The organism is Trinickia sp., from assembly GCF_051961175.1.
GTDB lineage: Bacteria > Pseudomonadota > Gammaproteobacteria > Burkholderiales > Burkholderiaceae > Trinickia.
Genome location: NZ_JBQCDN010000288.1, coordinates 1 through 41371 on the forward strand (window position 1 = coordinate 1; position 41371 = coordinate 41371).

Genomic DNA, 41371 nt, shown 5'->3' on the forward strand with positions numbered 1-41371 from the left:
GGACTTCGCGTTCGTCGGATGTCACGAGGCGGGTAAGCCTAAGGACGGACAGGTAGTCGAGTGTCGGATGCCGGAAGTCTGCGTGCGCGAGGCCGCAAACCGTATGCACGGGCACGCGCATTCCGCCGACACGGTCGAAGCGCTCGATGCCGAAGGCCGTTAGACCGTGGGCGAGCGCAAAGAAGTGCGTCGCGGGCATGGTGATGCCTGCGCTACGGGCCATCTCTGCATAGACGTATTCGATTGCGCAGACATCCGGCGCCTCGTGTTGTCCGGGAAATTTGACAAGCCAAGGCGAGCCGGGGCCATCTTCAGTCATCGACGCGACGCCCGTCGTCCAGTCCAGGTTTACGCGGACCTTCGGGCGCGCGCCATGTGGGGATCCGCCCATTAGCGCGAGGTCACGCAGCATGTCCTCGCTGTTTCCGGAGAGGACGCTGCGTACGCTTTGTGCAATCCTAAGCAAATCGACGTCATGCTTCTCCAGATGAGAGGTGGACGGCGGCTCGAACGCGAGCGCGCCCATCGCGTCTTCGCCAATGAAGGCCAGCCGGTCGAGCGGCGAGACCGTCGCACTATCGATACCGTTTTTGCGGAAGAGCCGGTCCATCACCAGCATGCCCCAACCATCTGGTAGCGCGTCGCTAACCAGCCCCGGCAGGCGGTGTTGATGCTGCGGAAAATCGCGGTAAGCCTCGCGCGACAGTCGCAGGTGATAGGGCGAGAGTTCGATCCCGCGGGCTAGCGCCTCCGGTGTGTATTGGAACAATAGCTCGCGGCCATCATCCGCCAACCGTGCTAGCGGAAACCGTTCACCCCAGCCGGCGTATATGACGGTAAGCGTCTTCATGATCCTTCCTTCCGGCGGCCGGCGCGGCGGCGCGAGCGGTTGGCGGCTTCCATCTGTTCTATGCTCATCGGCCGGATGACGAATACCGGCTCGAGTTGCTGGAGCAGCCCGAGCGAACCGGCCACGCGCAACAGCACTTCCACGGTAACAAGGCCCGTTCGCTCCAGCTTGCGCAGGGCCCCGAGCGATACGCCTGCACGCGCGGCTGTCTCCGCCTGCGACTGATTCAGGGCCAGGCGCCGCGTCCGCAGACGCTGCCCGAGTTCACTCGCGACTTCTTGTGCGGTGGCTAGGTTAAAGAGCATCAAAATGGCGATTAACGCGGAAATCGGCGGATAACTGCCATTATAATGGCAGTTATGAAAACTTCAACACGCCTCCGCGCCAGGCAGAGAGGCGCTTGCGCTTGAGACGGTGTTCCTCCGGCCCATCTCCTCACAAACGCGTCGCCACAACAAAAAACCGCGGAAACGGAAACAAGACAGTGCCGTCGTCGAACGCCGGGTAAGCCGCTGCCAGGGCGTCGCGATAGCGCGCAACGAACGCTGTGCGCTCGTCATCGCTCAGCGGCGCCAGAAACGGCCGCAAGGCGGTGCCCTTCGTCCACTCCACAATGCCGTCCGCGCCGTCGCGCAGCGGATGATAGTAGGTCGTACGCCACACATCGACGCGCGAGCACAGCGGCGCGAGCAACGCATAGTAATGGCTCGCGTCGAATCGCTGCGTTCGGCCTACCCCTTTCAGTTTCCCGGCCCAGGGCCCCGCTGCCGCGACCTCACGCAGCAGCCGGTGCGACGGTTCGTCGAGATTGTCCGGCATCTGGATCGCGAGGTGGCCACCTTGTGCGAGCTTGCTCACGATCTTCACAAGCAACGGCTCGTGCGCAGGGATCCATTGGAACACCGCATTGGACAAGATCAAATCATAGGGGCCCGGCTCGTCCCAAGCCGTCACGTCCGCCACGTCGAAGCGAATATCGGGCAGACGTTTGCGCGCTGTCTCGATCATGTCCGCCGATACATCCAGCCCGTGAATCGCCGCCGAAGGGGCGCGCGCGGCCAGGACCTCGGTCGAGTTACCGGGGCCGCAGCCGAGATCGACGGCTGTGCGGATCGGCGTCGGTGGAACGGCGGCCAGCAGGTCCCGGACCGGCCGAGTGCGTTCGTCCTCGAACTTCACATATTGCCCGGCTTCGAAGCCTCCGTATTGCTTCGAAAGTTCATCGAGCGGTTCTGTCACGATGTGCCTCCTGGTCCATGTCGATGGTGTGGATGGACCGAATTCTGCAGCCTGTTCGGATGTCAGTAAAACGAATTCGATGTCGTGGTTGATTCGTTTTGCTCATTTATCCATGAAGATCGATACTCTGGGCGTCCAGCGGCGCATTTGCTGGCGGGCGTTGGATTCATACCCGCTGGTCTTTGCAGGAGAAATGAAAGGCAATCGCGGCTTGCTCGATGGGGCGCTCAATATGAGCGGCGTGGCAACCGCAGCACGGGCGCTCTACGACATGCTATGGGAACCGGCGCCGCCGGCGCGGTAACGGGCGCGCGCCGGCCGCACCGCTCGTCAAAAGCGGTCCGAAACGGCGCGAAACGTGCTGATCGGATCCGCGGTGAGTTTTGCTTTGCTGAAGGCAACCAAGGTGCCCTCCGCTGCTTTGATGTCGGTTTCCGCATAGGTTTTTAGTGGCATGTAGGAAACCGAAGCATTGACCTGCCAGTGCTGGGTGAGTGCATAACTGGCCCCGATATTGAAGATTGGGGTCCACGACGAAGACGACTTCGCCGAGATGCTGGTGGGGCCGGGCTTGCCCGCCCCGGCGGCGAGGACGCTTCCCAGATTCTCGTTGAGCGATTGCGAAAAGTAAGGGTTGAGCCGGAACGAATTGAACCAGGTGTACGTCATGCCCACGCCAAGGAATGGCCGAAATTTCGCCTCGGCATTGCCGAAGAAGTACTGCAGCATCGCGCCGGCGGTCCATTGCCTCACTTTGCCCACGAGCGGATTGTTCGACGGCGCACTGAGGTTTTCTTGCCCGAGTGCGCCCGCGGGCCCCGGCGGCTGGATCACGCCAAAGCCGCCGATACGAAACTCGGGTGGCACGCCGCCCATTGTGGTTAACGCGATGTGATCCGTAAAGAAGTGGCTGAACGTGAGCCCGAGCGTGTTCGCGTTGTTGACCGTGAGCCCCGTTCCTGCCGACGTGAACGTCGACGGGAGGCCGAGCGGCTCATTGATCGGCATCGGCGCGACGTGAGTCGTCAGCGGATCGCTCGAGTATTGTGGCGCGATGTGAAACCACCCCAGCGAGACGACGTTGTCGCCGGCATGTTGCGCGTAGGCGCCCGTCGACACGCAAGCCGCCACGAGCGGTGCGAATAGCTTCCTTGTCCCCATATCTTCGTTTCCTGGCTCTTGTTCGTTATCGGATCACTGCACGAAAGCGCTGACGGCGAAATACGGCGCACTGGGATCCGACGTATCGAGATAGCCGATCGTGCCGCCCGTAAAAATCATCTTTCCCGTGGGCGTTGTTCCGGCCGCGCCTTTAGTCGTCTTCACGAGGCCCGGAAGCACTTGCGTGTAATCCAGATTGAGCGCGGTCGCGAGCGAAGCTTGCGAGGCGTTGAACGGATCGAGCATCGTTGCTTGCGCGTTCGAGAGCGCCGTTGTGCGATAGGCGAAATTGCTATCGACGCCGATGTATTCGCCGTTTTGCGAACCGTTCGTGACGGACGCTTGCGGCGCGAGCATCGCGATCCCCGATTCGTCATCAGCCAGCGGCGTTGCCGGAGGCGAGCCCGGCGGCGAAACGATCGATGGATTGGCTGCACCGACGCGAATCAGAATCGGCACGAGCTCGCCGCGAAGCTTGCCGACGATCAGAATGCCCTGCGCCTGCGGGCCGTTCACGGCTTGCGTGGGTGTGACTTGCCCCGTGAAGTGGTCGGTCTCGAACGTCGGCGAATCGGTGCGTGCGATGAAGTGGGTGCCCGACTGCCGGCATTGGCCTGCGTAGATCCCGCTGTTGTCGCATTCCGAGAAGCTGCCGTCGGCGTTGATCGTTATCGCCGAATCGACCGCGACGGGTGCGAAGTTCTGCGACGGCACCTTGTGATAGCCGAGCATCGAATACTTGCCGGCGATCTCGGCAAGGCTTGTCGACGTTTGCGCGAATGCGATGAACGGATAGTACGGGAACGTCGTATCCGGTACGACGCCGACGCCGGCCACACCCACGAACTGTATTTCAGCCCCCGGAATCGTGCCGCCGAGCACGCCTTCGCCAAGGAACACGCGCGCGGGGCTCGACGGATTCAGGCTGGCGTTGTTCAAGCGGAATGCGCATTCGTTGAGTTTGGTCGTCGGTAGTAACGTTTCTTGCGTCAGCGTACCGGATACGACGTTGTTCGGTGCCGTCGCCCGGGTGGGCAACACGGTGCCTTTCATCACCGGCACGGGCGACGCCAGATACGTGATCTTGTACGTCATCGCCGTGGTGTCGAGTTGCACTTGCACGAGTTCGCCCGAGCCTGCACCGCCGGTGAAGACGGTGTTGTAGTCGACCGTTTGCGGGCATAGCCGCGTCACGACCGGGGGAGGCGGATCGCCGCCACCGCTGCCGCCGCAGGCGGAGAGAACAAAAGCGGCCAGCGCTATCGAGAGCAAACTACGCCAAATCATGAGGAGTCCAGAATATAGGGTTCTTAAAGGAAACCGGCGCACGCCAAGCGGCGCCGGCATTGACGCTGTGAGCGCTTTCCCTCGCGCCCGGTTACGGTTCGCGCGCCCGCTCCTCGTGAGGCGAGCGCGCCCAAAGCCGAAGCCCGTCAGCCGGGCGGGTCGATCAGTTGATCGTCAGGAACGGCGTCGTCGTGAGCGTGCCGGATACCGTGCAGCCACCCGAAAGGGCTTGGCTCGTCAGGCCGATCGTCGTTTCCCTGAGGGTCGCGTTCTGCGTGATGCTGGCCTTGACGGTGCTCGGGCCGCAGGCGCCCAAGAGCGTGTTGACTGCGACGCCGTTCAACGAAAGACCGGTCGACGATGTCACCGCGCCCGTCCATGGCAACTGGGCAGCTGTGACACCCGTACACAGGGAGCCGCCGGAGAACTTGGCCGACGTAATGGAGATCGCACCGCTACTGGTGACGCTACCGACGAAATTGGCCGTACAGCTCACGGAGACAATGCCCTTCGTCAGCGTGGTGGCGCCTGTCAGACTGATCGCTCCGGCAGGAGAGACAGACACGGCGTATGCCGATGCGGAAGCCGCCAGGAACAACGCCATTGCCGCACCTACGGGGATGAGCTTGAAACGCTTCATGTTGAGAACCTCGCATCAGGTTAAAGGCAGGATGTAATGGCGGCCGGTTGGCGCTGCCGGCCGCCGCGTGAAGCGGTACCACCCCTACTGAACGAACGCGCCAATCGTGAAAAACGGATTCGGCAGGCCCGTGCCGTTCATCAGCACGGCGAATACCGGGCCAACCTTGATCAGGTAGCCGGTATCGCCGCTTTTGAAGACCGTGGCGGCTCCCGAGGTGAATTTGTTTTGCGCTGTGACGTTGACGAGCCCCGGCTGGCTCTGCGTGAAGTCGAGCGAGAAGTTCGTCGCTGCCGTGGACGTGAACGGATTCAAGAATGCGGCGCTCGTCCCTTGAAACAGCGTCGATGTGTAGTTGACGCCGGGGTTCGTCGTTGTCGTATCGTCGAGGCAAGCGCCTTCGAACACGGGCGGCGAGGTGGAGGTCGGAGCGTAGGCGCTCACGATGCCGCAGGCGGTGACGCTGTTCGCGCCGATGTACGCGCCGGTCATCGTCGACAGATCGACATGCTGTACAGGGGCGAGCAGCGAGATACCGAGTTGATCGTCGACCGACGAATCGGTTAGCGTCGTGCCCGAGTGCGCATAGCCGACGCGGATGACGACGGGAATGATTTGCCCGTTCAGCTTGCCGGCAATCATGATGCCGTGCGCTTGGTCGCCTGCGAGCGGGACCTGCAGCAATCCCGCGCCGACGGCCGGGTAAACGTCGGCCCCAAACCCTGAGTTGATGTTCGCCGCACTGGTGAAGACGTTGTCTTGCGATCCGTCCGTATTCGTTCGCAGCGTCCAATTGCCGCCGCTCGTCGGGCAAGACGTGTACGACTGGCCGCTATCGGGGGTACACGAGCCGTCGGCATGCATCGTCTCGGTCACCTGAATCCCGTCCGCCTGCCATCCGAGCAACGTGCCGGTCGGGATCGCGGGTGTCGTTTGGAGATCGCCGCCCGACGGGGTGAAGTGGATGCCCAGTTCGTTGTAGTGGCCCGCCACTTTCGAAAAATCGGTCACCGTTTGACTGAATGCGATGAACGGGTAGTAGTCGAACGTCTTGCTCGGCACGGTCGCCACGTACGTCCCGGGTGCGATCTGCACCCCATCGAACTGCACCGTCGACCCAGGAATGCCGCCGCCGACAATGCCATTGCCGACGAACAACATCGGCGGATCGTTCGGATCGATCGCGACATGGTAGCTGCCATCGGCCGTCTGTCCGTTTTCGAGCACGAACGCGCAGCGGTTCTGCTCGGCGGTGGGCAGCTTGAGCGGTGTGGCCGCCACGCCCTGAGCGTTTTGGATTTGATAAAGATCGGCGTTCTGGTAGTCGCCTGTAATCGTCAGCCCGGCGCGCGTGGTATTGACCTGTCCCGCGGAAGTCGGCACTTCCGATTCGATGAACGTCATCTGATACTGCTTTTTTGACGTGTCGAACTTGACCTTGATGTATTCGCCGCTGCCCGAGCCACCCGTAAAAGTCGTGCTGTAGTCGAGCGAAGCGGGGCATAGCGTTGCCGGATCGGAAGGTTGCGTGGTGGCGCCCGAGCCCGAGCAAACGTTGCCCGAACAGGGCGCAGTGGCGATCGGCGCGGGGTTGTCGGACCCACCGCCTCCGCAGCCGCCCGCGAGCAGCGCGATGGCCAAGGCCGCGGCCGTCGCAGGAAAAATGGATTGAATGCGCGCGGTAGGCGCCATGGTTTGTCTCCTGTGGTCCGATGCTTCGGTCCCGGGCTCGTGCTTCGCAGTTGGCCAAGGTCAGCGCTTCGACGCTCGATCGGAATCGATACTGAACCGTCTCTCCCGTTTCGCAAAAGAAGCACTGGCTCCGATCCCTGCGGAGTTCGCAATATGAATGGGTGAATAATTGCCATCAATTGGCATATCGAGGGCAGCGGCGCTACCTTACGGGTGTCTCGCGATTGGTGTAAATAGAGACGAGGATCCAAACGAATTTTTATAAATTCTTCAATATCTGCGCGGGTTTGAGCGATCGTTTAAAACGGCCGATGTTGTGAGATTTACCGGGTCTGTCATGCCGTTTGAGTGAATCTTTTCGAGATACGCTTGAGATGTGCCCTCTGCGTGCTCCGGAGGGAGGCGGGGTCGACGCGCATAGCGACCGTGAGTGAGTTGGCGGAAAAATCATCGGAACGGGCCCATAAACACGCGGTGGCTCGGCTTATGTGAAAGCGCGGCATTGTGTGGGGCCGGCATGAATGCTTTGCATGTGCATTTGCCGCAATTCGCGGTTGCGCCGATTAAAAATAGAAAAGACGCATCAGGCCAAGTTGATCATTAATATATTCAGCGGAAGTTTTGCTGAGTATGGCGGGCGGCGACTGCCACTGAGGAAAATTGCAGCTGAAATCGTTTTACTTTGCGCCGCAATAAATGGCGATAGGTAGCATGCGGCCATACGATCCGAGATGGTCGTGGAATGTCGGGTGCACGGGGCGGCGGTCCGGCCGCGATCGCCACGGCGGCCAGCCTACGTAGCCGGCAGGGAAACGCGCAACGTGTGTTTCGAGGCCGGCTGTGGGACTGCGACATGGCTGGCGATCTTACCGGCGACGATATCGGTATCGATGGCGCCCGGGCGGCCCACGTAGCCTGCTTTGATGATGGCGCACATCGCCACGAGCAACGCGAGCGCGATGGTCCAAAGTGCACAGTAGCCGACGATTTTCATTGAGCGATCACTCCAGCTGACGAGCCGCGTTCGCGTACGCAAACGATTGCGGTGGCCCGTTTATAGCATGGATCTGTGACAGTTCGTCTACGCCAATGTTTAGGTGTCCGATCTATTGGGAACGGGCAGTGGCAGGCACCGCCAGCTGGAAGGTCAACGCCACGATCCTTGCCCGGCGGACTGTGCCGGGCAAGGATCGGGCATCGCTTCACGGCATCACGCGATCACGACTTGAACAAGCTGATCGACGACAGCGCGTTGCCGTGGAAGTCGAACAGCGTGCAGTTGTCCCACTGGTCGCCAGCGCCGGCCTTCCAGCCCGCGCCCGCAACCGGAATCCATTCCGGCTCCCACCAGAACACGCCCTTGCCGCGTCCGCCCGGAATGTTGGCGATGATGTTTTTGACCGCTTGCCAGAACTGCACCTGCCCGGCCGGCGTCATCGGGAAGTTGGTCGTGCCGGCGGTCGTCATGGTGTCCGGCTCCGAGTCGGCGTCGCTCGACGTCCACGCGAACGCGGTTTCGACCACCATCAGCGCCTTGTCGTAGCGCACCGCGATGTCGTTCACGTTATTGGTCAGGTCGGTGAGCGAGCCTTGCCACGCCGGGTAGTAGGACAGGCCGATGACGTCGAACTGCACGCCGCGCGACGTCATTGCGTCGAACCACCAGCGGCTGGTCGCGTTGTTGCCGCCGCTGTCGAGATGCAGCACCACCTTGGTCGCGGAATTGACCGATTTCACCGCGTTGTAGCCGGTCTTCAGCAGTGTCGCGAGGTTGTCCAACTGATCGTATTTGCCGAGTGGCCACAGCATTCCGCTCGTGATCTCGTTGCCCACCTGTACCCATTCCGGCGTGACGCCGGCCGCTTTGAGCTGATTCAGCGCGTTGGTTGTGAATGCGTACAACTGCGTACAGGTGTCCGTCAGATTCAGGCCCGCCCATGCGTGCGGCGGATATTGCTTGCTGGGGTCGACCCACCAGTCGCTGTAGTGGAAGTCGATCAGAATGCGCATCCCGAGGGCGGCCGCGCGTTTCGCGAGCGCGACGGCCTGCGCGACGGTGTTGTAGCCGGCCACCGCCTGATTGGACGGGTAGTAGCTCGCGTTGCCCGGGTCGTTCCAGATCTTGATGCGGCACGAGTCGGCGCCGTTATAGCGCAGCAAAGCGAGTGCATCGTGCCGCACGCCGTCTGCATAAAATTTTCCACCGAACGCTTCGATCTGGGGGAGCGTCGACACGTCGACACCCTTCGCGAATGCGCTCGTGTCCGAGAACGCGAGTGCCTTCTGCGTACCAGTGAGCTCGAGACATGCCGCCGCCGCAGTTGAAAGCCCAAGGCGCAGCATCGTTCTTCTATCCATTGTCATCCTCCAGTCAGTCATTCCGCGCGGGTCGGCGGTTTGCCGAACAGAATTTAAGCGCTTAAATTTTGCATCGCATTATTCGTGTCGCTATCGATGCCGCGATGAGCGTAGCAAAAGTGCGGCAGCGTGCGCAAAGGATGCGCACGCTGCCCAATATTTGGAAAGGTGGGACTTCGGAAGGGGCTCTTAGCGCAGTTTGGAAAGGTGGGACTTCGGAAGGGTCTCTTAGCGCAGTTGCGCGGCCGCGACGAACAGCACCATGCTGCCGATCGCGCCGTCGAGCACGCGCCATGCAAGCGCCTTGCGGAACAGCGGGGCCAGCAGCCTGGCACCGTAGCCGAGCGACACGAACCAGAGCGTGCTGATTGTCATGGCGCCGAGGGCGAACGCCACCCGCGCGCCATCCGGCTCTCGGGCCCCGGCGGTGCCGATGAGCAACAGGACATCGACATAAACATGGGGATTGAGCCACGTAAACGCCAATGTCATTAGGACTACTGACCATCCTGTTTGTCCGGTCGTCGCAGGAATCGCCGCCCGCTCACCGCCCACTTCCATGACGGCATGGCCGGGACGCCACGCGCGCCTGAGCGTCGATAGCCCGAACCAGGCGAGATAGGCGAGCCCCCCGTACAAGATCACTTCGACAAGACGCGGGTAGCGCGTTGCGAGCGCGGCGGCGCCGCCCACGCCGGCTGCGATCAGCAAGTAATCCGAAAGCGTGCAAAGCATCACGATCTTGCCGACGTGCGAGCGCATGATTCCCTGGCGGAGCACGAAGGCATTTTGTGCGCCGATGGTGACGATGAGCGAGGCGCACAGCGCCGCGCCGTGCGAATAGGCGGTCCAGTTCATGATAAAGCGGGTAGACGATTGGGGGTGGATGGCGTTAGTCTGCATGCCGGATGCATCTAAGAACAGCTAATTCGGCTAAAGCCGATTAAGGAGCGCTAATGATCGACTATGCGTTGCTGGATGCGCTCGCGGCGGTCGTGCGCCATGGCTCGTTCGATCGCGCCGCCAGCGAACTGAACGTCACGGCATCGGCCGTCTCGCAGCGCGTGAAGCTGCTCGAGGAGCGGGTGGGCAGCGTGCTCGTGAAGCGAGGGCAGCCGTGCGTGGCCACGGCATCGGGGGCGTTGCTGTGTCGCCATACCGAGCGCGTGCGGTTGCTCGAGGCCCAGCTCGCGGACGATATGCCCTCGATGGCGGGCAGCTTGCTGGGGCAGTCGTGGCCGACGCTGCGCGTGGCCGTCAATGACGATAGCGTCGGTACCTGGTTCGTCGATGCCGTGGCGCAATTTTGCGCGCAGCGGCGCATGCTGTTGGACCTCGTCATCGACGATCAGGACCACACCGCTCAACGGATTCGCGACGGCAGCGTGCAAGGCGCGGTCACGACGCAGGCCGAGCCCGTGCAAGGGTGCCGCTCGGTGAGGCTCGGGCGAATGCGCTATCTGGCCGTCTGCTCGCCGTCATTTTTCGCCCGTTATTTCGCGGACGGAGTCAATCGCGAGGCGCTGCGGCGTGCGCCTTGTGTGGTCTTCAACCCCAAGGATGCATTGCAAGCGCGGTTCATGCGCCGCCTGACGCGTGCGGACATCGACCCGCCGCAGCATTGGCTGCCGCATGTCGGCGGCTACTTGCGCGCGTGCGTCACGGGGCTTGGCTGGGGCATGTGCCCGACGCAGATGATCGGCACTTTGGTGGAGCGGGGCGAACTGGTGGAACTGTCCCCGGGGCGCCATCTCGACGTCGATCTGTATTGGCAAAGCTGGCGGCTCTCGATCGGCTGGTTGGACGAATTCAGCGCCGTCTTGAAGCAGCGCGCCGGGGAATTTCTCGATTAGTGCCCTGTCCGCCGGAAGTCGCGGTAAACCCTCGGCGGTCGATCCCTTTTGCTCAGCGCATTTGTGTTCTGGCAACATAGCGTGTTTTGTCTCTCCGGAGAACGTTGCGCAAAGACGCAACCGGCGCGCGAGCGCCGATAACGATCGGTTCTCCGTGCTTGTCCCCAACCACTGCGAGTAGCGCATTTCCTATGGTTTTGAACGTCGAAAGTGCCCGCCAAGCTGCGGATTTAGGCAGCAAGATCCGAGCGCTGAGGCACCGGCTGCATAAAACGCTCGATGAAACGGCAACGGCCGCCGGTATCTCCAAGCCGTTTTTGTCCCAAGTCGAACGCGGCCTCGCCACTCCGTCGTTGACGTCCCTGGCGGGTATCGCGACAGCGCTCGGCGTCACGCTCCAATACTTCGTCGATACCCCAAGCGAAGAACGTTCGGTTCGCCGTTCGAGCCAGCTGCGATTTTTCAGCTTCGCCGATTCGACGGATCTGTTCGCTCGCCTGACAAATTCGTCAGTTGGCAGTCAACTCGAGAGCATCTTGGTCCGGCTGCCCGCGGGTCAGCCTTCGACGGCGGAGGTGACCACCCACGCGGGCGAGGAGTTCGTCTATGTCATTTCGGGGGAAATGTCGTTGACGCTCGAAGGCAAGACATTCGTGCTCTACGCGGGCGATAGCGCGCATTACGAATCGACGGTGCCGCATAGCTGGGCGAATACAGGTGACATCGAAACCACGCTCGTTTGGGTCGGCACGCCGCGGCTCTTCTAACGAAGACCGAACGAATGAGGAGATACGTCCGCGATGTCCGCGATCGGCGGATAGTGGCTAACGACGGCGATGACGGCACACGGCGGCAGCGCCGATGCCCCGGTTTCGCGGCTTATGGCGCTGTGGGTTCGCGATAGCCGATTTTCTCGGAGATTGCCCTCCCGGCCTCTTTCAAGAGCGCGACGTAATGCGCCTTCGTATCGGCGCCGCAGCGCATCGTCGGAAACGAGATCGACAGCCCCGCGAGAACCTGGCCGAACCGATCGAACACCGGTACCGCGATACAGAGCAAGCCATCCTCTTGTTCCTCGTTGTCTTCTGCATAGCCCCGCTCGCGCACGCTGGGCAGGATGGCGAGCACGGCCTGTGCCGATGCGAGGGTTTTCGGCGTCGACTTCTTGAACTCGAGACGCGATAGCACGTGCGCCGCCTCTTGCGGTGGCATCCAGGCGAGCAGCACCTTCCCGATCGCCGTGCTGTAGAGCGGATTGCGCCTGCCGATGCGCGACTGCATGCGCAAACCGTAATCGGCGTCGATCTTGTGGATGTAGATGATGTGATCTTCGTCGAAGGCGCCCAGGTGGACGGCTTCGCGCGTCAGCTGCCCGATGCGCCGCATTTCGGTATCGGCCTCGCGGACGAGGTCGACACTCTCCAGCGCCTTCGCGCCGAGTTCGAACAGCCGGATCGTGAGCCGATAGCGGTCCGTTTCGCCTTCCTGTGCGACATAGCCGAGTGTCCTCAGCGTCTGCAGGAAACGGTGAACCGTCGTCTTGGACATGCCGAGATGCTGCGACAACTCGCTGATCCCGATCGGGCCGCGATCGCCCAACGCGGCGAGAATGACGAACACCTTACCGACGGCCGATACCGATTCGCTTTTGTCTCCGCTCGAACGGGGTTCGTCATCGTGCGAAGCGATCGCGGCGTCGCGATCCTGCTGCCGGGGCCTTGCTCTCATCGTCCTTCTGTCCGTCGATAGGGAATCTGACGAGAGCATAACGCGTCCCGATACCGTCATTCGATTTTTAACGGGCGAGCCAGCCGCCGTCGACCGCAAGCGTGTGGCCGTGGACATAGTCCGAAGCCGGCGAGGCCAGGAACACGACCGGGCCTGCGAGATCGTCCGGCGCGCCCCATCGGCCGGCCGGAATGCGCGCGAGGATTTCGTCGTTGCGTTCGCGATCGTCGCGCAACGCAGCCGTGTTGTTCGTGGCCATGTAGCCCGGTGCGATGGCGTTGACGTTGATGCCTTTGGCGGCCCATTCATTGGCGAGCAGCCGCGTGAGGCCGAGGACGCCGCTTTTCGAGGCGGTGTAAGAGGCCACGCGAATACCGCCTTGGAACGAAAGCATGGAAGCGACGTTGATGATCTTGCCGCCTGCCCCTTGCCGAACGAACTGCCGTGCGACGGCCTGCGAGAGGAAGAACACGCTCTTCAGGTTGACATCGATCACGGCGTCCCAATCGGCCTCGCTGAATGTCAGTGCATCGTTGCGGCGGATGATGCCGGCGTTGTTGACGAGCACGTCGATGCGGCCGAATGCTTCGACGGACGCGGCCACGATCGAATCGACGGCATCGAGGGCGGCGAGATCGGCGCGAACATCGACAAAACGCTGGCCGGCGCCTTCGACGCGCGCGCGGGTATCGGCCGGGTCGCTTCGATTGACGCCGACAATCCCGCAGCCAGCTTCGGCGAGCGCAATGGCCATCGCCGCGCCCAGGCCCGTGTTGCAGCCCGTGACAATGGCGCTCTTGCCGGTCAGATCGAACAGTCGTGCTGGCATGGAGTGTCCGCGTCGGTCTTTCGAAGGGGGAGGGACAACAACGGTGCGCTCATCGCAGATCGCGCACGGCGACGTGGTCCATGTCATGGAACACCTGGTTTTCGCCGACCATGCCCCAGACGAAGCTGTACGCGCGCGTGCCGACACCTGAGTGAATGGACCAACTGGGGCAGATGACGGCCTGCTCGTTGTGCACGACCACGTGCCGTGTTTCCTTCGGCTCGCCGATCATGTGGAAGACGGCAGCGTCGTCGGGCAAGCCGAAGTAGAAATAGACTTCCATGCGCCGCTCGTGCGTGTGGCAGGGCATCGTATTCCAGAGATTGCCCGGCTCGAGCTTGGTCATGCCCATCGAAAGCTGGCACGTGGGCAAGACCTCGGGGACGATGAACTTGTAGATCGTGCGGCGGTTGCTCGTGGACGGATCGCCCAGCGTTTCTGGCGATGCTTGCGCGAGCGTGATCGTGCGCGTGGGATAGCGGGTGTGGGCTGGTGCGCAGTTCAGGTAGAACTTCGCCGGATGCCTGGAATCTTCACTGCCGAACGTGAGCGCTTGCGCACCCTGGCCGACATAGATCGCTTCTTCCCTGCGCACTGTATGGCGCATACCGTCCACTTCCACCCAGCCGTCGCCGCCGACGTTGATCGCGCCCAGTTCGCGTCGCTCGAGCAGGTGACTCACTCCCATCGCCTTGCCGAGCGAGGCCGGCACTTCAACGGGCCGCGAGGCGGGCCACGCGCCGCCGACGATGATGCGGTCGATATGACTGTAAGTCAGCGAAAGCGCGTCTGGCTCGAAGACGCTTTCCACGAGGAATTGGCTGCGTAGCCCGGCTGTATCGAGCGTTTTCGCATGTTCGCTGTGAATGGCTTGCTTGACTTGCATGGGGCTCTCCGGAGTCCTGAGACGGCGCTGGAACGCATTGAAACACAGTTTTTCTGTTTTCGGAACGCAGATCCGAAAATGAAAAATGTGCCGACCGAGAGGTCGCGTAACGGGCTGACATCAGGTAAAAATCGGCGAGGGTATACGACGAAGTGCGTCTCGCGTGAAATCGGAATATCGTTCCGAACTAACAAAAAAGACGCATCCGACAACCGGACGAACTCGTCCACGGAGGAGACGTGAACATCAAACAGGCGATAGACCGTATCCCCGGCGGGCTGATGCTCGTCCCGATGCTGCTCGGCGCGTGCGTGCATACGTTCGCCCCGGGTGCCGGCAAGTACTTCGGTTCGTTTACGAACGGGCTCATCAGCGGCACGGTACCGATTCTTTCCGTCTGGTTCTTCTGCATGGGCGCGACGATCGACTTTCGCGCGACGGGCGTGGTGCTCCGCAAGTCGGGCACGCTCGTGCTGACGAAGATTGCCGTTGCATGGCTCGCGACGCTGTGCGCCGCGCAGTTCATTCCGGACGACGGGATCAAGAGCGGCGTGCTCGCCGGGCTCTCGCTGCTCGCAATCACGGCGTCGATGGACATGACCAACGGCGGGTTGTATGCGGCGGTCATGCAGCAATACGGCACAAAAGAGGAAGCGGGTGCGTTCGTCTTGATGTCGATCGAATCGGGCCCGCTCATGAGCATGTTGATCCTCGGCGCCACCGGGGTGGCCGTATTCGAGGCGCGACTTTTTGCGGGCGCTGTGCTGCCCTTCGTGATCGGTTTTGCGCTCGGCAACCTGGATAGCCAATTGCGCGAGCTATTCGGGCGCTGCGTTCATCCGCTGATTCCCTTTTTCGGTTTCGCACTCGGCAACGGGATCGATTTGAACGTCATTGCCAAGAGCGGCTTGCCAGGACTTTTGCTCGGGCTGATCGTGATCGTCATCACCGGCATTCCGCTAATGCTGTCGGACAAGCTCATTGGCGGCGGTAACGGGGCGGCCGGGCTTGCGGCGTCTTCGACGGCCGGTGCCGCGGTGGCGAACCCGGCGATCATCGGCGAAATGGTACCGAAGCTCAAGCCGCTTGTGCCGGCTGCGACGGCCATGGTGGCCACGGCTTGTCTCGTCACGGCCATCCTCGTGCCGATTCTGACGGCCATGTGGGTGCGCCGGGCTCGTCGCGTTGGCGGCTTGCCGGAGTTTGCGAGCCCGGTGGCGGGCGAGGCGACGCACGGGACGGTGATCGAACAGGAAGGGCCGATCTGAAAGTGAAACGGCGTGCCGTCCTGGGCAGTCGAGCGATGAATGTCGCGAAAGCCCTGCGCGTGCGAATTCAGCCATTCGCCCCATAGCGATCTCGCGGATCCCACTTATTTCAGCGCCGAATCGGCCGCTGCCTAAAAATCGCTTGATTTGGAAGCGATTACTTTCTAATATGCGCGACATGAACCCTACCATCGACGGCGGAGCCGAATCGCGCGGACCAGGTCGACCTCGAGAATTCGCGGTCGACGACGTACTGGACAAGGCGATCATTGTTTTCAGCGAGTATGGTTTTCACGCGACGTCGATGGCCAGGCTAACGGCTGCACTGGGCATCGCCGAGGGCAGCATCTACAAGGCATTCAAGGACAAGCGGGCCATTTTTCTGGCCGCTTTCGAACGTTATGTCAGCCAGCGCAACGCGCGAATCGCGCAGGAGCTGGCGAGTGCGCAGACAGGAAGAGCGTGCGTCGAGGCGATCCTTAGACTGTATGCCGAATACTGCCATGGTGCGGTTGGCAGACGCGGCTGTCTCGTGGTCGGCAGCGCCGTCGATCTGGCAAGTTCAGACGCGGATATGGCCAAGCGCGTGGCCAGCGTGCTCAAAATCCATGAAAAGCGTCTTGTGGCAGCAGTCCGGCAAGGACAGGGCGACGGCTCGATCTCCTCCCGTTTGGACGCGGAATCCACCGGGCGGTTGCTCCTTTGTGTGGTTCAGGGCATGCGCGTACTGGGCAAGACGGGCCGGTCGCATGGCGAGATGATGAGCATCGTCGAAAACGCGCTCGAATTGCTCAACTGATTTTTTTGCCAAATTTGGAAGTGATCGCTTCCAAATATATCGCCTCGGTGATTGGCTCGCTCTCGCGGCGGCGGCCGCGATCGCTTTTGCGAGGGCGTTCGGTGACGGTCGCCGGCGCCGATCGCACCAATGAGTCATCTTGCTTCGCACCGCCGATCGGCGACGCGTTGGCGCAACTTTCAAAGAGGAGAAAATCGTCATGGAGCACAGCGTGATTTGCACATCGGCGGCTGATACATGCCCGCCGTTCGATTCCACTGAATTCTGGCGTGTGTTTCATCAAGACACCGTCACGGTGAACGGCGTGCGGCTGCATTTCGTCGAGGGCGGCCGCGGCGCGCCGGTGCTGCTGCTGCCCGGATGGCCGCAAAGCTGGTATGCATGGCGGTACGTCATGCCATTGCTTGTCGAGGCGGGCAGACGCGTGATCGCCGTCGATCCCAGGGGAATGGGCGATTCGGATCGTCCTGACGCAGGGTACGACTTGCGAACCGTGGCTGCTGACATCCACGGCTTCGTTGAGGCGCTGGGGCTGATGTCGGAGGGTCCGATCGACGTCGTGGGGCACGATGTCGGCGCCTGGATCGGCTATGCCTATGCTGCGGATTGGCCGCAAGACGTGCGTCGTCTCGCAGTCTTCGACTCGGCGCTGCCCGGCATCACGCCGTTTTCGGCAGCGGGTATTCCGACCGAAGAAGCTAACGTCAAGACGTGGCATTTCGGGTTCAATCGGTTAAGCGATTTGCCGGAAATCCTGTTGCAGGGACGTGAGCGGGAATTCCTGGCTTGGCTGTTTCGAGCCAAGGCGCTTCGTGGGTGGACCATTACACCGACGGACCTCGAAGAGTATGTGAGAGTGAATACGCTACCGGGCGCGACGCGCTCCGCGCTTTCTTACTACCGGCACATATTCGGTGCCGAAGGGCTGGAACACAACCGCCAGCGCGCCGAGACCCGGCTCGACATCCGGGTGCTCGCATTTGGCGCGCAGATGGGCGTCGGTTCGATGCTGCTCGACACGATGCGCATCGTTGCTCACGATGTTCGCGGTGGCGTGTTCAACGATTGTGGGCACTATATGCCCGAGGAGGCGCCGCGCGTCGTCGCGAGTCTGATTCTCGAGTTCGTCGCGGCAGCGTGACGGTGGCGGTTAGGCACGGCGTAGCCGTGCCCGTAGGAACTTGACGAGACCGCGCAATTTATTTTGCTATCCACTGGGCGGGCGCTGGGCGATGACTGCCGAAATCGGTTGTTTGCCGGCCGCCAACACTCTTTTAAAGACCGCCCCGCCCCGGCCCGGCCTGGACAAATTCGGTTCGGATCATGTCTGCGAGCCGAGATGCACCGGCGGCTTTCCGATGGTATGGTCCTGCCACATACATGAAGCAGATTGATTAATTGTGACAGATAACCTCCTGCGTCACGCTTTGGGCGGCCTAACTGCTTTCTTCGCTGTGGCTCGCGAGCGAAGCTTTACCCGGGCTGCCGCTCGGCTGGGTTTATCGCAAACAGCGGTAAGTCACTCCGTCCGCTCCCTCGAGAAGACCTTGGGCGTCCGGCTGTTGGCGCGTCACTCGCGTGCCGTTGTCCCTACCGAAGAGGGCGAGCGTTTGCTGCGCACTGTTGCTCCCCGGCTCGCGGAAATCGACGCTGGGCTGCTCGAGGTATCAGAACTGGCCAACAAGCCTGCGGGCTCGATCCGGATCACCGCTCCCGAGGATGCAATCCGCCTTCTTCTCACGCCCAAGCTGAAGAATTTTTTGAAGACCTACCCGGATATCAAGGTCGAGCTCTTTCTCGATAACGGGTATGTGGATTTGGCGGCTGAGCAGTTCGACGCCGGTGTTCGCCTCGGCGAACTCGTGGCGCAAGACATGATTGCGGTGCGCATCGGCCCACCGGTTCAGTTTTCGGTCGTAGCGACCAAGCGTTATTTTTCCAAGCGTGAGCGCCCTCAAAAACCGGCGGATCTGATGCGCCACAATTGCATCAATGTGAGAACGATGACGAATGGGAGCCTATGGGCGTGGGAATTCAAAAAGGGCGGACAACAGGTCAACGTCCATGTCGACGGTCAGCTCACCTATAACAGCCTCTTCGATTGCCTTGCCGGCGCCGTAGCAGGGCTGGGCGTCGCCTATGTGCCGAGTGAACTCGCCGAGCCCTATGTGCGTGCCGGGCATCTCGTGCAGGTACTTGAGGAGTGGTGCCCCTTCTGGTCGGGATTTCATCTGTACTACCCCAGCCGCCGTCAGCCCTCCGGAGCGATGGCCATGCTTATAGCCGCGTTGCGCTACGACTCTTGACGCCGCGGAGCGCAACCCGAGCCGAGCCCGATTATTCAATCTGGCTCATCCTTGCATGCGGACACATGTGTTTATCCTCAGTCCGATTGCGATTACATTAGCTTTCATGGTGAAGATCGAGGGGAACCTATTCCTTCCCGAGGACTTCGTCCACAAGACCCAACATACGGCGGTTACTGTGGGCAACCCAATGGACGAGGGCGCGATGGAGCGCGCCGTCCTCTTACCGGAACGCGAAGTCTTCCGTTCCGCGGCGGGACGATCTCCTTGATATAGCGAGCGGGAATGGCCCGAGACTGAATCGGCGTGAGCGATATCGCCGGGACTTCACAACATAGGTTGGCATTGTGAAAACGAAACTTTGTCGGCGAATCGCATTCGCCGCGGCTGTGGCCACAGCGCTCTCTTTCGTGAGCTTCGGCGCGTCGGCACAGCAACGTCAACATGACGCACGCGCCGTTCAAGCCGCTCCCGAAAAAGAGGGTATAGCCATGTCGAGGAACTCAAACGAAGCGACCCGTATCAAGCTGAGTTTTGACGGAGGTGAGGCCGTGGTCGAGCTCAACGACAACGCTACGAGCCGGGATCTCGTCTCCATGCTGCCGCTCACATTGAAATTTAGCGACTACAACAATGTAGAGAAGGTGGCCTATCCGCCTCGTAAGCTTTCGACGGCCAATGCCCCCTTCGGGTTGACGCCCTCGGTGGGCGATTTCGCCTTGTATGTCCCGTGGGGAGACTTGGTGGCTTACTACCGCGGTTTTCGGCACTCCGACGACCTGGTCCATCTCGGCCGGTTCATCTCGGGTATCGAGCAGTTGTCGAGGAAGGACGGCGAGTTCACAGTCCGGATCGAAGCGGTGAAATAGTGCCCGGTTTTGTTGCTATTGCCGCCCCGATGGCGGGTGCGGCGTTTTCATCAGTATTCGGAAGTAGCGGAAGTTTTTCATGGCAGACCAGATAGGCGCGGCCCCCGCGGAGGTCGTCAATCCTCAACACGAGGCAAGACCGAAACCTGCTCATTGGAGCGGCGTCTTTGCGATGTCGCTGTGCGTGTTCGCGTTGATCGCCTCCGAGTTCATGCCGGTGAGCGTACTCACGCCGATGGCGGTCGACCTGCATGTCACTCAAGGGATGGCCGGACAAGGCATTGCGATCTCTGGTGCGTTTGCAGTGCTGACCAGCCTGTCGATCGCATGGCTGACCCGAGGCGTGAACCGCAAGACGCGGCTGCTGGCATTGACCGCATTGATGGCGCTTTCCGGCGCCGTGGTCGCGCTGGCACCCAGCTATGCGATCTATATGGTTGGCCGCGCCCTCATCGGCGTGGTGGTCGGTGGTTTTTGGTCGATGTCAGCCGCGACTGCCATGCTGCTGGTACCTCCCGCCCAGCTACCGCGTGCTCTGGCAATCTTCAATGGCGGCAATGCGTTGGCCACGGTGGTTGCCGCGCCACTTGGAAGCTATCTCGGATCGGTCATGGGTTGGCGCGGCGCCTTCTTCTGTCTGGTGCCCCTGGCTGCGATCGCCCTGATCTGGCAGTGGATCAGCCTGCCCTCCATGAAGAGCCAGGACGGCTCGCGGGGCTCGGGTAACGTCTTCAGGATGCTCAGGAGTCGTTCTGTGGCCTTGGGAATGGCTGCATCCGGCGCGTTCTTCATGGGGCAGTTCGCCCTGTTTACCTACGTGCGGCCTTTCCTCGAGACGGTCACGCGCGTTCAAGTCTCCGCGCTATCGCTCATTCTGCTCGTGATCGGCGTTGCCGGCTTTATCGGCACGGTGCTGATCGGCTCCGTGCTCAAGCGCAGCCTATATGGGACGCTGATTGCAATTCCAGTGCTGATGGCGGCGATTGCGTTGACGCTGATCCCCCTCGGCGCCTCGCGCGCCGCCGTGGTAGTCCTTCTGACGCTGTGGGGGCTGGTTGCGACGTCGGCCCCCGTGGGCTGGTGGACCTGGATCGCTCAAACCACACCAAAGAGGGCCGAGGCCAGCGGCGGCCTCATGGTGGCGATAATCCAGTTGTCCATCGCACTGGGCTCGACCGTAGGCGGCTTGCTGTTCGATTCGATCGGCTATCGGAGTACGTTCATGGCGAGCTCGGCCGTGTTGCTGCTCGCGGCCTTCCTCGCGTTCCTGACCTCCCTTTCTCGAGTACCCCAACGTGCTTGAGCGGTCCCGCTCGCCAACGTTGTTGTGCGCTACCTTTACTGCATTGATGCGGCGCCTCGAGCCCACGGGCGGCACTCCCTAAGCTAAGTCGCGCTAGCGTTGTGCTGATAAGATCGAACCGCGCCCATGCGCAGGATAAGTAAATGCCCCGACAACATTACAGCGATCTGATCGCGTTGGCCATGGTGGCACGCGAACGCAGCTTCACGCGCGCAGCAGTGGAATTGGGCATGTCGCAGTCGATGCTCAGCCACACGATCAGGCAACTGGAAGAGCGCTTGGGCGTGCGCCTTTTGACGCGCACCACGCGCAGTGTGTCGGTGACCGAGGCAGGCGAACGGCTGCTGGCCATTGCCGCACCGCGACTGAAGGAAATCGAAACCGAGCTCCGCTACCTCACGGAGTTGCGGGATGTTCCTGTGGGCACCGTTCGGATCACCGCCCCCGACCACGCTATCGACACTGTCGTGTGGCCGAAGCTCGCCAGGATTCTGCCGGCCTATCCGCAAATCAATGTGGAACTTGATGTCGACTACGCCTCGAACGACATCGTGCAAGGCAGATATGACTTTGGTGTGCGGCGGGGTAACGCAGTGGTCACGGGCATCTCGGCCGTGCGAATCAGCCCCGACCAGCGGTTTGCGATCGTCGCCACCCCTAGCTACCTCGCCGCGCATGCTGCGCCGACCCGGCCGGAGGATCTTTTGCGCCATGAGTGTATCTCGCTCCGGCTTCCATCTCGAGGGAGCGTGCAAGCCTGGGAACTCAACCGGGGCCAACGGACGATGCTGGCGCGGGTGAATGGCAGGTTGGTGTTCAATGGCATCTATCAGGTGCTCAATGCCGCGCTCTCCGGCCAAGGTCTGGCCTATGTGCCCGAAGATCTCGCGGCTGCGCATCTTAAGTCGGGGAAGCTGTTGCCGGTGATGAGACCGTGGTGGGGCAAGTTTCCCGGGTACTACCTCCTCTACGCGAATCAGTCGGAGCCTTCGCGCGCGATGCGTGTAGTCATCGACGGCCTACGGCACAAGGACTAGTTTGCGTCGCGGCGTTGTTCGCCGCGCATAGAATGACCTTGCAACACCGGTACCTGGTGCCGAACCGCCGTCAGTTCGGCCATGATGGAGACACCGATCTCCACAGGCGTTTTCGCGCCGATGTTCATTCACTTCTACATCGACACCATCCATAAATCGTTTGTTAATCCTTCCTCATCGACAGTAACGATTCCGTGTGGCAACGCAAGAAGGCGCCGCACGATGCAGTGCGGCGCCGAGCGTGTTGCTCATGCTGCGCGGAGCGAATGCGCCGCTTGCACTTACGGCCCGGTCAGGGCCTTAGCAGGACCTTGATCGCACGCCGTTCATCCATGGCACGGTAACCCTCCGCAACGTCGGCGAGCGGCAATTCCAAGTCGAACACCTTGCCCGGATTGATTTTGCGTTGAAGCACTCGATCAATGAGGTCCGGCAAGAAGCGCCGTACCGGTGCCGGCCCACCGAGAAGGCGCCGCTGGCCGAAGAACAGCCGCTCTCCCTCGAGCGAAACGCCGTGGGGCACGCCGACATAGCCGACAGAGCCTCCCGGACGTGCGCTGTTGATGGCCTGCAGTATTGATTCTTGCGTACCGACGCACTCGAGTACCGAATCCGCGCCCACGCCTTGCGTCAACTCCATGATGCGTGCGACGCCTTCGTCGCCGCGTTCGGTGATGATGTCGGTCGCGCCGTACTCGAGCGCGAGCGCCTGACGGGTCTTGTGCCGGCTCATCGCAAAGATGCGAGCCGCACCCAACTGTTTGGCCGCGAGCACGCCCATCAGTCCGACGGCACCGTCACCCACCACGGCAACAGTCGAGCCGGGCTTCACGTTTGCGGCATCCGCCGCGTACCAGCCCGTGCCCAGCACATCGGATACGGCGAGCAGGCTCGGGATGAGATCGGCAGGCGGCGGTTCGGCCGTCGCGATCAGCGTCCCATCCGCAAGCGGTACGCGCGCCCGCGGCGCCTGCGCGCCGCTCATGAACTCGCGCTGCTGGCACGACGATTGAAAGCCAATCCGGCAGTGCGGGCAGCTATTGTCCGAGAGGCAAAAGGAGCCCACGACGAACTGGCCCGGCCGGACAGACGTGACCGCGTTGCCGATCTCTTCGACGATACCGCAGTATTCGTGTCCCATCGCCATGGGTTCGGCGACGTCTTGAAGCCCGCGATAAGGCCAAAGATCGGAGCCGCAGATGCAACTGGCCGAGAGGCGGATAATCGCATCCGTCGGCTTGAGAATGGCTGGTTCCGGCCGCTCTTCGAAGCGAACGTCCCTCGGCCCATATAAAACGGTTCCCAGCATTTGCGCATTCTCCGGTCAGGTCGAGTCCTTCATTCTAGGCGCCGCACGCTGCGCGGTTTAGCCAAGAAAATCGAAAGCCCCTATGAATTGCATTGATCAATCTCGGTCAATCGCACTTGCTGGCTTGGCTTGCCGATGCGAGCTGAGCCTGTGCATTGGCGTTTTGCGCGGTCATGATCTTCTGCGTCGCCGCGTGCGCATCGTCTACCCACGTCCGCGGGTTCTGGCGCGCGGGGTTGTAGCCGGCGCGTTCGTACTGAATCAGATCTTCTTTGACCTGTTCACGCGTCAATCCCTGAGTGGACTGAGCCGAGGCGAGCAAGGGGCTGGAAATGCCTAGTGCGATGATGAGGATACGAAGGCTGTGTTTCATAGTATTGCTCCAGAAAGAGTGAGTGCCTCGTCATACGCCGATTCGTGACCGGCGATGGCATGGGTTGCGCGATTCCAAGAACCGCTAGCAGAATCTGGCGTCGAGGCGTGGGCGCCGGATCGGCGTCTCGCCCACCATGCTGGTCCTCCTGGTCTGTGCTTTCGTTATCGGAGGGCCCCTGCACGGAAACGGGTTAACCCTTGCATGGCCTCTACTTTACGTCTGGCCTTCATGCAGATTAAGTGGGCGCGGCCTATAGGGTTTATTCGTATCGTTCATGAGTGGGCGGTGCCGCAGAGGGAAACTCATACATCGCGTGCTGCGCGCACGTTGCACGAAATGCACGGTGTCTTTCAGTGCTAGGATCTCGCGTCCGGAAAACAGGTGATGTGGATGCCCCGCGAAAATCTGAACGACCTTCTCGTATTCATCGCCGTTTCTCGCGAAAAGAGCTTCACGCGAGCGGCGGCAAAGCTCGGTGTATCGCAATCGGCGCTCAGTCATGCCATTCGCGACCTCGAAGCACGCTTGGGCGTGCGTCTTCTGACGCGAACAACTCGCAGCGTTTCGACGACGGAGGCGGGTGAAGAGCTTTACCAGACCGTCGCACCGCGTATCGACGAGATCGATGCAAAGCTCGCCTCGCTTTCCGAGTTCAGAGATAAACCCGCTGGTGTCATTCGCATCACAGCGACCACCCATCCTATCGATACGGTCATCTGGCCGAAGCTAAAAGGCGTTCTTTCCAAGTACCCCGACATCAAGGTGGAGATCACCGTCGACTACGGTCTGGCCAATATCGTCGAGGAACGCTACGACATCGGCGTCAGGTTCGGCGATCAAGTTGAAAAAGACATGATCGCGGTTCGAATCAGCCCGGACGTTCCAATGACGATCGTCGGCGCTCCGTCTTATCTGCAGGAACGAAAGGCGCCTAAATCGCCCGAGGACTTGCTGAACCATGACTGCATCACGTTGCGCCTGGCCACCACGAAGGGAATCTACGCTTGGGAGCTGAAGAAGGGGAAACGGGAGACACAAGCGCGCGTAGGTGGGCAGTTGACCGTCAACACTCAGCCACAAATGTTGCGCGCGGCACTCGACGGGTTCGGATTAGCGTTTCTCCCCCTTGGGGCCGCGTTGCCGTACATCCGTGCCGGCGAACTGCTCAGCGTGCTGCAGGACTGGTGCCCGACTTTCCCTGGTTACCACGCGTATTACCCGAGCCGACGTCAAGCGTCGCGCGCGTTTTCCATCGTCATCGACGCGTTGAAACACCGGGGATAGTCTCCGGTTGGCAGTGGGCAAGAAAAGCGCGGCGCGGTGCGCAATATCGCTCCCAGCTACGGGCACAGCCAGTTCGGCGCGGTGGCCGGCATCATGACCCTGTTCTGATTGATGTTGCTTTCGCGCGTTCGCGCAACGGCGAATGCGATCAGCGGAAGTTGCGGTGTTTCGGCGGTTTCGCCGCCCGGCAGGACCGCTTTGTAAGTGCTCCGCCGGTCTTCTTGCGCTTGTTGCTAAAAACGTTGCTCAGCGTCCTCGCACATGACAGCCGCTGCGCCACTTTCCGTGGCATCTGTCATGTCCTCAGCGTTGCTGGGGCGGCCTAGCGAGGTATTGCTCGTCGGTCACCGGCTCCAGCCACTCGACGTTCTTCCCGTCCAGCGCCTCTTGGATCGCGATGTGTGTCATGGAGGTCGTCGGTGACGCTCCGTGCCAATGCTTGTGGCGTGGAGGGCACCAGATTACGTCGCCCGCGCGGATCGTTACGATGGCCTCGCCTTCGCACTGCGTCCAACCACAGCCTGCCGTCACGAGCAAGGTTTGCCCGAGCGGATGCGTATGCCAGTGCGATCGTGCGCCAGGCTCGAAGGTCACGCTCGCACATGACACCCTCGCAGGAGGCGGGGGAGCGTTTAGTGGGTCGATGCGCACAGTGCCGGTGAACCATTCGGCGGGACCTTTGATCGACGGCTGGGAGCCTGGTCTCTTCAGTTCCATGGCGTTTCCTCAGTTCTCTGTCTTCGTGTTCACGAAAAGCTCCTTGAGCTTCGCCACGGTTGACATTGCATTGGGCCAACCCGCGTAGAAGGCGAGATGCGTCGTGAGTTCGACAAGTTCATCCTGCGTAACACCGTTCTCGATGGCGCGCGGAAAATGAAAATTCATCTGCTCGGTCTTGCCAAGCGCAATGAGCGCGGCGCACGTTACCAGGCTGCGGTCTCGCTTCGACAACTGCGGACGCTCCCAGACGTCGCCGAACAGGACCTCGTCGCTGAGCGCGGCCAGCTTCGGCGCCAGATCGCCAAACGACTCGCGTGCGGCGGTGGGTATCTTCGACATTCTTGCCTCTCCTTCGTTAAGCATCGAGCGATGCATCAATGCCATTGTCGAGTTGACCGTCATGGCCGACTAGTGGCTAGAATGAACTAATACTTATGAGAGGCTCTCATCAATGCTCCGCGAAAACATCACTGATCTCCTTGCCTTCATCGCCGTCGCACAAGAAGGCAGCTTTACCCGTGCCGCAGCGAGACTGGGGGTGACGCAGAGTGCGCTAAGCCATACGTTGCGCGGACTGGAAGCACGGATGGGCGTGCGGCTTCTCAGTCGAACGACGCGTAGCGTCGCTCCAACGGCCGCAGGCGAGCAACTGCTGAGAAGCGTTACGCCGCGCCTCGAAGAGATCGAAAACGAACTCGCGGCCATCGTTGAAATGCGCGAGAAACCTGCCGGTACGATTCGCATTACTGCCACCGACTACGCGATCGATTCTGTTCTCTGGCCCCGCTTGTCCGGCGTACTGCCGGCCTATCCTGACATTAAGGTTGAATTTGTCGTGGATTATGGCCTGTCCGATATCGTGGCGGACCGATTCGACATCGGGGTCCGCTGGGGCGACCAGATCGCGAAGGATATGATCGCGGTTCGCATTGGCCCCGATGTGCGTCTGGCTATCGTCGCCTCACCGGGGTATCTCAGCAAACGCGAGGCGCCGAGGCAGCCCAAGGACTTGCTTCACCACAACTGCGTTACGCTGCGACTGCCGACGCGCGGCGGCCTTTACGCGTGGGAACTAAAAAAAGGAAAGAAGGAAATCCAGGTGCGCGTCGACGGACAGCTGACGTTCAACGGCACGTACCAGATGCTTAACGCTGCGATCGACGGCGCGGGGCTCGCGTTCGTTCCGGAGGACCTCGTACAACCTCACGTCGCAGCCGGCCGGCTCAGGTATGTACTCGAAGACTGGTTCCCGACGTTTCCAGGACTTCACATTTTTTATCCGGCACGCCGTGAGTTCTCGAGAGCGCTTGCTGTGGTCGTGGACGCGCTACGCATGAACGCTGGCGGAGCGGAACGCACATTGTTTCAAATGCCTCGGTCTAAATGACGTGGACGTATCGGCACCATGCCTAAACGCCGGTTCACGGCCTCACCGTAGGCTGCCCGAAGCGTGCTGCCGCTAAACCTTGGGGATGCGTTCGATCAGCGCAATCGCCGCGGCCGGGTTGCTCGCTTTATAGCCGCTGATCACATAGAGATAGACATCGCGCGGCGTAGGCTTGGGTGCCACTTGCTCGATGCACCGCAAATCGTCCGGCCGCTCGCCCGCCGCCCATTGCTTGGCCCGCACAGCCCAAGAGTCCAGCGTTTGCTCCGAATAGCCCAGGGCTTCTCCTTCGACGGTACCCATGATGCGCGCATAAACGAACGGGGCGGTGACGTCGGCGAGCTGCGGGTAGTGGCTATCGCCTGCCATGACGACAGCGACGCCGTGCTCGCGGAGGAGCGAGATGAATTCCGGGTGGCAGAAGCTTTCGTGCCGAACTTCGACGGCGTGTCGGATTGCGCGGCCGTCTACTTGTTTTGGTAGTAGCTTCAAAAACGCATCGAAGTCCTCGGCATCGAATTGCTTGGTCGGCGCGAATTGCCAGTTGATCGGGCCCAGCTTGTTTTTCAGCACGAGCAGGCCGCTTGCAAAGAAGCGCTCGACCGAATCACCGGCTTCGGCCAGCACGCGGCGATGTGTGGCGAAACGCGGCGCTTTCAACGAAAACACGAAATCCTCGGGTGTTTCGTCATGCCACTTCTCGAAACTCGTCGCCCGTTGCGTGCCATAGAACGTCCCGTTGATTTCGATCGAGGTCAGCTTGCGGCTCGCGTATTCGAGCTCGCGCTTTTGAGTCAGGTCGCTCGGGTAGAAGCGGCCACGCCAAGGTTCGTAGGTCCAACCGCCGATACCTATGCGGATACGGGCGGTGGGGCTTTCCTTTTTACGGCTTCGAGGCGTGGCGGGCATGGTGACTCCGTTCTTACTTGGGCTCGACTGCTCCGATAAGCTTTGTCGCATCGTTGCCAGCGGAGTCGCGACCCCAACCAGGCTTTGCTCCGCACGATGGAGACTCTGCTTTTCGGGGCCGCCGGGGCGTGTGTGAGATATCGAGCGGTGCAACGACGACGGCCATGGCAGGCTCGCCGCCAGCCAACTATTCAGCCGCGATGCTATGCGTGTTAGCGGCGCCAAGCGCTTCGCCAGCCGCCCGGCGATGCTGATCCGAGAGCTTGCGCATGAGCGGCAGCAACAGCAGCGACATGACCACCCCAGCCGCAGCAAGCCATCCCAGTTCGCCGAATAGATTCGTATAGAGCGTGAGCGATTGCGTGGCCGGCAAATCCCCCGATGGCACCTGCGCGAAGTTCGCGACGATGCTGCCCAAGTATTGGGAAATGCCTGTGGCAAGGAAGTACGCGCCCATCATGAAGCCGCTCATCCGCGCCGGGATGTAGCGCGCGATCATCGCGAGGCCGAGGCCGCTGACGAGCAATTCGCCGAGCGAGTTCAACCCGTAGCCCCACACCATGAACCACGACGAAACGCGGCCGTCCACCGCGTAGCGTCCGCTGAATGCATAGATGACGAAGCCGACGGCGACAGCCACATAGCCGAGCGCGAACTTCGCGGCGATGCTGATATCGCCGCGGCCTTTCGCCAGCCGCGTATAGGTGGCCGCGAGTACCGGGCTCAGCAGCATGATCCAGATGGGGTTCAGTGCCTGGAATTGCGCCGCGCTCCACGAAAACAGATGCATGCCGAACAGCGAGAAGTTCGGATCGACGTTGCGCAGGGCGAATAGCGTCAGCGAAGTCATCTGCTGTTGATAAAAGATAAAAAACAAGATCGATTGCAGTACGAGTACGAGCGCCGCGATTAAACCGGCACGTTCCGAACGATCGCATTTGGCGATCATGTAGGCGAACAGCGCAAGAATCACGATCCCGCCAACGTCGACGCAGGCAATCGCAAGCGACTTGTTCCCGAGCACGAGCGTCGCGGCCGTGCCGACCACCACGGCGCCAAGCGCCACGGCACCCAGGCGCCGCCAGACGATCGGCTTTGAATCGGGTACCGAGCCGACGTGCGACAGCGAGCGATAGCGCAGCAGGAAGTTCACGACGCCCAACACCATGCCGGCGCAGCAGACGGCGAATGCCGTGCGCCATCCCCAGCGATCCTTGATCCAGGGCGTAGCGAGAATCGAAAGCGTCGAGCCGATATTGACGGCCATGTAGTAGATCGTGAAGGCGCTATCGATGCGCGCATCGTCGCCTTCATAGATACGGCGCACAAGATTGGCGGAGTTCGCCTTGAAAAGCCCGTTACCGACGACGATGACGCCGAGCGACGCATAAAGGAACGAGAGCTGTTCGTTCGGCAGCGCGAGCATGCCGTAACCGATCGAGAGCACGATGGCGCCGAACAGCATGGTGCGCCGTGCGCCGAGAATTTTATCGCCGATCCATCCGCCGATCGACGGGGCCGCATAGACCAGCGCGGTGAAGGCCCCCCACGTGAGGTTCGCGCGTGCGTCGCCGAACCCGAGCCGTTCGACCATATAAAGCACAAGCAGCGCGCCCATGCCGTAATAGCCGAAACGCTCCCACATTTCGACTAAAAAGATCGTCGTGAACGATCTTGTTTGCGAAGCCGACGAATTCATTAAACGTTCTCCCTGATAGGTCGAATGACTTTCGCACCTTTTGCGTGCGGAGTTCGAACGCAGCCGATCCGCTGCGCGATAGCGCGCGAATCGAAGCATTCGCTGTGCGAGCTTACGCCGATACGCGGCAGCCATACAGCGCCGCGCGCGATTCTCCTGGTCCCGCCGCCAAGCGTCACTTCGGGTATGCCCGAGGGGTTGCCCCACTGTGTTGCTAGCTGCGCACGCAAGCGGGCGCGTGTTTTGATGCGCGTTGCAATTGGCCGATTGCATCACGCCCCCGCTGTTCCAACCCATCATTCGTCTTCATCTTTATGAAAGCCACGCAAATCCTTGCGAGGGCCTCGTCGCCTATCGGTGCGACCGGCGCTATCGTACCCGTAGTCGCAAGATCGTGGGCGGAGCCCGGCACGGTTGATAGGAGGGCTTCGATCAAATCGCGTGTCGTCGTATTGGCGTGCGGGATGCAAGCGCTCGCCGGTATCACCGCTGCATGCGCGGATGAGCCCCCGCCGTCCTCATCGACACCGATGCCCGTTCCGGCGCAGCCGGCGCCAGGCATCACGCCATTGCCCGATACAAGCAGAGAAGAGCCGAACCTTATCCCGAGAAAAAAAGCCGCGCAAATCGCACAAGAGGCCACAACGCCGAATGCGGTGGTCAGCGTCGAATCCGCATTGACGCTTACGCCGAAAGCGCCGCGATCGAGCCAGGCGGCGAGCGCCGGATTCGTCGCCGACAGCCGGCTCGATCTCGAATGGCGCAACTACACCGATTACTTTCATGCGAGCGGCATTCGCCGCCATGCGTGGGTCGAAGGTCTTCAGGCCCGATTCGAATCGGGCTTCACACAAGGGATGATCGGCTTCGGCATCGATGCGGCGCTGTTCGGTGCGCTGAAACTCGACGGCGGGCAAGGCGCCCGCAACATGGTCTACGTCGGCCGCCACGGTGACGGCGAGCGCCGGCCCGCCTGGGCCTATCCGGGGATGTACAGCGTAAAGGCACGCGTTTCGCAATCGGTGTTCAAGTTCGGCCTGCAAGATGTGTCGAACCCATTCTTGGACCCGCACGACAATCGCGCCTTGCCGCCGACGTTCCTCGGCGCTTCGCTGCTCAGTCGCGAAATCAACGGTTTGTCGCTGCAAGCCGGCAGCTTCACGAAGGCGGACCCGCGCGGCCAGACGAATCTAGCTTCGCTCCGCACCGCGTACGGCCGCGTCCCCTTCAAGCGCGTGAGCTATGCGGGCGCCACCTGGGATTATTCGCCGAATGGTTCCGTATCTGTCTATGCGGATCAAGCGGATAACCTCTGGCGCCAATATTATGGCTCGCTCCAGCATGCTATCGGCAGCGTCCGATCGATGCGGCTGACGGCATTCGCCAACCTTTATTCAACGCACGATACGGGCACCGCACTCCAGGGGCCGATTCATAACAATGCCTGCAGCGTTTCGCTTTCGGCACAGCATGGCCCGCATGGATTGCTCGTCGGCTACCAGAAGATTCTCGGCGAGCAGTTCTTCGATTACATCGACGAAACCGCAGGCGTTTATCTGGTCAACTCGATGGACGTCGATTACAACGCGCCGCACGAGCAGTCCTTCCAACTACGCTATTCGTTCGACGGCAAGCAGGCGGGCGTGCCGGGTCTGTCGGCCATTGTCTGGGCACAGCAGGGCTGGGGCGCCGATGCATCGGCCACCGCTCAGCGGTCTGCGCAGAACGGCCCGCTCTTCAGCACGCTCTATTTCCGACATGGACAGCCGATTCACGGCCGGCATCACGAGTTCGGATTCATTCCGACTTACGTCGTGCAAAGCGGGCCGCTGCGCCATGCGAAGGTGACGGTGATTGCCCAATGGCATGTCGGCTCGGCCTACTATCCGGATGGGACGAATCAGGTCTATCGGCTTGTGGTGACCTTGCCGATGCGTGTGCTTTGACCGGAGCCGGCGAATCGATGAATCGGCCCGCGGCGGCGATCATGCCGCCGCCGACATAGAAAAATCAAGAAGGGATCGACGCACGTGGGCGAGCGCGATAGCGGCGGCGTGCGCCGCTCAACGGTCGGTAAATTTATCTGCCGTGCTGCTCACCCGGTAATTCCGCCCCGTGCGCACGGATGGCCGCGACCAATTCGGCCGGTGTGATCTCGTAACGGACTTCCCGATGGATTCCGGGCTTGCGCTCATCGACTTCGATCAGATGAATGCTTTTCCCGTCGTCTGTCGCTTCAAGCCGCAATGTGCGGACAACATGTCCGCCCGTGTCGTGGATTTCGGTGAGCAGGGTCATTGCCCCGGAAGAGCCGGTGGTGCGCATCGCACGTTTCCTCGAGTCGTGGGTGAAGCGATTGTACGGGCTTACGACGGGCTCATGCCTGTTCGCGGCAAGCGCATGGCGCCGCCTGCGAAAGACACTTCAAACGCGCCTCGCGCCCATTTCATGCTGATGAGTGTATCGCGAAGTTCGGTCGCGTCAGCGCCTTTTAAAAGTGCGCGAACACAAAGCGCCACACCGTCTGCGCTTGGGCCCGACGCTCCCGGACTTTCTCACCGTCAGCATGCTTGCGATGCCAATGTCAGGCGACGTGCACGCGTTCGTTCTCGAGGAGCGCCTGTGCGATTTCCCAGGCGTCGCGCGCGGCATCCACCCGGCCGCTCAATTGCCTTGCCAAGGTTGCGCCGTCGAGCAGCAATGCGCAGCGGCGCGCGAGCCGCATGGCCGTTTCGCCGTCGAAGCGTTCGTCGAGGATCCGTTCGAGCGTCTGCACCAAGTTGCGGCGCTGCGCCTCCGATGCGGCGAGGATCTCGTTTTCCTCGGCATGGAATTCCGCCGCGGCATGGATGAGCATGTTGCCGTTGAACGTTTCGGCGCGAAACCAGGCATCGTGCCATTGAAAGATCGCATGGAGCTTGTCCAGCGCGTCCGTGTGCGCCGCAATCGCGGCGGCAATGCCTGCGCCCAATGCCGCGCCTTGCTCGTTCAGTACTTCGACGACGAGGCGGCTCTTGGACGGGAAGTGCTTGTACATCGTCATCTTGGCGACGCGCGATTCGGCGATGATTCTGTCGATGCCGACGGCGTGAAAACCGAACTGCGAAAATAGCCGAGTCGCAGTTTCGATCAGCGCTTTCTTTTTTTCGCTCATTTAGAGGCCCGCTTCTATAGTGGAAGTTATGTGTGTTCTCGTCGAAACCCGTCAATAGCGACGCTCCCTCCGCGAAAAAACGGCTTTCGGAAGAAACGTTTCCAGGGTGGACCGGGTTCGGCGATGCCGCGCAGTCTCTCAATGCGCGGCAATGATCTCGAAGCCTCGTCATTCAAATCGAAGCGCGCGCTGAAATCAAGCCCCTTACGTTACTAAGTCCGATTGCACGAGCGTTTTATTTTTTGAGTTTGCTCGATTCATTCGCGCGCATTGCGCTGCATCAAGATTTGCCTGACGTTTTGCTTTCATTTATTCGCCGCCGTGGCCGCTCGGGGTCCGATGTGAACGTACGGGCGGGGGTGATACGATGCTCGGGTGGGCAACCCTTCCTTCGACGAGAGACATGGCGACGTTGTACGACACGCTCGGCGTTCATGAGGACGCCTCCGACGACGAAATCAAGCGCGCGTACCGAAAGGCCGCGATGCGCGCGCATCCCGATCGCAACCAGGGCCGCGAAGTCGCGGCTCACAATGCATTCCAGGAAATCAAGCAGGCTTACGCGATCTTGTCCGATCCGGAGCAGCGCCGCGTCTATGACGCCGTATACGCGCAGGAAATGGGCAAGCTGCGGGAGCGCGAGGAACGACAGGCGCGGGAAGCGCGCGAGCGCGCGGAGCGCGAAGCGCATGCGGAACGCGAGCGCTACGAGAAGTTCGTCGCACAGGCGATGCGCTATGCCGAGCGCGGACATAACCGCGACGTTGTGTTCGGCGTGTTGCTCGGCCGCGGATGCGACGAAACGCTGGCAGCCCGTATCGCCGACGGCGTCGCTGCGCTCAGCGCGGCGCGCGCGCAAGCTGTGCCCGCCGGCGGCACCGATATGCCGCCTGACGCTAAGCCAGCCGAACGTGGGACGGATCGAGCCTCACGGCCCCGGCCGGCACGTGCGGCCACGGCTACGCCGTCGAACGAAGCGTCCGGGGACGAACCCGTGGAATCCGATACCGCCGCTCATGCGGGGCTGTTTACGACGCTCTGGCACGGGATGTTCGGCCTGCGTCCGTAAGATCGATTGCAAGACGGCGCCCCTCGTCGCGATCCGCCGTCCGCTCCAGTGGTCCCCGCGATGGCCGCGTTGTTGCCACGACCCAGCGCCAAGACGTCCCTCTCTACGGCTGCGTCACGAGGAAAAATCGGTCGACGTCGAAAGCGATTCCCAGGCGTCGATTTGCGCACGCAACGCATCGAGTTTGTCGCGCACCCGCTTGACGGCGTCGGGGCCGAGTAACAGGTGGACGGGAGGGTGGTCGGATGCGACGATCTGCAAGATCGCGCGCGCGGCCTTGGCCGGATCGCCCTGCTGCTTGCCGTCGATCGAATGGCGGCGGGCGCGGACAGGATCGAATACGGCATCGTAATCCGCGATCGAACGTTGCGCGCGCACCATCGAGCGGCCAGCCCAGTCGGTACGGAATGCACCCGGGGCCACGGCTGTCACTTTGATGCCGACGCCGGCCACTTCCTGAGCGAGACTTTCGGAGATACCTTCCAGCGCGTACTTCGTACCGTGATAGGCGCTCAAGCCCGGCAGTGCCAGATAGCCGCCCACCGAGGTGATGTTGACGATGTGGCCGCGCTTGCGGCGTCGCATGTAAGGCAGCACGGCCTGCATCAACGCGACGACAGCGAAGACATTGACGTCGAATTGCTTGTGCCAATCCGCGAGCGTCGATTCTTCGAGGACGCTTTCGTAGCCGTAGCCGGCGTTATTGACGAGCACGTCGATGGGCCCCACTTTTCCCTCGATGTCGGCGATGGTGTCGGCAATCGCATTCGTATGCGTCACATCCAGCAGCTTGCCGATGGCCCGGCCTGGGCCGAGCAGTTCGAATTCGCCGAGCGCGGCTTGATCGCGCAATGTGCCCACCACACGATGGCCGTCGGCCAACGCCTGTTGCGCCAGTGCACGGCCGAAGCCGCTGCTCACGCCCGTGATGAGAAAGAGCTTGCTTTGCGTCGTGGACATCGATCTCTCCGGTTGAATGGAAGTCGCTGCCTATGCTACGGCAAGCGCAGCCTGTCGGTGGATCGTAAGCCCGTTCGACCTCACACGATGCCGGTGGTGTAGTACACGCCGATCACGAAGAACACCGCGAGCGTCTTGATGAGCGTGACCGCAAAAATGTCGCGATAGGATTCCTTATGCGTGAGTCCCGTCACGGCCAGCAGCGTGATCACGGCGCCGTTGTGCGGCAGCGTATCCATGCCGCCGCTCGCCATCGCCACCACGCGATGCAGCACTTCGAGCGGAATATGTGCGGCCGTCGCGTTCTTGATGAACCAATCGGACATCGCCGCGAGCGCGATACTCATGCCGCCCGACGCCGAACCCGTAATGCCCGCGAGCGAGCTGACGGAAATCGCGGCATTCACGAGCGGATTCGGGATCGACTTGAGCGCACCGCCCACGACGAGAAAACCCGGCAATGCCGCGATGACGCCGCCGAAGCCATACTCGGAAGCGGTATTCATCGAGGCGAGCAGGGCGCCGGCGACGGCGCCTTTCGTGCCGGCCGCGAAGCGCGCTCGGACGCGGTTGAACGCCGTTGCGACGACGAGCAGGATGCCGGCGATCAACGCGCCTTCCACCGACCACACGGCGACGACCGTCTTGATCGTGGCGGACAGCGGCGCATGCACGCCCGGCAGAACATCGGGCGGCACCGTGTAGATATCGGCGCCGTACCACTGCGGAATCAGCTTCGTGAACGCGAAATTCGCGACGCCCACGAGCACAAGCGGTGCGATCGCGATGAGCGGATGGGGCAACGCGCTCGTGCCGGCGTGCTCGGGTTCGTTCACGAGCGATGTCCCGTAGCCTTCGCCCTTGACGAGTGCCGAACGCCGCCGCCACTCGAGATACGAGAGCCCCACGATGATGATGAAGACCGAACCGATGGTGCCGAGTGCGGGCGCGGCCCATCCCGTCGTCTTGAAGAACGCGCTAGGGATGATGTTTTGAATCTGCGGCGTGCCGGGCAGCGAATCCATCGTAAACGAGAAGGCGCCGAGCGCGATGGCGCCGGGCATCAGGCGTTTCGGAATATTGCTCTGACGATAGAGTTCGGCCGCGAAGGGATACACCGCGAACACGACGACGAACAGCGACACGCCGCCGTATGTCAGCAATGCGCACACGGCGACGATAACCGCATTCGCCCGGCCTCGGCCGATATAGCGAATCGCCGCCGCGACGATCGCCTCCGAAAAACCCGCCAATTCAATCACTTTGCCGAAAACGGCGCCGAGCAGGAACACAGGGAAATACAGCTTCACGAAGCCGACCATCTTCTCCATGAAGATGCCGGTGAATACCGGCGCGACCGCGGCGGGATCCGTCAGCAAGACGGCGGCAAGGGCGGCGATCGGCGCGAACAGAATCACGCTGTAGCCGCGGTAGGCGGCGAACATCAGGAACGCCAGGGCGGCAAGAACGATGACGAACGACATCGGGTCTCCGAGTTGTGATTGTGAGTGCGAGCGGGCGCACGGGAAACGGCAGGCACCGGACATTGCAGGTTCCGTGCCATCGCGCGCCGATGCGCGCCCTCGCATGGGGTAAGCCGGACTCGGATCGGAAACCGGTTCTATTTCACGTCTGTCTATCTCCGAATAGAGACTTTCCGGTGCGTTAGATAAAGCAATAAATGACGTGAGAGTCGACCTGAGCTGCTCCGAGCTGCTCTGAATCGCTCTCAGCCGTCCTGCGCGGGACCATAGGTGTTGTCTCCGTTCTGAGATATTCTGTCGCCGTTTGGAGAATTAAAGACGATTCGGCTCGACCGCCCGATGCGGCGGAGAAACTGGGAGACATTTCGGAAATGACCGATCTCATCGGCGTGCCGGCCGATTACAGCGCGATCGTGCGCAGTGCGACGAATTCGTTGTTCAAAGCGTTTGAAAACTTCAGCGAAGGCACGCTGATCGTCGATGCCGATGCACGCATCGTTTGGATCAGCGAACGCTATGCCGCGCGTTTCGGTTTTACCGATACCCGGCAGGCGATCGGGCTCGATTGCGAAACCGTCATTCCGAACAGTCTGATGCGGGAAGTCGTGCAGACGGGCAAGCCCATTTTGCTCGACGTGCTCGAAAACGGGCGGGAGCCGCTGGTGGTCACGCGTTTGCCGCTCGAGGACGAATCGGGCAAGACAGTCGGTGCGATCGGCTTCGCGTTGTTCGACGAAATGAAATCGCTTACGCCGCTGTTCTCGCATTATTCGCGCGTGCAGGAAGAGCTGATCGCCGCGCGCCAATCGCTTGCACAAGCGCGGCGCGCGAAATACACGCTGGCCAGTTTCGTCGGAACGAGCACGGCGAGCCTGGAGGTGAAGCGGCAGGCTCGCCGCGCCGCTCATGTCGATTCGCCCGTGTTGCTGCTCGGCGAAACGGGTACCGGCAAGGAGCTGCTGGCGCATTCGATACACGGAACGTCGGCCCGCGCGAGCGGCCCGCTCGTCACCGTCAACGTTGCGGCGATTCCCGACACGCTGCTGGAAGTGGAATTCTTCGGCGCGGCGCCCGGAGCCTATACCGGGGTCGAACGGCGCGGCCGGGTGGGCAAATTCGAGCTGGCGCACGGCGGTACGCTCTTTCTCGACGAGATCGGCGATATGCCGTTGCCGCTGCAGGGCAAACTGCTGCGAATCTTGCAGGATCAGGAGTTCGAACCGTTGGGCTCGAACCGGATCGTGCGCACCGACGTGCGGATCGTCGCTGCCACTTCGGCCGATTTGCCCGCGCTTGTTTCCGCTGGGCGTTTCCGCGCGGATCTCTACTATCGGCTCAACGTGCTGACGATTCACGCGCCGCCGCTTAGAGCACGGCGGTCGGACATCGAAGCATTGGCCTACGCGATCCTGGAGGATCTGTCGGCGCCTGGGCGCGGCGGACATGGGCGGCATTTCGAATTGCAGGACGATGCCTTGCGTCTGCTCGCGGCGCACGATTGGCCCGGCAACGTGCGCGAGTTGCGCAATACGCTCGAACGTGCGGTCATGCTCTCCGATACCGAGCGGATCGACGCTCGTATCCTCGCGCCATTTATTGGCGGCGCGGCGTTGCCGGGGCCGGGTGTCGCCGGCGAGGCGTCTATCCCGAAACCGAGACCGGCGCCTCAAGCGAGCAGCTCCGATTCCTATGCGCAGGCGATGGCCGATTTCGAGCGTCGCTTTCTCATCGATGCGCTGCGTGCAACGGGCGGTCGCGTGGCCGAAGCGGCGGCGCGGATCGGCATGGGACGCGCGACGCTTTATAAAAAGATTGCCGCCTTGGGAATCGATATTTGAACGATCGAAGTGCAAGGACGCATGGCGGTCATGGTGCGGGCGTGATGCCGTGGCATACTCGGCCATTCGAAAAAAGAACGTTAGGCCAAAGGAGTTCGTTCAATGAAGGGTATGTCTTTCTTTCATTCGCGCGCAGGCGCTTTTACCCGCTGCATGGCGGCGGCAGCGCTCGGCGCCGCCGCGCTTAGTGGATGCGGCGGGAGTGCGCCGCTCTTTACGGGCGACGGGCGGCCGACCACCGTCGTCCAATGCTCGGCGGCCAGCGCCTGGGACAACTGCACCGAGCATGCTCGCGCGATCTGCGGCGGCGATATCGACATCCTTCAGCAAACGGACGTCGAGGGCTCGCATAAGCTACTGTTCGCTTGCAAAGCCAAATAACCGGGCGTAGCGTGATCGGGCGCGGCTGTTAAGCGCCGGCGAGGTCCATAGCTTGCTATCTATCGATGCCGATACCCGGTTGATTGCACTTTTGCACAAACGGGCAGTCAGAGAAGCGTTTACCGTCAATCAACAAGGAGGCGATTTTCTATGGCGACGTACAGGCAGTTGACCGAGCAGCTGGCGAAGGTGCAAGCGCAAGTGGAAGCGGCCCGCGGTAAAGAGTTGGCCGCCACGATCGAGCAAATCAAGGAGCGGATTGCGGAATACGGCATTACGGCCGAAGAACTCGGTTTTAAAAGCAAGCGCTCGGCGTCGCGTAAAACGGGCGGCTTGCCGCCAAAGTACCGGGATCCGAAAACCGGCGCAACCTGGAGCGGGCGCGGGCGTGCACCGGCATGGCTCGGCAAGCGCCGCGAGAAGTTTCTCATTCAATAGAGGTAGAGCAGTAGAGCAGTAGAGCAGCAGAAGGACTGGCCAGCCTTGGCCGGCGCCGAACGAAAAGCGCTCATTCGCTTTTCGTTCGGCGTTCGTTTAGCATCGTTGCCATCGACAACTATTCCAAATTCGGAAAAGACATGGCACCGATCGTCAGAAACCTTCTGGGAATGCTCGTCCTATTGGCGATTGCATTCATTTTTTCCGCGAATCGCCGCGCCATTCGGCCCCGCACGGTCGTCACGGCACTGCTTGCGCAGGTGGCGATCGGCGCGTTCGTGCTATTCGTACCGTTCGGTAAAGTCGCGCTCGCCGGCATGGCGGCCGGCGTCAATCACATCCTCGATTACGGTAACGCCGGCATAGCGTTTCTATTCGGCGGCCTCGTCGATTCCAAGATGTTCGCGCTGTTCGGCAATGGCGGGTTCGTGTTCGCCGTCCGCGTGCTGCCGGCCATCATTTTCGTGACCGCACTGATTTCGGTGCTGTATTACATCGGCGTCATGCGTTGGATCGTGATCGTGCTGGGCACGTTGTTTCATCGGCTGCTGGGCGTCTCGAAGCTCGAGTCGTTTTCGGCCGGCACGACCATTTTTGTGGGGCAGAGCGAAAAGCCGGCGGTGGTCAAGCCGTTTGCGCGCGAGATGACGGGAGCCGAGTTGTTCGCCGTCATGTCGAGCGGCATGGCTGCCGTGGCGGGGTCGGTGCTGGCGGGCTACGCGGGCCTCGGCGTGCGCATCGAGTACCTGCTGGCCGCCTCGTTCATGGCCGTGCCGGGCGGTTTGCTATTCGCGAAGATCATCCATCCCACGATGGAAGCGAGCCGTGTCCAGCTCGAACAACTGAGTTTCGACGAGCGGCGCCCGGCCAATGTTATCGAGGCGGCCAGCTCTGGCGCCGCCGTCGGGTTGAAGATCGCCGTGATGGTCGGTGCGATGCTGATCGCATTCGTCGGATTGATCGCACTCCTAAACGGTTTGGTCGGCGGTATCGGCGGGTGGTTCGGTCATCCGGAAATTTCCATGCAGTCGATCCTGGGTGCCGTGTTCGCGCCGCTCGCTTACTTGATCGGCGTACCTTGGAACGAGGCGTTGGTGGCCGGGAATTTTCTCGGGCAGAAAGTCATCCTGAACGAATTCGTCGCTTACGCCTCGCTGTCGCCGTATCTGAAGGATTCGGCAAGCGTGGCCGCGGCCGGCCTTCAAGTGCTGACCCCGCGCACGTTGGCCATCGTTTCGTTTGCGCTCTGCGGCTTTGCGAACTTTTCCTCGATCGCCGTGCTGACCGGCGGCTTCAGCGCGGTTGCGCCCGAGCGTCGTTCGGAAGTGGCGCGTTACGGACTGCGCGTGGTGCTGGCCGGTACGCTATCGAATTTGATGAGTGCCACGATCGCGGGTATGTTCTTGACGTTTCACTAGTTGTCGATCGATTCGAAAAACAGAGAGGGCGGCCATGACGTTGGAACAATTGTTCGAAAGAGCGAAGCAGGCGCGCGAAAGCGCATACGCGCCGTATTCGAAATTTAAGGTGGGTGCTGCGCTGCTGACGAAGGATGGGCACGTGTTCGACGGCTGCAATGTGGAAAATGCGTCGTACGGCCTGTGCAACTGCGCGGAGCGAACGGCTTTCTTCAGCGCGGTTGCGGCCGGATACAGCCGCGACGCGTTCGCGGCGCTTGCGGTCGTTGGCGACACCGAGGGGCCCATCGCGCCGTGTGGCGCCTGCCGCCAAGTCATCATCGAACTAGGCGGGCCCGATCTCGCCATTCGGCTCGGCAATCTGCACGGCGCCACCCGCGATACGACGGCGCGCGAACAACTGCCTGATGCCTTCTACCTATGAGCCTTCGCATGCATAAAGTCATTTACGACACGGACCCGGGCGTCGACGACGCGATGGCACTCGTCTTTCAAGCACTGCATCCCGATATCGAACTGCTCGGTGTGACGAGCGTATTCGGCAATTCGACGATCGAGACGACCACGCGCAATGCGCGCTATCTCGTCGAGCGATTTGCACCGGGCGTACCGGTTGCACACGGGGCGGCGGCGCCTTTGCGCCGGTCGGCGCCGGCGCCGATCGACTGGATTCATGGCAGGGACGGCTTGGGCAATACGGGCTTGCGGCCGACGGCGCAAAGCGGACTCGACACGCGTCCCGCGCATCGCTTTATCGTCGATACCGTGCGTGCGCACCCCGGCGAGGTGACGCTGCTTGCGGTGGGCCCGCTGACGAATCTCGCGTTGGCGCTCGACGAA

At 61.4% G+C, this 41371-nt stretch carries 44 protein-coding genes; 20 read left to right on the forward strand and 24 right to left on the reverse strand.

Going from position 1 to position 41371, the window contains the following annotated elements; translation table 11 throughout:
* The 3 genes from ACTHL0_RS17355 to tam form a co-directional block, all read right to left on the reverse strand.
* On the reverse strand, positions 1-850 hold an 850-nt coding region (locus tag ACTHL0_RS17355), incomplete at its 3' end, for a type II toxin-antitoxin system HipA family toxin (RefSeq protein WP_440568053.1).
* On the reverse strand, positions 847-1155 hold the full coding sequence (locus tag ACTHL0_RS17360) for a helix-turn-helix domain-containing protein (protein ID WP_440568054.1): 309 nt from the start codon (positions 1153-1155) through the stop codon (positions 847-849). The genes ACTHL0_RS17360 and ACTHL0_RS17355, both read right to left, overlap by 4 nt.
* A 130-nt stretch (positions 1156-1285) precedes the next feature.
* Positions 1286-2089, reverse strand: coding sequence for a trans-aconitate 2-methyltransferase (gene tam / locus ACTHL0_RS17365; RefSeq protein ID WP_440568055.1), 804 nt, complete (start codon positions 2087-2089; stop codon positions 1286-1288).
* A gap of 79 nt (positions 2090-2168) precedes the next feature.
* On the opposite strand from tam, the gene ACTHL0_RS17370 reads away from it, so the two are divergent.
* Complete coding sequence (locus ACTHL0_RS17370) at positions 2169-2393, forward strand: hypothetical protein (protein WP_440568056.1); 225 nt, start codon at positions 2169-2171, stop codon at positions 2391-2393.
* Between the two features lie 26 nt (positions 2394-2419).
* Here ACTHL0_RS17370 and ACTHL0_RS17375 read toward each other — a convergent pair whose 3' ends face one another.
* The 7 genes from ACTHL0_RS17375 to ACTHL0_RS17405 form a co-directional block, all read right to left on the reverse strand.
* Positions 2420-3250, reverse strand: coding sequence for an OmpW/AlkL family protein (locus ACTHL0_RS17375; protein WP_440568057.1), 831 nt, complete (start codon positions 3248-3250; stop codon positions 2420-2422).
* 33 nt (positions 3251-3283) lie between these two features.
* Positions 3284-4537, reverse strand: coding sequence for a DUF2957 domain-containing protein (locus ACTHL0_RS17380; protein WP_440568058.1), 1254 nt, complete (start codon positions 4535-4537; stop codon positions 3284-3286).
* Between the two features lie 163 nt (positions 4538-4700).
* Positions 4701-5177, reverse strand: coding sequence for a hypothetical protein (locus ACTHL0_RS17385; RefSeq protein ID WP_440568059.1), 477 nt, complete (start codon positions 5175-5177; stop codon positions 4701-4703).
* Positions 5178-5261: 84 nt separating this feature from the next.
* Positions 5262-6869, reverse strand: a complete 1608-nt coding sequence (locus ACTHL0_RS17390) for a DUF2957 domain-containing protein (protein ID WP_440568060.1) — start codon at positions 6867-6869, stop codon at positions 5262-5264.
* A gap of 793 nt (positions 6870-7662) precedes the next feature.
* The gene (locus ACTHL0_RS17395) at positions 7663-7863 is read right to left on the reverse strand and encodes a hypothetical protein (protein ID WP_440568061.1); all 201 of its coding nucleotides are present in this window, start codon (positions 7861-7863) and stop codon (positions 7663-7665) included.
* A gap of 224 nt (positions 7864-8087) precedes the next feature.
* A complete protein-coding gene (locus ACTHL0_RS17400; protein WP_440568062.1) occupies positions 8088-9227 on the reverse strand; it encodes a glycoside hydrolase family 53 protein in 1140 nt (379 codons plus the stop codon).
* 228 nt (positions 9228-9455) lie between these two features.
* A complete protein-coding gene (locus tag ACTHL0_RS17405) occupies positions 9456-10085 on the reverse strand; it encodes a LysE/ArgO family amino acid transporter (RefSeq protein WP_440568063.1) in 630 nt (209 codons plus the stop codon).
* Positions 10086-10183: 98 nt separating this feature from the next.
* Here ACTHL0_RS17405 and ACTHL0_RS17410 point away from each other — a divergent pair, with 98 nt between their 5' ends.
* Positions 10184-11080 (forward strand): LysR family transcriptional regulator ArgP, encoded by an 897-nt coding sequence (locus ACTHL0_RS17410; RefSeq protein ID WP_440568064.1) that lies wholly within the window; start codon positions 10184-10186, stop codon positions 11078-11080.
* A 191-nt stretch (positions 11081-11271) separates the two neighbouring features.
* Positions 11272-11847 (forward strand): helix-turn-helix domain-containing protein, encoded by a 576-nt coding sequence (locus tag ACTHL0_RS17415; RefSeq protein WP_440568065.1) that lies wholly within the window; start codon positions 11272-11274, stop codon positions 11845-11847.
* Between the two features lie 112 nt (positions 11848-11959).
* Here the strand turns inward: ACTHL0_RS17415 and kdgR are convergent, their stop codons facing one another.
* From kdgR to kduI, 3 genes are all read right to left on the reverse strand, one after another.
* Positions 11960-12808, reverse strand: a complete 849-nt coding sequence (gene kdgR, locus ACTHL0_RS17420; RefSeq protein ID WP_440568066.1) for a DNA-binding transcriptional regulator KdgR — start codon at positions 12806-12808, stop codon at positions 11960-11962.
* 67 nt (positions 12809-12875) lie between these two features.
* The gene (gene kduD, locus ACTHL0_RS17425; protein ID WP_440568067.1) at positions 12876-13637 is read right to left on the reverse strand and encodes a 2-dehydro-3-deoxy-D-gluconate 5-dehydrogenase KduD; all 762 of its coding nucleotides are present in this window, start codon (positions 13635-13637) and stop codon (positions 12876-12878) included.
* A 49-nt stretch (positions 13638-13686) separates the two neighbouring features.
* The gene (gene kduI, locus ACTHL0_RS17430; RefSeq protein WP_440568068.1) at positions 13687-14523 is read right to left on the reverse strand and encodes a 5-dehydro-4-deoxy-D-glucuronate isomerase; all 837 of its coding nucleotides are present in this window, start codon (positions 14521-14523) and stop codon (positions 13687-13689) included.
* A gap of 239 nt (positions 14524-14762) precedes the next feature.
* Here kduI and kdgT point away from each other — a divergent pair, with 239 nt between their 5' ends.
* The 7 genes from kdgT to ACTHL0_RS17465 all read left to right on the forward strand — a co-directional run bounded on the left by kdgT (position 14763) and on the right by ACTHL0_RS17465 (position 22105).
* Positions 14763-15791, forward strand: a complete 1029-nt coding sequence (kdgT, locus tag ACTHL0_RS17435; protein ID WP_440568069.1) for a 2-keto-3-deoxygluconate transporter — start codon at positions 14763-14765, stop codon at positions 15789-15791.
* A gap of 178 nt (positions 15792-15969) precedes the next feature.
* Entirely contained in the window at positions 15970-16590 is a 621-nt protein-coding gene (locus ACTHL0_RS17440) for a TetR/AcrR family transcriptional regulator (protein ID WP_440568070.1), read from the forward strand.
* Between the two features lie 199 nt (positions 16591-16789).
* A complete protein-coding gene (locus ACTHL0_RS17445; RefSeq protein WP_440568071.1) occupies positions 16790-17731 on the forward strand; it encodes an alpha/beta fold hydrolase in 942 nt (313 codons plus the stop codon).
* 259 nt (positions 17732-17990) lie between these two features.
* A complete protein-coding gene (locus tag ACTHL0_RS17450; protein ID WP_440568072.1) occupies positions 17991-18896 on the forward strand; it encodes a LysR substrate-binding domain-containing protein in 906 nt (301 codons plus the stop codon).
* 347 nt (positions 18897-19243) lie between these two features.
* Positions 19244-19765, forward strand: a complete 522-nt coding sequence (locus ACTHL0_RS17455; protein ID WP_440568073.1) for a cyclophilin-like fold protein — start codon at positions 19244-19246, stop codon at positions 19763-19765.
* A 172-nt stretch (positions 19766-19937) separates the two neighbouring features.
* Entirely contained in the window at positions 19938-21068 is a 1131-nt protein-coding gene (locus ACTHL0_RS17460) for an MFS transporter (protein ID WP_440568094.1), read from the forward strand.
* Between the two features lie 143 nt (positions 21069-21211).
* Positions 21212-22105 (forward strand): LysR family transcriptional regulator, encoded by an 894-nt coding sequence (locus ACTHL0_RS17465; protein WP_440568074.1) that lies wholly within the window; start codon positions 21212-21214, stop codon positions 22103-22105.
* On the opposite strand, the gene ACTHL0_RS17470 is transcribed toward ACTHL0_RS17465, so the two are convergent.
* The 3 genes from ACTHL0_RS17470 to ACTHL0_RS17480 form a co-directional block, all read right to left on the reverse strand.
* The gene (locus tag ACTHL0_RS17470) at positions 22102-22233 is read right to left on the reverse strand and encodes a hypothetical protein (protein ID WP_440568075.1); all 132 of its coding nucleotides are present in this window, start codon (positions 22231-22233) and stop codon (positions 22102-22104) included. The genes ACTHL0_RS17465 and ACTHL0_RS17470 overlap by 4 nt on opposite strands.
* A gap of 164 nt (positions 22234-22397) precedes the next feature.
* Positions 22398-23414, reverse strand: a complete 1017-nt coding sequence (locus tag ACTHL0_RS17475; protein WP_440568077.1) for a zinc-dependent alcohol dehydrogenase family protein — start codon at positions 23412-23414, stop codon at positions 22398-22400.
* Positions 23415-23520: 106 nt separating this feature from the next.
* Positions 23521-23787, reverse strand: a complete 267-nt coding sequence (locus ACTHL0_RS17480; RefSeq protein WP_440568078.1) for a DUF4148 domain-containing protein — start codon at positions 23785-23787, stop codon at positions 23521-23523.
* Positions 23788-24180: 393 nt separating this feature from the next.
* Here ACTHL0_RS17480 and ACTHL0_RS17485 point away from each other — a divergent pair, with 393 nt between their 5' ends.
* Positions 24181-25074 (forward strand): LysR family transcriptional regulator, encoded by an 894-nt coding sequence (locus tag ACTHL0_RS17485; RefSeq protein WP_440568095.1) that lies wholly within the window; start codon positions 24181-24183, stop codon positions 25072-25074.
* A 303-nt stretch (positions 25075-25377) separates the two neighbouring features.
* On the opposite strand, the gene ACTHL0_RS17490 is transcribed toward ACTHL0_RS17485, so the two are convergent.
* Positions 25378-25791: a (R)-mandelonitrile lyase gene (locus ACTHL0_RS17490; protein WP_440568079.1), complete on the reverse strand. Its 414-nt coding sequence runs from the start codon at positions 25789-25791 to the stop codon at positions 25378-25380.
* A gap of 9 nt (positions 25792-25800) precedes the next feature.
* Entirely contained in the window at positions 25801-26133 is a 333-nt protein-coding gene (locus ACTHL0_RS17495; RefSeq protein WP_440568080.1) for a carboxymuconolactone decarboxylase family protein, read from the reverse strand.
* A gap of 112 nt (positions 26134-26245) precedes the next feature.
* Between ACTHL0_RS17495 and ACTHL0_RS17500 the strand changes: the two genes are divergently transcribed.
* Positions 26246-27181: a LysR family transcriptional regulator gene (locus tag ACTHL0_RS17500; RefSeq protein ID WP_440568081.1), complete on the forward strand. Its 936-nt coding sequence runs from the start codon at positions 26246-26248 to the stop codon at positions 27179-27181.
* Between the two features lie 72 nt (positions 27182-27253).
* On the opposite strand, the gene ACTHL0_RS17505 is transcribed toward ACTHL0_RS17500, so the two are convergent.
* On the reverse strand, positions 27254-28090 hold the full coding sequence (locus tag ACTHL0_RS17505; protein ID WP_440568082.1) for a DUF72 domain-containing protein: 837 nt from the start codon (positions 28088-28090) through the stop codon (positions 27254-27256).
* Positions 28091-28277: 187 nt separating this feature from the next.
* Entirely contained in the window at positions 28278-29789 is a 1512-nt protein-coding gene (locus tag ACTHL0_RS17510; RefSeq protein ID WP_440568083.1) for a peptide MFS transporter, read from the reverse strand.
* Positions 29790-30253: 464 nt separating this feature from the next.
* Here ACTHL0_RS17510 and ACTHL0_RS17515 point away from each other — a divergent pair, with 464 nt between their 5' ends.
* Positions 30254-31735: an OprD family outer membrane porin gene (locus ACTHL0_RS17515; RefSeq protein WP_440568084.1), complete on the forward strand. Its 1482-nt coding sequence runs from the start codon at positions 30254-30256 to the stop codon at positions 31733-31735.
* A 133-nt stretch (positions 31736-31868) separates the two neighbouring features.
* Here the strand turns inward: ACTHL0_RS17515 and ACTHL0_RS17520 are convergent, their stop codons facing one another.
* The gene (locus ACTHL0_RS17520) at positions 31869-32114 is read right to left on the reverse strand and encodes a hypothetical protein (RefSeq protein WP_440568085.1); all 246 of its coding nucleotides are present in this window, start codon (positions 32112-32114) and stop codon (positions 31869-31871) included.
* Positions 32115-32373: 259 nt separating this feature from the next.
* Positions 32374-32943, reverse strand: coding sequence for a TetR/AcrR family transcriptional regulator (locus tag ACTHL0_RS17525; RefSeq protein ID WP_440568086.1), 570 nt, complete (start codon positions 32941-32943; stop codon positions 32374-32376).
* Between the two features lie 403 nt (positions 32944-33346).
* On the opposite strand from ACTHL0_RS17525, the gene ACTHL0_RS17530 reads away from it, so the two are divergent.
* On the forward strand, positions 33347-34012 hold the full coding sequence (locus tag ACTHL0_RS17530) for a J domain-containing protein (protein ID WP_440568087.1): 666 nt from the start codon (positions 33347-33349) through the stop codon (positions 34010-34012).
* Positions 34013-34126: 114 nt separating this feature from the next.
* On the opposite strand, the gene ACTHL0_RS17535 is transcribed toward ACTHL0_RS17530, so the two are convergent.
* Positions 34127-34972, reverse strand: a complete 846-nt coding sequence (locus ACTHL0_RS17535; RefSeq protein WP_440568088.1) for an oxidoreductase — start codon at positions 34970-34972, stop codon at positions 34127-34129.
* 80 nt (positions 34973-35052) lie between these two features.
* A complete protein-coding gene (locus tag ACTHL0_RS17540) occupies positions 35053-36456 on the reverse strand; it encodes a GntP family permease (protein ID WP_440568089.1) in 1404 nt (467 codons plus the stop codon).
* Between the two features lie 371 nt (positions 36457-36827).
* Here ACTHL0_RS17540 and ACTHL0_RS17545 point away from each other — a divergent pair, with 371 nt between their 5' ends.
* The 6 genes from ACTHL0_RS17545 to ACTHL0_RS17570 form a co-directional block, all read left to right on the forward strand.
* The gene (locus ACTHL0_RS17545; protein WP_440568090.1) at positions 36828-38294 is read left to right on the forward strand and encodes a sigma-54 interaction domain-containing protein; all 1467 of its coding nucleotides are present in this window, start codon (positions 36828-36830) and stop codon (positions 38292-38294) included.
* Between the two features lie 153 nt (positions 38295-38447).
* On the forward strand, positions 38448-38675 hold the full coding sequence (locus ACTHL0_RS17550) for a hypothetical protein (RefSeq protein WP_440568096.1): 228 nt from the start codon (positions 38448-38450) through the stop codon (positions 38673-38675).
* A gap of 150 nt (positions 38676-38825) precedes the next feature.
* Complete coding sequence (locus ACTHL0_RS17555) at positions 38826-39113, forward strand: H-NS histone family protein (RefSeq protein WP_440568091.1); 288 nt, start codon at positions 38826-38828, stop codon at positions 39111-39113.
* A gap of 140 nt (positions 39114-39253) precedes the next feature.
* Complete coding sequence (locus tag ACTHL0_RS17560) at positions 39254-40531, forward strand: NupC/NupG family nucleoside CNT transporter (RefSeq protein WP_440568092.1); 1278 nt, start codon at positions 39254-39256, stop codon at positions 40529-40531.
* Between the two features lie 34 nt (positions 40532-40565).
* The gene (locus tag ACTHL0_RS17565; RefSeq protein ID WP_440540402.1) at positions 40566-40955 is read left to right on the forward strand and encodes a cytidine deaminase; all 390 of its coding nucleotides are present in this window, start codon (positions 40566-40568) and stop codon (positions 40953-40955) included.
* Between the two features lie 8 nt (positions 40956-40963).
* A partial coding sequence (locus ACTHL0_RS17570) for a nucleoside hydrolase (protein WP_440568093.1) occupies positions 40964-41371 on the forward strand: 408 nt, incomplete at its 3' end.

Bases quoted from the DNA above. Each gene is read 5' to 3' on its own strand.
- ACTHL0_RS17545 (WP_440568090.1), top strand. From the start codon at position 36,828: ATGACCGATCTCATCGGCGTGCCGGCCGATTACAGCGCGATCGTGCGC.
- ACTHL0_RS17460 (WP_440568094.1), top strand. From the start codon at position 19,938: ATGTCGCTGTGCGTGTTCGCGTTGATCGCCTCCGAGTTCATGCCGGTG.
- ACTHL0_RS17465 (WP_440568074.1), top strand. From the start codon at position 21,212: ATGCCCCGACAACATTACAGCGATCTGATCGCGTTGGCCATGGTGGCA.
- ACTHL0_RS17560 (WP_440568092.1), top strand. From the start codon at position 39,254: ATGGCACCGATCGTCAGAAACCTTCTGGGAATGCTCGTCCTATTGGCG.
- ACTHL0_RS17475 (WP_440568077.1), bottom strand. From the start codon at position 23,414: ATGCTGGGAACCGTTTTATATGGGCCGAGGGACGTTCGCTTCGAAGAG.
- ACTHL0_RS17555 (WP_440568091.1), top strand. From the start codon at position 38,826: ATGGCGACGTACAGGCAGTTGACCGAGCAGCTGGCGAAGGTGCAAGCG.
- ACTHL0_RS17370 (WP_440568056.1), top strand. From the start codon at position 2,169: ATGTCGTGGTTGATTCGTTTTGCTCATTTATCCATGAAGATCGATACT.
- ACTHL0_RS17360 (WP_440568054.1), bottom strand. From the start codon at position 1,155: ATGCTCTTTAACCTAGCCACCGCACAAGAAGTCGCGAGTGAACTCGGG.
- ACTHL0_RS17540 (WP_440568089.1), bottom strand. From the start codon at position 36,456: ATGTCGTTCGTCATCGTTCTTGCCGCCCTGGCGTTCCTGATGTTCGCC.
- kduI (WP_440568068.1), bottom strand. From the start codon at position 14,523: ATGCAAGTCAAGCAAGCCATTCACAGCGAACATGCGAAAACGCTCGAT.
- ACTHL0_RS17390 (WP_440568060.1), bottom strand. From the start codon at position 6,869: ATGGCGCCTACCGCGCGCATTCAATCCATTTTTCCTGCGACGGCCGCG.
- ACTHL0_RS17405 (WP_440568063.1), bottom strand. From the start codon at position 10,085: ATGAACTGGACCGCCTATTCGCACGGCGCGGCGCTGTGCGCCTCGCTC.
- ACTHL0_RS17505 (WP_440568082.1), bottom strand. From the start codon at position 28,090: ATGCCCGCCACGCCTCGAAGCCGTAAAAAGGAAAGCCCCACCGCCCGT.
- ACTHL0_RS17385 (WP_440568059.1), bottom strand. From the start codon at position 5,177: ATGAAGCGTTTCAAGCTCATCCCCGTAGGTGCGGCAATGGCGTTGTTC.
- ACTHL0_RS17415 (WP_440568065.1), top strand. From the start codon at position 11,272: ATGGTTTTGAACGTCGAAAGTGCCCGCCAAGCTGCGGATTTAGGCAGC.
- ACTHL0_RS17375 (WP_440568057.1), bottom strand. From the start codon at position 3,250: ATGGGGACAAGGAAGCTATTCGCACCGCTCGTGGCGGCTTGCGTGTCG.
- ACTHL0_RS17520 (WP_440568085.1), bottom strand. From the start codon at position 32,114: ATGCGCACCACCGGCTCTTCCGGGGCAATGACCCTGCTCACCGAAATC.
- ACTHL0_RS17490 (WP_440568079.1), bottom strand. From the start codon at position 25,791: ATGGAACTGAAGAGACCAGGCTCCCAGCCGTCGATCAAAGGTCCCGCC.
- ACTHL0_RS17530 (WP_440568087.1), top strand. From the start codon at position 33,347: ATGGCGACGTTGTACGACACGCTCGGCGTTCATGAGGACGCCTCCGAC.
- ACTHL0_RS17480 (WP_440568078.1), bottom strand. From the start codon at position 23,787: ATGAAACACAGCCTTCGTATCCTCATCATCGCACTAGGCATTTCCAGC.
- ACTHL0_RS17565 (WP_440540402.1), top strand. From the start codon at position 40,566: ATGACGTTGGAACAATTGTTCGAAAGAGCGAAGCAGGCGCGCGAAAGC.
- ACTHL0_RS17380 (WP_440568058.1), bottom strand. From the start codon at position 4,537: ATGATTTGGCGTAGTTTGCTCTCGATAGCGCTGGCCGCTTTTGTTCTC.
- kdgR (WP_440568066.1), bottom strand. From the start codon at position 12,808: ATGAGAGCAAGGCCCCGGCAGCAGGATCGCGACGCCGCGATCGCTTCG.
- ACTHL0_RS17550 (WP_440568096.1), top strand. From the start codon at position 38,448: ATGGCGGCGGCAGCGCTCGGCGCCGCCGCGCTTAGTGGATGCGGCGGG.
- ACTHL0_RS17500 (WP_440568081.1), top strand. From the start codon at position 26,246: ATGCTCCGCGAAAACATCACTGATCTCCTTGCCTTCATCGCCGTCGCA.
- ACTHL0_RS17525 (WP_440568086.1), bottom strand. From the start codon at position 32,943: ATGAGCGAAAAAAAGAAAGCGCTGATCGAAACTGCGACTCGGCTATTT.
- ACTHL0_RS17510 (WP_440568083.1), bottom strand. From the start codon at position 29,789: ATGAATTCGTCGGCTTCGCAAACAAGATCGTTCACGACGATCTTTTTA.
- ACTHL0_RS17445 (WP_440568071.1), top strand. From the start codon at position 16,790: ATGGAGCACAGCGTGATTTGCACATCGGCGGCTGATACATGCCCGCCG.
- ACTHL0_RS17470 (WP_440568075.1), bottom strand. From the start codon at position 22,233: ATGAACATCGGCGCGAAAACGCCTGTGGAGATCGGTGTCTCCATCATG.
- ACTHL0_RS17395 (WP_440568061.1), bottom strand. From the start codon at position 7,863: ATGAAAATCGTCGGCTACTGTGCACTTTGGACCATCGCGCTCGCGTTG.
- ACTHL0_RS17410 (WP_440568064.1), top strand. From the start codon at position 10,184: ATGATCGACTATGCGTTGCTGGATGCGCTCGCGGCGGTCGTGCGCCAT.
- ACTHL0_RS17440 (WP_440568070.1), top strand. From the start codon at position 15,970: ATGAACCCTACCATCGACGGCGGAGCCGAATCGCGCGGACCAGGTCGA.
- ACTHL0_RS17515 (WP_440568084.1), top strand. From the start codon at position 30,254: ATGCAAGCGCTCGCCGGTATCACCGCTGCATGCGCGGATGAGCCCCCG.
- ACTHL0_RS17495 (WP_440568080.1), bottom strand. From the start codon at position 26,133: ATGTCGAAGATACCCACCGCCGCACGCGAGTCGTTTGGCGATCTGGCG.
- ACTHL0_RS17485 (WP_440568095.1), top strand. From the start codon at position 24,181: ATGCCCCGCGAAAATCTGAACGACCTTCTCGTATTCATCGCCGTTTCT.
- kduD (WP_440568067.1), bottom strand. From the start codon at position 13,637: ATGCCAGCACGACTGTTCGATCTGACCGGCAAGAGCGCCATTGTCACG.
- ACTHL0_RS17400 (WP_440568062.1), bottom strand. From the start codon at position 9,227: ATGGATAGAAGAACGATGCTGCGCCTTGGGCTTTCAACTGCGGCGGCG.
- ACTHL0_RS17535 (WP_440568088.1), bottom strand. From the start codon at position 34,972: ATGTCCACGACGCAAAGCAAGCTCTTTCTCATCACGGGCGTGAGCAGC.